Source organism: Anoxybacillus sp. TBDG-1 (genome assembly GCF_054815885.1).
Genome location: NZ_JBTZSY010000020.1, coordinates 1 through 45021, shown reverse-complemented (window position 1 = coordinate 45021; position 45021 = coordinate 1). Strand labels below are relative to the sequence as shown.

Sequence of the window (45021 nt, the reverse complement as noted above, 5' to 3'; positions counted from 1 at the left end):
ATATAGAGTTTTATGGATTTTCACAAAAATATTTTAACAGTTACTAACCTCCTTTTTTGTGAGAAATTAGAAAGGGAAACAGCTGTGTGGGCATGTCGAGTGTTTAGGAGAGGCTTTGTTTCGTTTAGTGGTAAAGATGAAGAGCGTTCCCCGACATCTATTATACATGATGAGAATGAAGAGAGGAACACGAAAACGTATGCTCTTTCTTTTCATTTCCTCGATGGATGATGTATTGTATAAGAAGATACGAACATGGAGTGATGGACATATGTTGTGGAAAGAGGCGAAACAATTTATTACGTTATGCTATCAAGAACTAGGAAAAAGCAATAATGACATACATGAACGTTTACAACAAATCAAGCGAGAGATTGAACAAACGGGAACGTATGAACATACGTATGAAGAGCTTGAACATGGAGCGCGCATGGCATGGCGCAACAGCAATCGTTGCATCGGACGTTTATTTTGGCAAACGCTTCATGTGTTCGATGCCCGTAAGATGGAGCGGGAAGAAGATATTGCTGAGCGACTGTTTGATCACATTGAATTTGCGACAAACGGTGGGAAAATTCGTCCGACTATTACTATTTTTCGTCCTAAATGTGTTCGCATTTGGAATCATCAGTTAATTCGTTATGCCGGTTATGAAACAGAGCATGGAGTCATTGGAGACTCATCATCCATCTCGTTTACGAAAGCGTGTGAACAGTTAGGGTGGAGAGGGGAACGGACGCATTTTGACATTTTACCTCTCGTCATCCAAGTAGATGGTCGCGAGCCGAAGTTGTTTCCAATTCCGAAACATATTGTATTAGAAGTGCCGATTGAACATCCAACGTTTTCATGGTTTCGTGATTTACAGTTAAAATGGTATGCGGTGCCGATTATTTCAGATATGTACTTAGAAATCGGAGGCATACGTTATACAGCAGCTCCGTTTAACGGCTGGTACATGGGAACAGAAATTGGTGCGCGCAATTTTGCCGATGATTACCGTTATAACATGCTTCCGAAAATTGCGTCATGCATGGGTCTTGATACATCGAGAAATAGCACGCTATGGAAAGATCAAGCGCTTGTTGAATTAAATGTAGCTGTTTTACATTCGTATAAAAAAGCAGGGGTTAGCATCGTTGATCACCATACGGCAGCTCAACAGTTTAATCGGTTCGAACAGCAAGAACAAGAAGCGGGAAGGAAAGTAACAGGCAGTTGGACGTGGCTCATTCCTCCACTTTCTCCTGCAACGACGCACGTTTTTCACCAATATTATGATAATACAATAGTTAAACCAAATTATTTTTACCAACAACGTCTGTATGAATGACACCGCTATTAACGCGGTGTTTTTATATGAATATATTCCTAATTTTCAGAATAATATTTACTACTTCCTTATTTTTTTGATATAGTTATAGAAAAAAGGAGAAGGAGGAGGCTCGAGTGGATTTTATTGAGCAGCTTAAAATCGAAGAAATGAGAAAGAAAAATTTTTTCTTGTTTCTGATTTACACATTTAGTGCAGTAACAGGTGTGATCGGTCTCATTTTCATCGGGGAGAAAATGGAGAAAATTTTTATTTATGGTGGAAGTCTTGCGCTAAATGTGCTTGTTTATACCGTGTTAAGAAAGATGAAAAAGTACGAGCATATCTACCCATATTTTATTATTTTTATATTATTTTCTGCGACATTAGCCAGTTTATTTACGACAGGGGGAAGTTTAGGAACGATTGCGCTCGCTTTTTGTTTAGTTGTATTATCCGTATTGCATTTAAATCGTACGTTGTTTATAACAGGACTTTTGCTTGGAATTATCATTTTAGTTGTCGGTGCGCTTGTTCCTTCTTCTTTTCAGCAAGTGTTTCAAAAAACAGGACATACCGTTTTTATTGTTTATGTGATGATAGGTATCGCGCTTTCTGTTTTGTTGCATTTAAGTCGTAAGCAGTTTCATCAGCTTGTTGAGCATGTTGGACAGACACATGAAGAAAAAGAAAAGCAAAGTGCAAGAAGGTATGAGCTTGAACAACAATTAAGACACATTATTGAAAATGTGGAACATATTCATCAAAAGGTGCTTCAAAATGTGCAAGCACAAGAAGAAATGAAAGAAGCGATTCGCCAAGCTGCGGTGGCAGGTCAAGCACAAAGCGAACAAGTTATTGATATTCATGATGAGGTAGCGGAAGCGAAAGCGATGAGTGAGCAGATTTACGAGACTTCTAAACAATTAAAAGAGCACTCATCGCAATCAAGCGAAATGGCACAGGCGGGTATACAGAAAATGCATCTTTTATTAACACATACAGAAAAATTTCACGAGGCGATTCATGCGACGAGAACGACATTACATGCGTTAACAAGTAAAATTGCCAATACAAATGAGTTAACGAAACAAATTAACCAAATTACAAACCAGACGAATTTATTGGCTTTAAATGCGACGATTGAGGCAGCGAGAGCAGGGGAGTATGGAAAAGGATTTGCGGTTGTTGCTGAAGAAATTCGAAAGCTCGCTGTGTTAACGGAAGAAACGACGCAACACATCGTTCGTAATTTAGCGGAAGTCAATGAAAGCAACAATGAATTGTTAGAGAGAATGAATGAAACGAGTGAACAATTGACGAAAAATGAAACGTTGACAGATGAAGTGAATGTGTATTTTGAAAAATTGTATCAGTCGTTAAACCATTTGCAAGAACAATTATCTTACTTTTTTATTATTAGCGAAAAGCTAGAGAAACAAGGAGAAAAAATGAATCGTTCCATCAGTGATTTTTCTGTCTTTATTCAGCAGTCGAGCGCATCGCTTGAAGAAGTAAGTGCGACGGTTGAACATTTAAAAGATGCAAATGAAAAAATGGCGGCATATGTAACAGAAACTGCCCACCGTGCCGCAATGATTCAACAACAAATGATATGATATGAAAGGAAAAGCACCCAATGTTTAGAGGTAAAAAATTGGGGGTGCTTTTCCTTTTTTATTATAATATTTATGTTTATGCTAATCGTTCTCTCGTTTCGAGAAAATCGTCCCACATTGTAAGGAACAAGTCGATCAATTTCGGATCGAATTGTTTTCCGCGACCATCAAGTAAAATTTCTTTTACTTTCTCTGGTGGGAACGCGTCCTTGTAAATGCGTTTGGACAACAACGCATCGAACACATCAACAATGGCGACAATTCGTCCTTCTAGCGGAATTTCCTCTCCTTTTAATCCGTTTGGATATCCTTGTCCATTCCACCATTCATGATGGGTTTGAGCGATGTTCGCTGCCATTTGAATGACTGGTAAATCGAGGTTGGCTAAAATTTGATGACCGATGAGCACGTGCGTCTTCATCGATTCCCATTCTTCTTTCGTTAGTTTCCCTGGTTTGTTTAAGATGTAATCAGGAATACCTACTTTTCCAATGTCATGAAACTTAGCGGCAACTTGAATGTTCGTAACAAATTGTTCATCACATCCAGCCAACCGAGCAAGCATGCTTGAAAGAATGCCAATACGATGCACGTGATTTTTCGTATCGTCATCGCGATATTCAGCAAGCTGAAGCAATCGTTCTAGCGTATCAAACATGACTTTTGCTTCTTTCGTAACGTCTTGAATGATGAGAAGGGCACGCGACAGCTCAAAAATTTTGTTTTGTGGCAAAAGCCGAACTTTATAATAGTGTGGTCTGTTTTCATTTTCAAATGTCACAAGTACTGGCTCCGTTTTTTCTTCTAATGCTGGACAGCTTGAGCAAGGTACGGTACGTTGGTGAAAAAGCTCATAACATCGTCGACCGATTGGATGTTCTTCCTTTATGCCCATTGTGTGCAATAATCGTTTTGTTTTTTCATCGATCCATGTAATACGACCAAAGTCAATCGTACTAATTTCATAAGCATAAATATCAAGAAAGTCGAAATCACGCAAAAATAAGTATGGTCGAGTAATTTCTTGCATAATCGCAAGCGTAAATTTAGAAAACCGTTCGAACGAGTGAATATATTGCACAACATACGGATCATGCAAATATTCTTTTGTTAAAAACACTTGTTTTACCGCTTCGTAAATAGATTCTGTCGTAATATGAAAAAAACTTTCGTGATATTTTTGATCAATAATTAGTCGACTCCAGTCGCGAATAATGCGAAAGTACGCCTCCATCTCATAATAAATTTTTTCTTGAAAAAATTGTAGTAAAAAGTTTTTGACGTAATTGAAAAACTTTTCGCTTTCAAAAGAGCTGTACGAGTAATCTTCCCGAAACCGTTGGGAAAACGATTGGCGAAACGCATCCATAATTGCATCTACACGAAACGAAATATAGCCGCTAAATTGATCAAGATGTTGCAAATCTTGTTCTGTAAATCCGTTTACTTGTTGTAGTTTATACAACTCGTAACGAAGCGGATGTGCTGCTTTTTCAATTTCAGCCATTTCATATGCTTCAAGAGTAAGCTGCATATCAAATGAAAACAACGCATGAATAGCTAATAAAATGTTGATCGCCTCATTCGGTAAAACAGGGGACACATGTTTATAAATAATGTCGACGTATTTCGTATACGTAGCCAAATACCATTTCAAATCAAGTCCAATTTTAGAATGTACTTTGCCGATATTGTACCGCTTTTGAATATACTCGTCATCAATGACCCCGGCAAAACATTCATTCAAATATGTGATTTGTGTTTTTTTCAACCGTCTTAATGTCGAATGTTCTTCAATTAATTTGCGTAAAGAAGGGATAGATAATATCTCTTTATATAAATCTTCTACAATTCCTTTGACTAACGGTTGTAATACATCGCGATGATTATAAATAGATTGTAGCTTTTCTTCTGTTACCCCCGTGTAACTTAGCTGTTGTAGTCGCTTTTGGTCTGTTACGCGTATATGTTTCATCCCCCAAGTACTCCCCTTATCGTATATGAGCTGTTTGTAACTGTTTTACCACTTGTTCAAACGGAACAGGTGGGCTAAAGAAATAGCCTTGCATTTTGTCGCAATGAGTCGATTGTAAAAACGACACGTGTCGATCTGTTTCTACTCCTTCAGCGACGATATGCAAATGCAAACGATGGGCAAGTGCGATAATCGCTTCTGTTAATTTTGCGGTATATTCGTTTGTGGTGACTTCGAAAATAAACGACTTGTCAATTTTGAGCGTATCGACAGAAATATGGCGCAAATAACCGATTGATGAATAGCCGCTTCCGAAATCGTCAATTGCGATGCGAATGCCCATTTGTTTTAATGCACGAATTGTTTCAATGACCTGTTTTTCATCGCTTAAAGCGATATTTTCTGTAATTTCTAGTTCAATATAGTGCGGCTGTAAACATGTTTGTTCTAATAATTGTTGTACAAAAGAAAGAAACTGCTCGTTTTTTAACTGACGAAGCGATAAGTTAATGCTCACATATATGTGGGACGTGCCTTGTTCATGCAGCCGTTTTAAATCTAATACAGCGGTTCGGAAAATATATTCTCCAAGCGGAATAATAAAACCGTCTTCCTCAGCAATGCTAATAAATTCATGTGGTGGAATAAACCCGAGCTCCTCATCTTTCCAGCGGGCGAGCGCTTCTATGCCAACGAGCCGATTTTGTTTCATATCGATAATTGGTTGGTAATATACAGAAATAGCACGTTGCCCTAACGCAGCGTGTAGTCGTTGACGAATGAGCGATTTTCGCATCCGTTCTTTTTCAAACGTTGGATCGTACATCGCCCATTGATTTTTCCCTTTTTTCTTTGCTTCATACATCGCCATATCCGCATGTTGAATCAATGTCATTTCATCTTCCCCATCTGTTGGATATATGCTTATGCCGAGACTTGTTGTAATAAACAACTCTTTTTGACGAATAAAAAAAGGTTCACCTAGTATATGGATCATTTGTTGTGCCACTTGCTCAAACGAAGGAACATCAGCAACAATAACTGCAAATTCATCGCCTCCAAGCCGGGCGACAAAATGGTCGTGTAAATGAGTTAAACGTTTAGCGACAGATTGTAATAAAAGATCACCGGCCGCATGTCCGAGTGAATCATTAATGTTTTTAAAGTTATCTAAGTCAAGAAAAAAAAGCGCCACCGTTTCGTTTTTTTGTTTCGCTATTTCGAGTCGCTCACGAAGCGTATCAATAAAATAGCGTCGGTTTGGTAAATTTGTTAGTTCATCGAATAACGCTTGTTTTCTCAGCCGTTCTTGACTTTTAGCGAGCGCTTGTTCAGCGCGCTCTCTTGCCAAGAACGGTTCTTTAAATGATGCTAAGTATAAACCGTGTAAAAAGTAAGAAAAGCCGATTACTTTATATACGTGTCCGAATATGTTTAACACATCATAAACGTTACGGTATAACGTAAAAATAAGCTCGCTTAAAAATAAAAAGATGAAACCAGCAATGACATCAAGCGTTGGTGCTAATCGTTTTTCTTTATAGTGGCGGATGAGTAAAACGATTGTTATCATGTTTAATATTGTGATGATATACTCGACTCCATTTTTAAAGGAAGTTGTCCCTACTCCTTCAATTACAAGTGGAGGAAGAGTGTCGGCAATATGCACGATACTTACCGATACAAGTCCAACATATAACAAAGGAGCGATGAAACCGAGCAGCTTCTCTTTTTCTTGAATCGGTCCGTCAGGAAGCAAAAAAGCGAGCAATAAAAATACTGCTTGCGTCATGCGGGCAGCTAGCCAAAAAGAAGTTGCTAGTTGAACGGAACTGTCAGCAATGATAATGCCCGGCATTTGTTTATATGTAAGCGTATGCAATAAGTCGAGAAAAGCAACGGCTAAAAATGTTGTCGCAATACGTAAACGACGGCGTGACAATGCTTGTGGAAATGAAATCCATCCTTGAAACGCGATGGCCATGGCGACTGTAATGCTAAAAAACTCAAGTAATGTATGAAGTGATAAAAAGTGGTTTCGTTCAAATGTTAGTAATAGCGACGAGCGAAACAGTAAGATGGTTAAAAAACATATAACGGCAAGAATACTGATCGTCATCGTTCGCTTTTCTTTTTTTGTCATCGATGTTATGTCCCTCCATCATCCCCATGTTACATACATTATATATCGGAAAAATGGAAGAGGAAATGAAAAAATAATGAAAAAAAAAGCAGGGGATGTCCCCTGCTTTTTGTCGAGAGCAAGCACTTCGCGTCGAAAAAGACGTTCGGCATGAAGTGCTTGCCTTCGCTTTATAAACGTTTCGCTCCAACAAAACGTTGTTTCCAATAAGTTTGATGAATAGAGTCTATTTTGACTCCTTTTGATGATGTCGCATGAATCATACGACCATTGCCAATATAAATGGCAACATGGGAGATCCCTTTATGTTTCGATGTTTTGAAGAATAGTAAATCTCCCGGTGCTAGTTGGTTGAGAGAGATAGACTTTCCGAATCCATACATCGCACTAGAAGAGTGCGGGAGTGAAACACCTACTTTTTTATATGTATAGCTAACAAAACCAGAGCAATCGAATCCTTTTGGTGTTGTTCCTCCTGCACGGTACGGTGTACCAATCACTTTATGCGCTTCAGCGATGAGCGTATTGGCTGAGAACGCAGCTTCTGTTTTGAAAGGGGTTGCAAAAAAGGTGAAACATAGCAACATAAAGAGAGCGGTAGTGGCTAGAGCTTTTTTCATTTTTTGAACCTCCAAAAGACTTGTACCGTTGACGAAAACATTATAGCAAAAAAGATGTCGAAAAATTGTTACATAGCCATTAAATTATGTTACAAATACATTACAACGGTCGGTTTTTGTAAAAATAAAGAGAGAATTTAACATATATGTCGGAACAGAAAAGTTGAATGTAGACGAGCTTCACGATAAGATAAGGGAGAAGTACGTTGAAAAGGGAGAACTCAAATGGGTGATTGGATCATTTCATCAGAAGCGCTACTTGCTTTGTTAAAAATTATTGCTATTGACATTATTCTTTCTGGAGATAACGCGATTGTGATTGCGATGGCTACACGTCGATTACCGGAAAAACAACGCAATCGCGCTATTATATTCGGTACGGCTGGGGCGGTCATTTTGCGTGTTTTGTTTGCTGCGGTGGTTGTCTTTTTATTGCAAATCCCATTTGTTCATTTTTTTGGGGGGTTATTGCTCCTTTGGATCGCCTATAAAGTGTTGGTCAATGAGGAGGAAGAAGCGAACATACAAGCTGCCGATCGTTTATGGAAGGCAATCTGGACAATTATCATAGCCGATGCTGTCATGAGTTTAGATAACGTCGTGGCAATTGCCGGAGCATCAGGGGGGCATATCGGCATGATCGCTTTCGGCGTTGCAATCAGTATTCCGATTATGATTTTTGGGTCGAAGGCGATTGTGTTGGCGATGGAGAAGTATAAATGGATTCCTTATGTTGGATCAGGTATTTTAGCGTGGACAGCGGGGGAGATGTTATTAAAGGATGAACAAATAAAAAAATGGATGACTTTTTCCAAAGATTCACAATCACTCGTATTCCTTATTGTTGTGACAGCTTCTATTTTACTAGCGGGATATGTAAAAAATAAAAAAATAGATAAACAAAAAATTGCATAAAAATTTTATGAACATATGTATAAAACAAAAAAGAACGGTCATAATGAATAATGCTAAGTGTATTCCCCCGATCCCCCTGTGAATATACTTGAAAGGGCTATCTCCGTAGCGAGATAGCCCGATTTTTTTAAATAAACAAGTTTAATCCTGCTTCTTCTGCATCACCTAAATATGTGGCGACACCGCCCACTTCGATTCCATCGATTAATTCCTCTTTTTTAATGCCCATAATGTCCATTGACATCGAGCAGGCGACAAGTTTAACTCCTGCAGCCATGGCATTTTTCATTAATGTTTCAATGTCATCTACATGTTTCTTTTCCATGACGTATTGAATCATTTTTGATCCCATGCCTGCCATGTTCATTTTTGATAACGGGAGGTCATGGACACCTTTTGGCATCATCATGCCGAACATTTTCTCAAGCATATCTTTTTGTACAGGAGGTGCATCTTTTTTTCGTAAAATATTGAGCCCCCAGAATGTAAAGAACATCGTTACTTTTTTACCCATTGCAGCAGCCCCTGATGCGATAATAAATGATGCGATCGCTTTATCTAAATCCCCGCTAAACACAACGAGCGTTGCACCGTCTTTTTTCGGTTCTTTTACAGTCGGTGTTTGTGTTCCTTTTTGAATGTAGGCAATAAACATTTTATTTTCAAAAGTCGTTTTTAACAGCGTATTACCTGTTTTTTTGCACCATGATTGAATATCGCGCGCAAAGCCTGGATCCGTCGCTTTCACTTCTAGTACATCTCCGTCTTTTAGCTGTTCCATCGTTTGATATACTTTCATAATTGGTCCAGGGCATTGGAGTCCGCATGCATCTAATGTTGTTGTTGCTCGAACATTCATCGTATCGACACGCTCCACTTGTTTTTCTTCTTTCTCTGTTTGATGTTGTTCATATTCGTTGTAAACAGCAGCGTATGTTTTATATCCGCCATCTAAGTTTTTCACGCGGAAGCCATGTTGAGTTAATATGCGTGCTGCTAAATAACCGCGTAATCCCACTTGGCAATAAACGTAGACCGTTTCATCTTTAGGCAACTCATGAAGTCGTTTGCGTAATTGTCCGAGCGGAATGTTGATTGAGCCCGAAATAAATCCCATGTCGCGTTCCATTTCTTCACGAACGTCAACGAGACATGCTCCGCTTTTCACTAATGCATTGACTTCATGCCATTGAATCGTTTCAACCATATCTTCAATGATGTTTGTTGCGACATAACCAGCCATATTTACTGGGTCTTTAGCAGATGAATATGGCGGTGCGTACGCTAATTCTAAATCTGGTAAGTCAAATACAGTCATTCCGCCTTTGATTGCTGTCGCAATGACGTCAATTCGTTTATCGACACCGTCATAACCAACTGCTTGTGCTCCGAATATGCGACCTGTTTGTCGATCAAATAATAGTTTTAGCGCAATCGGAAATGCACCGGGATAATAGCTTGCATGTGAATTTGGATGAATGTGCAACGCTTCATATTGTATGCCGAGACGTTGTAACGTTTTTTCATTGTTTCCTGTTGCCGCTACCGTCATGTCAAATACTTTCGCGATCGCTGTGCCGAGCGTTCCTTTGTAGCGTACGTTTCGACCGTTAATATGATCCGCAACAATTCGTCCTTGCCGATTTGCTGGCCATGCGAGCGGAATGTGAGTCGGTTTGCCGTTAACATAGTCCATCACTTCGATCGCATCGCCAATGGCATAAATCGATGGATCAGATGTTTGTAAATATTCATTGACTTGAATGCCTCCACGTTCCCCAATAGCTAGTCCTGCTTGTTTAGCTAGTTCATTTTCTGACTTTACGCCAATCGCTAAGACGATCATGTCCGTTTCGATCGTTGTTCCACTTTGCAAGCGAACGATTTTTCCTTGCTTTTGAAATGCCGCGACACCATCTTCTAAAATGAGACGTACGCCTTTATCTCTTATATGTTGATGAAGAATTGCCGCCATTTCGTAGTCGACAGGCGCCATAATTTGTTTCGCCATTTCAACAAGCGTCACGTCTATGCCGCGTTCCCATAAGTTTTCGGACATTTCCACACCGATAAACCCACCACCGATGACGACCGCTTTTTTCGGTTTCTTTTCATCTACATATGCTTTGATCCGATCTGTATCTGGAATGTTGCGCAATGTAAATAAATCGTTCGCTTCTTCAATACCTGGGATGTTTGGTTTTATTGGGCTTGCCCCTGGCGATAAAACGAGATAATCATAGTTTTCTTCATACGTTTTTTCGGTTGGCAAATGTTTTACAGTTACCGTTTTACGTTCACGGTTAATGGCAATGACTTCGCTTTGAATACGAATGTCAAGATTAAATTTTTCTGCCATTCCTTCAACCGTTTGTACAAGCAAAGCATCACGCTCTACAATTGCACCGCCGATATAATATGGAAGACCACAGTTTGCAAATGAAATATATTCTCCACGTTCAAACATTACGATTTCTGCTTGTTCATCTAAACGACGTAAGCGGGCAGCTGTCGTTGCGCCACCAGCTACGCCACCAACAATGACAATTTTTTTGCTCATATTGATCAACCTCCTTGTAATGTGAATTGTATCACAATAAAAATTATAGACAAAGGGGTATATGTATATGTTTATGAAAAATATGTGAAAGTTTTCACGTTATAGCATGATTGTATGTTCACTAAAGACGCTTGTATAATTTTGTTGAAGAAAAAACTTGCACAAGGGTGGGGAAAGCATGCATCCAAGTGTAACGTTTTTAAACTTCGATAACACGTATACGTGGCAACGAAATCTTCTCCGTTTTCCTCATGAATGGATCGATATGTATGACATCGAAGGAACAAATTTATATTGTGATGACCATGCGATGCAGGAAATTGAAAAAAGACTTGCACGTCGCCATACGAGAGGGATGACGTTGATCGGAAGTGGCAACTATCATTATGTTTCATACGTATTGCTTAAGCAATTTCATGAGCCGTTTACACTCGTATTGTTTGATCATCATACCGACATGAATGAACAAACGCTGTTTCCGCTTCTGTCATGTGGCTCATGGGTATCGTATGCTCAAAAAAACGTTCCGACATTAAAACACGTTGTCATTATCGGTTCAACAAATTCATACGTATCTTCACATGTCACGACTTTTCCAAAAAATGATATGATGTATGCGCCAATGACAATTGTGCGCGCCATTCCAACAAAACATGTATACATTAGCATAGATAAAGATGTGCTTCGCCCACAAGATGCACAAACAAACTGGGATCAAGGGACGATGTCGCTACAGATGCTTTTGACTTACATCGACTATCTTTTCCGATTCAAGCATGTGCTCGGTGTGGATGTATGCGGTGAAGACCGAACATTTTGTGTGAAAAATGAACAAGCAAACGAAGCGATTATACGTGCATGTTTCAAACATATGCCGATATCATCTGCATCGTAACATTTTGTGAACACAATAAAAAAAGATAGATGTTTTTATTTGCTCGTACTATAATGGTTAATGAAAAAGGTTATCATTATTAATTGGGGGATTACGTATGGTTGCGATGACACAATTACGTGTTGGGGAACGCGCAAAAATTGTTGATTTATCGCGAGTAAGCGATTTAGTAAAAAGAAGATTGCTAGATATGGGGGTCACAGAAGGGGCAGAAATTTGTTTGAAATGTACGATGCCCCTTGGTGGACCATTTATGATTGAAAATTGCGGACAATGCGTCGGCATTCGTCGTCATGAGGCGATGAACATTCAGGTGAAGCCGCTATGATGCATATTGCACTTGTGGGCAACCCAAATACAGGGAAAACATCGTTGTTTAATCAGTTAACCGGGACGTACGAGTATGTGGGAAACTGGAGCGGCGTTACCGTTGAAAAAAAAGTAGGTGTTTTGCGCAACAAGCAAGCCAAAGTAATCGATTTGCCTGGTGTATATTCGCTCCATCCACTTTCTCGTGATGAGAGAGTTGTGACGCAATTTTTATTGACAGAGTCATTCGATAAAATTTTAAATATTGTCGATGCATCACAACTAGAACGAAATTTATTGTTAACTGTTCAGCTTTTAGAATTCGGTAAACCGCTAGCGATTGCTTTAAATATGGTTGATGTAGCAGAAAGAAGAGGGATCTTCATCGATCAAACAAAATTAGCTACAATGTTGCGCGTACCTGTTGTTTCTGTCGTTGCTCGAACGGGAAAAGGATGTAATGAAGTAGAGCGCACGCTGCTTGAAAAAGTGGCAGGGCAAACGGAGCCTCTTACTCTTTTTTATGGTGGGGCGATGGAACGAGCAATTGAACGCTTTCGTGCCGCATGGGGAACGGAGGAGAAATTTCCTGTCCGTTGGTTAGCGATTCAGTTTTATGAAGGGAATAGCTACGTTCGTGATTACGTAGCAGAAAAGTTGCCAGAGGCTACATGGCGCTCATTATATGAACAAGCAGAAAAAGAAGTGCAACAAGCAGAACAAATGTCGCTTGCTCAGCTCATTTATGAACGGCGTCGTTCGTTTGTAAAAGAAATCATCGGGCAATCTGTACAGCGCAAAGAAATCGAACGGGTGACGTTGACGGAACGTATTGATGCTGTTGTCACAAATAAATATGTCGGCATTCCCATTTTTTTATTGGCGATGTATGTTTTATTTCAGCTGACGTTCGACTGGCTTGGAGCGCCGCTTTCTGACTTGCTTGATGCCTTTTTCGCTGGGCCGTTAACCGATTCGATGACAGCGATGTTAGAAGCGATCGGCGCTTCTGAATTCATTCGCGCCCTTATCGTCGATGGCATTATCGCAGGGGTAGGTGGCGTGCTTGTATTTGTTCCGCAAATTTTCATTTTATTTTTCTTCATTTCTTTCTTAGAAGATTCAGGGTATATGGCGCGCGTAGCGCTTGTCATGGATCGATTAATGGAAGCAGTTGGATTGAACGGAAAAGCTTTTATCCCGCTTATTATCGGATTTGGTTGTAATGTTCCGGGCGTCATGGCGGCACGGACGATTGAGCAACCACGGGAGCGGCTTGTGACGACGTTGTTAACGCCACTTATGTCTTGTTCGGCACGTTTGCCGGTATATGCTTTATTTGTCGGGGCGTTTTTCGCGACACATCAAGCTATTGTCGTTCTTTCTTTATATGTTCTAGGCATTTTACTTGCGCTTATACTTGCAAAACTTTTTTCGTTAACGATTTTAAAAGAAGAAACATCGGTATTTGTCGTGGAATTGCCACCATATCGTATGCCACAATGGCAAGCATTATGGCGTAGTACGTGGGATAAAGGAAAAGGATTTGTGAAAAAAGCAGGGACGTTCATTTTCGGGGGTTCTGTTGCCATTTGGTTATTGTCTTATGTCGGTCCACATGGCGTCAATGTAAACATGGACGATAGTTTTTTAGCGGTGATTGGCAGCGTGCTTGCACCGTTGCTTGCTCCGCTTGGATTTGGTACGTGGCAAGCTGGTGCTGCGTTATTAACCGGATTTCTAGCAAAAGAAGTCGTTGTGTCAACGATGAACATTATTTATCACGTGCCGGATGTTGAATCGCTTCAAGGACTCATGGCGTCGCACTTTACCGCCCTATCCGCATTTAGTTTTATGGCATTTGTCTTATTATATGTTCCATGTTTAGCAACTGTTGCGACGATTTATAAAGAAACACGTTCACGAAAATGGACGATGTTTTCGATTGGTTATGCGCTAGTTTTAGCATATATCGTTTCGTTTGTCATTTACCAAGCCGGAAGCTTATTCGGCTTCTAAAGGAAGGGATATACATGATCGCAAATGTTGTCATCGGATCAATCATTTTCGGATATGCAGGGTGGACGATTTTCCGCTTTATTCAAAAAAGTAAACGAGGCACATGCGCTGCTTGCTCAGTCAAGGGGGCATGCGGCACAAGTTGTCATGAAAAAAGCTGACCAAAGTCAGCTTTTTTCAATACATAATGCGAAAGGTCGTTTCATGAGGGACGGTAGGAATGGCGTATTGTTCTATGCGTTCCACATACGCAAACGGAGGTCCTTGTTTTATTTGATCAACAAACGCTTCAACCTTTTCCACTTCCCCTTGTACTTCCATTTCGATCATATGATCGGCCTCGCAATTTTTTACCCAACCGGTCAAACCTCGTCTTCTTGCTTCATATTGGGCAAAGTAGCGAAACCCTACACCTTGTACCCGACCGTGCGCAACAACGGAATAACGAACGATCATTTGTTTATCTCCTTCGCAAAAAAATTTTCTATAAAAATCATACAACAGCCTACCTTGTATTGCATACGTTGAATACGTAAAAAAGATTTATGAGGAGGAACTGTTGTGAATGAAATGGATCGCTACATTCAAAAAGCTGTGATGTATGATTTGTTAGCGCGTTATTATCAATATAAAGATCGTGATCAATATGAAAAGTATATGCGAAAACATATGGAGTATGTGGAAAAAATCGTGAAGTCACGCGAGGAAGAGAGGGTTGATGACGCTGGACGCATTCGCGTATTTCATGCCTCGCCAAATGCTCCTGCGGTTGATGTATATGTTAATGGGCAAAAAATATTACGCAATATGAAATATAAACAACTAAGCCAATATATGAAAGTGCCAAAAGGAGAGCATCGCATCGACGTGTATCCAGCAGGACATACGACGTCTCCAGTTCTTAGTCAAACAATTCAAGTCTTGCCGAAAATGACGTATACGCTTGCGGTAATTGGTGACGTACATCGCTTGCAACTTCTTTCTATTCTCGACGAACCATATGCGCCGTACGGAAAAGCGAAAGTGCGTTTTGCTCATTTTTCGCCAGATGCGCCAGCAGTAGATATTGCGCTACGTGGTGGGGATGTATTGTTCCAAAATGCTTCATTTGGAAAGGTGACGAATTATATTGAAGCGCCAGTTAACGAAAAATTGCATGTTGATGTGAGGGTAGCAGGGACAAATCAAGTCGTTTTATCGATTCCCAATGTACGCTTCCAACCGAATAAGTCTTATACGGTCGTTGCCGTCGGTTACGTATCCCGCACTCCTTCATTAGAGGTGCTAGTATTAGAGTCATAAACAAAAAGAGCTTTGATCGAAATGGTCAAGGCTCTTTTCGCTTTTGGCGTTGTTTATATAATTCTTCGACATGTTGAGCGATCGATTCATCAAATTGTTGTTCAAGTTGTTTTTTGATTTGTTTCGCAAATGCAGGGCTTGCTCCTCCTGTTGTGATGGCAATTTGTAATTTCCCTCTTGAAAAAAAAGTAGGTACATGAACGTTGCCGATAAGATGATTGCTTGCCACATTGACAAGCTGGTTCGGTGATGCATAGGTAGCGATTTGTTCATTAACGTTCGGATCGTTCGTTGCGGCAATAATGAAAAAAGCATCGGCATAGTCGCTCGGTTCAATCGAACGTGCATGCCATGTAATTCGTTTTTGTTCGGCTAAATGAACAATGGCATCGATCGCTTTTGGGCTAATGACGGTAATGCAAGCCCCTTCATCAAGAAGAGGGAGGAGACGGCGATACGCAATTTGTCCGCCACCGGCAATGACAACTTTTTTTCTTTCCATTCGGATGAAAAGGGGGAACATACGCCTACCTCCATTCTTTTACTTGCTTTTCAACGAGACGGTCTAATACGTCATACGTCCGAATCGGGGGATATAATGTAAACGATACGTCGCTCGTTTGTTGTGATTGAAGCGTTTCATGAATATAGTCAAGCAGCTGCCCGAAAAATAAAATGTATGGGACAACAGCCACTTGTTTGTGCTTCGCTGCTTTTGCAAGCGAAGTGACAACATCAGAAAAGGAAGGAGAAGCAGCTGCTAAATAACATGGATAGACGGGTATGTTTGTTTCATGTTGCAGTAGATGAGCAATTTGTTTAAAATCTGCTTGCGCGTCTATGTCGCTGCTCCCACGGCCAACGAGCACGATCGCATCAGCATGTTCGATTGTTTTCGATATGGCAGAAACGATATGACGTTGTACACCGAACGGTTTTCCATATGTAATCGTTACAGAAGGAAACATCTCTTTTGCTTTTTCTAACTCATATGGAATGTCTCGTTTCGCGTGGTTAGCCGACAATAGTAAGAGCGGAATGGCATAAATGGTCGTTGCTCCGTCGCGAACACAACGTTCCACTCCTGCGACAATATTCGGTTCACACAATTCTAAAAAGCATATGTGTTGAATAGGGATTGAAATGGAAGAAGAGAGGCGTTCGACGAAAGCGATCGCCTCTTTTTGCCCTTCGGCTGAACGACTTCCATGACAAATATATAATACAGCTTTCATAATGTTACCTCATTCCATGTGCCATTTTTTCCTCTAACATTGTTTCGAACCATTGTAGCTGTTCATGTAGCCGGACAACTTCCCCGACAATGATGATACTCGGATTCGAGATACAGTTTTTTCTTACAGCATCCGCAATCGTATGTAACGTCGCTACGATCGTTTTTTGCTCGGGAAGCGTTCCCCACTGGATGACGGCAACAGGGGTTTGTGGCTGTCTGCCGTACAACTGTAATTGTTTACAAATGAATGGGAGATGTTTCACGCCCATATAAATGACGAGCGTATCGACTCCCTTTGCTAAATGCTCCCATTGTACCGCATCTGTTGCATCGAGTCGGCGATGACCTGTGACAAATGCAACGCTTCCGCTAAAATCGCGATGAGTGACAGGAATTCCCGCATATGCTGAAACAGCGATCCCAGATGTCACTCCGGGAACGATTTCAAAAGGGATGTCGTGTTTCATAAGCGCTTGTGCTTCTTCACCACCACGTCCAAATAGAAAAGGATCGCCGCCTTTTAATCTTGTTACGATTTTACCTTTTTTTGCATACTTCACTAAAAAATGATGAATCGTTTCTTGTTTCATTGTATGGTAATTTGGTAGCTTTCCGCAATAAATTAAATCGGCATCACGTTTCGCAAACGATAAAAGCTGTTCGTTAATCAGGCGGTCATATAAAATGACATCTGCTTGTTGAATACATCTTAATCCTTTTACCGTAATAAGCTCAGGATCTCCAGGACCAGCACCGACTAAATATACTTTCCCCATTGTCTCCACCTAAATCCATTGTTTATTTTTTAAGTAAGAAATGATTTGTTGAACGCATTTGTCAATTGAATGTTGATCCGTATCAACGACAAGCTCTGGCGAAAGCGGTGGTTCATATGGTGAATCGATGCCGGTGAAATCGCGAATTTCGCCATTGCGCGCTTTTTTATACAATCCTTTTGGGTCGCGTTGTTCGCACGTTTCAAGTGGACAGCGGACATAAATTTCAACAAATTCATCTTGTTCGAGTTTATTACGAACGAGTTGGCGATCTTGGCGGAAAGGAGAAATAAAAGCCGTAAGCACGATTTGACCGCTGTCTACAAACAATTTCGCGACTTCGCCAATGCGGCGAATGTTTTCAGTGCGATCTTCGGCTGAAAAGCCCAAATCGCTATTTAAACCGTGACGCACGTTATCACCATCAAGCACGTAACATTGAATGTTTTGTTCAAATAATGTTTTCGCGACCGCGTTTGCTAATGTGGACTTCCCAGAACCTGACAATCCTGTAAACCAAAGAACGAAGCTATGATGTTTATTTTTTTTTCGTCGCTCTTCTTTTGTTACACTTTCTTGATGCCAAACGATATTCATGACCGTCCCCCTCCGACTGTTTGCAATCCATCCATCAGCACGCGCACGACTTCTGGGCGGCTGAATGTGCTTGGTGGCATTTCACCGGCGCGTAGCATTTCTCGTACTTTTGTGCCGGAAAGAACGACGTGGGCTGTCGCATCATGCGGGCACGTTTTTGTTGACGCCATCGCTTCGCATTTTGTGCAGTAAAAGCTATGCTCGAAAAAGAGAGGAGTAATGCCGAGTTCTTCGTTTGTAAACTGCAAGAAAATTTTTTGGGCATCGTATGTCCCATAATAGTTGCCAACTCCCGCATGGTCACGTCCGACAATAAAGTGTGTGCAGCCGAAGTTTTTGCGGACAAGCGCGTGGAAAATGGCTTCACGTGGCCCAGCATAGCGCATGGCGGCTGTAAATACTCCAAGAAAAACGCGATCTTTCGGATAATAATGCTCAAGCAACACTTGATAGCTTTTTAAACGAATGTCCGCAGGGATGTCGTCTTCTTTCGTTTCGCCAACGAGCGGATTTAAATAAAGACCATCGACGATTTCAAGCGCGCATTTTTGAATGTATTCGTGGGCACGGTGAACCGGATTGCGCGTTTGAAACCCGACGACTGTTTTCCAGCCAAGTTCCGCAAATCGTTGTTTCGTTTCTTTAGGGGGGAAAAAGAACGGCGAAAAGATTCCCTTGCTTGTTTGGCGCACAAGCATGACTGGTCCAGCGATATATACATCCGGTTTTTCAAACAATTTTTTTACGCCAGGGTGTGCCAAATCTTCCGTCTGGTACACAAGAAGCGCTTCTTTTCGTTTATCTGGTCGATATATATCTTGCACCTCCATTGTGCCGTATACCGTTTGGTCATACACGAGTTCGACTTCGTCTCCGAGCGATAGTTGTTTCGCTTGTTGTTCGGTTACCGCAAGCGTAATCGGAATGCTCCATATAGCCCCATTTGTCAGCCGCATCGTTTCGACAACCGACTCATAATCATCTTTTCCTAAAAAGCCAGTGAGAGGTTCATATCCGCCGATGGCAAGTAATTCAAGGTCACTTAACTCCGCTTTACTTAATACGATTTGTTTCATGTTTAATACCCCCTAAACTTATTATTCTTATAAAACAACTAGGATTAAATGCCGCCGCCATGCTCGTGAAACGAACGACGTTCCTCTGTAATCGTCTTTTTTAAGCTAATTGTGCCGAGTGTGGCAAGGCAAACGCTAACGATTGCAATCGCTGTATAAATATCGCTATGAAGCAATAATGTAATTAGGCTATATGAAACAGCTAATGCAAAAATAGGCGAGACTACCCATACTTTTAGCACTTGAATAACAATTTGCTTTTGCCAAATGGAAAAGCCGCTTTTCGTTGTGCCGATACCGATAATAGCTGATGTCGTAATTTGTGTTAGTGGAACAGGAAGACCAAAAAGAGATGAAACGATAACAAGCGTTGCCCCGATTCCTGAAATAATGCACCCTTCAAGTTGAGAGAACGTCGTAATTTTTTTCCCGTTCGTCTCTAACACGCGGCTGCCAAGTAAAAGCGCCCCAAGTGCAACGAACAATCCACCAAAGATGATCCCATGTTGGACGGATAGTAAACCCGCTCCAACGAGAGGACCGACCGCGTTGGCGACATTGTTCATTCCGGCTGAAAACGCCTCGAAAAATCCAGCAATAATAAGCAAAAAGCCGACCCATTTGTTTTGTTTTACTGTTTTTCCTTTTAGCCATCTGCTAATGAAAAAAGCGAAAGAAAACGCAGCAAGCGGTGTAATGAGCCAAAACGATACAATCCATAGAAGTTTGCCAACATATACGCTTTGATACGCAATGCCTGCGCCAACGACCGCCCCAACGGTAATTTCACTTGTCGATAATGGAATACCGAGCACGTTGGCAGCAAACAACGAAATCGTTGCCGCTGCTAAGACGATGACAACAAGTTCTGTTTGTAAAATAGATGGGGGAACAATGCCAGAACCGATCGTCTTCACAACTTCACCGCCGCTTAAACTGCCGAGGAAAATGGCGACGGCGCATATGAGTAAAGCAATTTTTTTATTTGATAATGCACCTGAGCCGTAAGCCGCCCCCATTGTGGCAGCGGCTCCACTTCCTCCAATGTTCATCGCAAAGAAAAAAGCGATGATAAAAGCAATTGTAACCAAACCGCTCCCTCCTTCACGACTCGTGCAAGCCGCATTCTGTTTTTCCTAGCCCAGCCCATCGACCAGAACGTAAATCTTCTTCTGTATAGGCAGGGGCTGTACATGGGGCACAGCCGATGCTTGGATATCCGCGATCATGAAGTGGATTGTAGGAAAGATTGTGGCGATGCACATAACGCCATACGTCTTTCCATGTCCAATGAATAAGTGGGCAAACTTTAATGTTGTGAAACTTTTTATCGCGATTAATAAATTCAACATGTTGTCGCCTTGGCGATTGCTCGCGACGCAGTCCGGAGATCCACGCCTTTTTTCCTATCATCGCTTCTCGTAGCGGAACAATTTTTCTTAGTTCACAGCATTTGTTCGGGTCTCTTTTCCAAAGTTCTGCACCGAATTGTTTTTCTTGTTCTGCAAGTGATAAAGACGGTGTTTGTAAATGAATGCGCAAGCGTGGGTACGCTTCTTTGACTCGTTCGATCGTTTCATACGTTTCAGAAAAATGTAAGTTTGTATCGAGAAACACAATTTCAGCATCGTCACGCACTTGAGAAATAAGATCGATTAACACGATCCCTTCAATACCGAAACTACATGCATACAAAAGGTCATCGCCGTAATGGTCATAAGCCCATGTAAGCACATGTAGTGCCCCTTTTTCATTATTATTGATTGGAAAAGTCGGTTTTTGGACCTCGCCCCACGTTTCATACGTAATCATGTCTCATCTCCCTTTCTTATTCGTCGCCCTTTCTGTTTGATTGTTTTAAATTTTAACACAATTCAAGCGAATGTCAATCCTAGTTTTTCTATCGGAATTTATTTTTTAAAAAACGTCATGGCAAACGAAAAAAAACATGATTATACTGTTTGTATGGGAGATGTCGAAAGGAGTGGAGTATGTTTGCGGCTCATTTTATTAGAAGACTACGATGAGCGAACGATGGAATTGGCACGTCCGATTTATGATCGCCATCGTCGTGTATTACTGGCAGCAGGAAGAAAAATTCATCCAAAATATGTCGAAAGACTAAAACAAATGGACATTCGTTACGTATTCGTAGAAGACGCAGTATCGGAAGGGATCACGTTGGAAGAGCTGCTTGATATGCCATCGTGGATGGACGCGATTGAAGTTGTTCAACAAGCGTTTGATGCTGTACGAAAGGGCGAAGAATTACCGCTTCGTTCGTTGTTTAAGCTAGCGGTAAAGCTCGTTGATGAAGTGAAAAAAAGAAAAGTATTAGCGGTCATTCCAGCGACATCGCTTGCAATGGAGGCGCAACCGTACGGTCATGCAGTCAACGTTGCATTATTGTCATTGCAGCTAGGGAAGAAGCTGAATTTCAACGATTTGCAATTGCGTGACGTAGCGATGGGAGCGTTGTTTCATGACATTGGAAAAGAAATAGAAGGCGAAGAGCATCATACAGTAAAAGGCTTTGAATATTTGCGAAAAGAGCGGGAAATGAGTTTATTGTGCGCGCATATGGCGTATCAACATCACGAGTATGCGGACGGCTCAGGTACGCCGCGCGGATTGAAGGAAGCAAATATTCATTTGTACGCTCAAATTTGCGCGATTGCCAACGAATATGAAAATTTAATTTCTTCCGAATTTGTGCCGCCGCATGAAGCGCTTGAAATTATTATGGCGCGGAGTGGTAATCGGTACAGCCAACAGCTTGTGCGGCTGTTTGTTGATACGATCCCTGCTTATTTGCCAGGAACAACAGTGAAAATGAGCGACGGAAGAAACGCCATTGTGACAAAAATTATCGAGCATATGCAACGTCCATATATACGATATATGGATACGCATGAAGAAATTTCGCTGGCAGATCATCCGTCGCTACTTATTGTAGGGGAGGCGATGTTATAATTTTTTTCGCAAGTTCCCAAGCTCTTCAGCGATCGCTTGCATTTCGCTTGGACTAAATGATTGCTTTCTCATCACCATATCATATATATCTTTTAATTCATCGTATAGTTGTTCATCAAAGTGGTCTGGTTTAATGGCATCAAAATTTAATACTTTTAGCTTTTCTTTTATTTGCTCGATCATTTGTTCAACGGATAAATGCACATTCGTCATCCTTTCATGAGTGATTTCGTTCATTGTATCATTGTTTTATATGTGAGGTGAAGTGAAATGATTCGCGTATTATTCGTTTGTTTAGGAAATATTTGTCGTTCTCCGATGGCAGAAGCTGTATTTCGTCATCTTGTAAAACAAGAGGGGCTGGATCATGTCATTTCTGTTGATTCGGCAGGAACAGGCAATTGGCATGTGGGTAAACCACCACATCATGGGACTCAGCGCATTTTAACGGAAAAACAAATTGATTTTACAGGGTTAAAAGCACGTCAAATTTCAAAAGAAGATTTTCATACATTTGATTATATTATTGGCATGGATAGCAACAATATCGCTCATCTTCGTCGTCTTGTCGGCGATCAGTCGCAAGCTATAATTGCCCGTTTTATGGATTTTGTGCCAAACCGTCGTGTAGACGATGTCCCTGATCCGTACTTTACAGGAAATTTTGAAGAAGTGTACGAATTAGTAGAGGAAGGGTGTAAACATATATTAGAACGCATAAAACGAGATCATTCGTTGTAAGGAGGCATGGCGATGGGAAAGGGGAAATGGCTTGCATTAGCAGGCATAGCTTTGTTGTTAGCGGATAAAAAAACAAGACAATTTGTTAAAGAAACGTGTCGTGAGTGGATGGATAGCGTAGAAGAAATAAAGGGGACCGTTCATCAAACGAGACAACATGTGGACGAAATGATGAATGATTTGCAGTTTATTGTGAATAAACTAAGTGAAGTAAAAGAAACAACACCGCAAGTGATGGAGTGGATCGGGGAGCTGATTCGCAAACGCTCTACATAAGGGGCGAGGTGGTGAGAAAGATGATTATTAGCTTTTCTGTTGTTCGCGAGCTAATGAAACGGTTTGATGAAGATGAAGTTTTTGATTTATCCGCTGAGTTGGCATATTTCTTTTTACTTTCTTTATTTCCATTTTTACTGTTTCTGTTGACATTTTTATCGTATTTGCCGATTCCGCATGAAGATGTGATCGCTTTTTTAAGTCAATATGCTCCGAGCGAAACAGCACATTTAATCGAAACAAATGTGAAACAGCTAATGGAGTCGCAAAGCGGAAAATGGTTGTCCTTTAGCGTTCTTGCGACCGTGTGGGCTGCATCGAACGGTATGTCAGCGATTATTCGCGCCTTAAACCGTGCATACGATGTGAAAGAAACGCGTTCCTTTCTCGTTGCGCGGGGCATTTCGATTTTGCTTACATTTGCGATGGTTTTTGTCATTATTATTGCGCTTGTTTTCCCTGTATTCGGAAAAATGATCGGTACGTTTCTTTTTTCAGCGTTTGGACTTTCGGACGTTTTTTTACGCATATGGGAAACGATTCGGTGGTTTGTTAGCTTTGTCATTTTATTTTTTGTTTTTTCTGTGTTATACGTTTTTGCGCCGAGCAAATATGTTCGTTTTCGCGACGTATGGAGTGGCGCGCTGTTTGCGACGGTCGGTTGGATGATCGTCTCGCTTGCTTTTTCATACTATGTGAACCAATTTGGTAACTACTCTGCCATGTATGGCAGCCTCGGCGGCATTATTGCATTGATGGTTTGGTTTTATTTGTCCGGCATGATGATTGTATTAGGCGGGGAGTTAAATGCCATTTTTTGTTGTAAACGAGAAGGAAACATGCGCATACGGTAGTCATTTCCTCACATAAAAAAAGTTGTGCAAACCATATTAAAAGGGAAGGCGGTTATGAAGGGGGCATATACGTGACGAAAAAAACGAAAAAAGACGGCGGGACAAAACAAAAAGGAAAAAGCCGTCCGAAACATAAAACGAGCAGTAGCGCAAACGGACAAAACGGATACCATTAAAAAGAAGAGGGATGTGTTGCACATCCCTCTTTATTCTGCGATTTCTTCGTAATGGTAGTATGTTTGGTTGTAAATATGCTCGATTTCTGCATCTGTCATGTAGATGAGTTGTTCTTGATTAAAGCTGCGCAATTTTGTAATAAATTCAATCATATTTTTTCTTTCTTCTCTGCTCATTATGGTCGCTCTCCCTTCTGTTTTAAAACAGTTTATTTTGTTTATTTGTATTATATAACAGAGGGTTAAAAAACGTCAATGTTTTTTTCATGTTTTTTTGAAAAATATTTTGAAAATTTTGTGAACGGACGTTGGGCAAATAATAAAACAAGTAAAAGACAGCTAATGCTAATGAAAAATAGTTGGTCTTGATGTTGTAGTACAATACCGCCGATGGCAGGACCACATATGCAGCCAACGCTATATAGCATTCCGCACAAAATGTTGCCGACAGGAAGAAGTGATTTTGGCAATAAGTCTGTCATATACGCCATACCGAGTGAAAAAAGCGAACCGACAAACATGCCAGCGATCAAAAAGGTTGTGGTCAATTGCACAGGGGAAGTAAACCACTGTGCAATCATAAAACAAATGGCTCCAATGGTTAACGAAACGACAATGATCGTTTTTCGTGAAAAACGATCGCTTAACGTGCCGAGCGGAAGTTGAAAAGCGATCCCGCCAAGCGCAAACGCTGGAAGCATCATGGCGACCGTCTCAACGTTTAAGCCGTGTCGCAACGCATAGATAGGAAACATGCTATGAAGTGATGCCTCTAAAAAGCCATAGCCAAACGGCAACAACAATGCAGGCCACGCTTGTTTCCAAGCATGAAAAAAGCGCACTGCTCCAATTTTCTCGGTCTCGCTCGTTTGTGGATACGTATGTGGTAGGGAAAATAATAATATCCATCCACATAAGCTAAGCAATGATGAAACGATAAACGGTAACGCCTCGTGCATGTGAACGAGCGGAACGAGAAGCGGTCCGATCATAAAGCCGACACCAAAAGATAAACCATACAACGAAATGTTGCGACCGCGTCGATGAATAGGAGAGGCATATGTAATCCACGTTTGCGAACCGAAATGAACAATATGATCGCCAATTCCGATGAACAAACGAAGGACAAACCAAAACAATAGGGATGATGAAATCGGAAACGTTGCTAAAGAAACGATGACGATTGCCCCGCCGATCATCATGAAACGTTTAAAGCCGTAGCGACGAAGCGGACGTTCTAAAAACGGAGAAACGATCAGAACTCCGATATACATTGCTGTCGCATGTATGCCACTAAGTGAGGAATGTACACCGCTCTGCTCGAAAATGATAGAAATAAGCGGCAACAATAGTCCTTGGGAAAGACCTGAAATCATGACGATGCTAACTAAAATAAAAAAATGACGTCGTTGCATAGTGTCCTCCTGTAATATATTCACTATGTTCGATATTAAAGCGTTTCATAACAGGAAGCAATAATGATTGTTCGCGGATTTTTTTATAGGAAGGATAAATTGTTTACTTTTGAAAAAAATAACGATGAACGACGTAAAAAGAAAGGAGTCTGCGCATGAAAAGATGGTTTGCTTTAAGCATCATGTCCATTTGTTTATGTATGCCAACGATTAGCGAAGCGACTGTCAAACTTCCATCATCGGTTATCGACATCTCAAAAGAAAATACGTATCCGAATCCGACGCAAAATTTGCCTTATTTGCAACCGAGCGAACTAGCTAAACAACTGCTTCAGTCGGCGAATGTTAAAATTGAAAATCCGGAATTAATTCGTCTTTTAAACGAATCGTCGATTTCAAGCACCCCGTTTGCGATCGGTTATGAAGCAACGATTTATTTAGGACAGTGGCCGCTAAATTACGAATCGACAGAAACATCGACAAATTGGGAGTATCAAAAAGTGAATACAAACTTCGTTGATAATCGGGGCGGAAAAACGGCGGTGCGGCTAACTTATCGGCAAGAGATGCAAAAACAAGTGCGCGGCGGATTAACCGCAAGCATTCCGAATGAAGAAGATGTGAAAAAAATGATGCTTTTAACAGCGATGAAAAAAACAAACTTGCCGCTTTCTTTTAGCACATGGATTGGCATCGGGACGAAAAAAGAACAAGCATATAACGTTCCACCGAAAAAATTAGGATACTTATATGCCTATGCCCCTGCGGTCAATGAAAAAGGAAAAGTGACGTACGGTGAAGTATATATCGTCTTAAAAGGAAAGAAAAAAAGTATTGTCGTGAAAAACGTCACATCGCAAGGCATCGGTGCTTGGATTCCGGTGCAAGACCGAATTTCATTCGCTTTTGTCGCAAGCGACGTACCGAGATAAAACGGAAAAAGCTTGTCGAATGCCCGACAAGCTTTTTATCGTTCTATGTTTGCTTTTCGTGTTGTAAAGTCGACGTTTGGATAATAGCGGTTTTTCACAAGTACGTTTGGTCCTAAACATTTTACGGACGGACAATGGCAGTTTAGCGATTTTGCTAAATCGGATGTCATCCATTTGTCATAAGCAGAAAGAAGCGAGTCGGTTTGAATGTTGCCAAGCGTTGGTTCATCGCCAAAATCAGTGACAATGATGTCGCCTGTAAAAATGTTTACATTTAAACGTGAACGTCCATCAGGGTCGTTTCGTACTGTTACATTTTTACTTTCGTATAAACGTTTTAACAACGCTAAATCTTCTTCGTTGTCGCTGCATGGATAAAAAGGCAGCGTACCAAACAACATCCATACGTTCTCGTCTCGTATATCAAGTAAATAATGAATCGTCTCACGCAGTTCATCTAACGTTAACGTTTCTAAACTGCTAGCAAAGTCGCTTGAATACATCGGATGTACTTCATGGCGTTTACAGCCCATTTCGTTCACAATTTGACGATGAATTTTCGCTAAATGTGGTCGCGTCCGTTTATTTAGCATCGTTTCTGCCGATACAATCACTCCCATATTCGAAATCGCACGCGCATTTTCAATTATGCGTATAAAATAGCGCTCGCGTTGTGCGACGGTTGGCTTTTTCTCCATCATCGCAAAGCCGCCTTCAACGAAATCATCAATCGTGCCCCAGTTATGCGAAATGTGCAAAACATCTAAGTAAGGAATAATTTTTTCATATCGTTCTAAATCGAGCGTTAAGTTGGAGTTTATTTGTGTGCGCACCCCACGTTCATGCGCATATTTTAACAACGGCACGACGTATTGTTCGACAGATTTCAAAGAAAGCATCGGCTCGCCACCTGTAATGCTTAACGAGCGCAAATGCGGAATTTCATCGAGGCGGCGAAGAAGAAGTTCAAGCGGCAGCGCCTCAGGATCTTTTGTGCGCAACGTATAACCAACGGCGCAATGCTCACAACGCATATTGCAAAGCGTCGTTGTCGTAAATTCAATATTTGTCAACTGCATGCTTCCGTACTGTTCAACATCCATATATGCTTCCCACGGATCAAATGTAGGGGTGATCGCTTGACGCAACAATGTTTCCATAACCAAGCTCCTTTTATTTTAAAATCGGACTAACGATAATTATGCAAAGTGAAGTGAATCGTTGTCAATGATGTTTCGATCGTGTACGATAAAGAAAAAGCGAGGTGACGACGTTGGGCAACGCAGTATCAGATGAAAATCTACAACTATCCTATTTGAAAACGCGCTTAAATATGTTTCTGGAAGTGCTTGAAGCGATTGATCCAGAAACAGCTGAATTAGAAGACATTGACCGTCTCATTCAAATGATTGATGATTTAGAAATAAAATACGAGCGGTTTAAAAAAGATTGGGAAAAAAGTCGCTAAGCGGCTTTTTTTCACATTTGGAAAAGATGTATAATACAAATGGAGAATTCAAAAAATTGTTACATATTGAACAAAGGGGAAGGGAATAGTGATGGAAAAGTTTCAAGAAAGTATGTACAAGCTGATCGTTGAAACGTCAACGAAGTTGCCAAAAGATGTACGACGTGCCATTGCGAAAGCAAAGTTACGTGAGAACGCAGGAACGAGAGCAGCGATGTCGCTTGCGACGATCGTGCAAAACATTCAAATGGCAGACGAAAATGTATCGCCGATTTGCCAAGATACAGGTTTGCCGACATTTAAAATTAAAGTGCCTGTAGGTGCCAATCAAGTGGAGATGAAAGAGGCGATTCGTCGAGCGATCGCTCAAGCAACGAAAGACGGCAAATTGCGCCCAAATTCGGTCGATTCGTTAACAGGTGAAAATAGCGGCGACAACTTAGGGATCGGGTTGCCTGTCATGAAATTTGAACAATGGGAAAAAGATTACATTGATGTTCGCTTAATTTTAAAAGGTGGCGGCTGTGAAAATAAAAACATTCAATATAGCTTGCCTTGTGAATTAGAAGGGCTTGGTCGCGCAGGACGCGATTTAGACGGCATTCGCAAATGTATTTTACATGCGGTGTATCAAGCGCAAGGACAAGGCTGTAGCGCAGGATTTATTGGCGTTGGCATCGGCGGTGACCGCTCTGCTGGATATGACTTAGCGAAGGAGCAGCTGTTCCGCCCTGTTGACGATGTCAATCCGAACGAAGATTTGCGCAAACTAGAAGAATACATTATGGAAGCTGCCAATAAACTCGGCATCGGCACGATGGGATTTGGCGGAGAGACGACGCTTCTTGGCTGTAAAATTGGTGTCATGCATCGCATCCCAGCCAGCTTTTTCGTTTCCGTCGCATACAATTGCTGGGCGTTCCGCCGCTTAGGTGTAACCATTGATCCGCATACAGGTGACATTCAAGAATGGCTATATCAAGAGGGAGACGACGTCGACTTCCAACGGGAAGAAACGGAAGTTGTGGGCGAAGCGCGCGAAGTTGTGCTTGAAGCGCCAATTACAGAAGAACAAATTCGTTCGCTAAAAGTAGGCGATGTCGTTCGCATTAACGGCATGATGTATACAGGACGCGATGCGATTCATAAACATTTAATGGATCATGACGCCCCTGTTGATTTAAACGGTCAAATCATTTATCACTGTGGACCGGTGATGTTAAAAGATGAAAACGGAAAATGGCACGTGAAAGCAGCTGGTCCGACGACGAGCATTCGCGAAGAGCCGTATCAAGGGGAAATTATGAAAAAGTTCGGCATTCGCGCTGTCATCGGAAAAGGCGGCATGGGGGCAAAAACATTGGCGGCGTTAAAAGAACATGGTGGTGTGTACTTAAACGCTATCGGCGGTGCAGCTCAATATTATGCAGATTGCATTCAATCCGTTGAAGGTGTCGACTTTTTAGAATTCGGTATTCCAGAAGCGATGTGGCATTTGCGTGTAAAAGACTTTACAGCCGTCGTCACGATGGATTCACATGGCAACAGCTTGCACGAAGATGTCGAAAAATCATCGCTTGAAAAATTAGCCCAATTTAAAGAGCGCGTATTTTAATGAAAAATCCGTCTAGCGAAGCAGCTAGGCGGATTTTTTATGCTTCTTTTTGCACAACCTATCATGGAAAGGAATTGGGAGGTGTAAGCAGTGAAAAAAATCATCATGTTGTTTTTCTTCTTTTTATGTTTGCCGCTCAGTCAGGTAGAGGCGATGTCATGGGGATTTAAGCGAAGCGAAAATCACATTCCTCCTTCTGCAGGAAAACATTTGGACGAGTTACTCGCCAAATACGATGCATTTTATTTAGGCGATCCGATGAAAAAATATATTTACTTAACGTTCGATAACGGATATGAAAACGGTTATACTGCCCAAATTTTAGACGTGCTCAAACAAAAAAAAGTTCCTGCTACGTTTTTTGTGACCGGCCATTATTTGCAATCGGCCCCCGACTTAGTGAAGCGGATGATAAACGAAGGGCATATTGTTGGCAACCATTCATGGCATCATCCTGATTTAACGACCGTTAGCGATGAAAAATTGCGTGAAGAGCTTGAAATGGTTAGAAAAAAAACAGAGTTGTTGACGGGGCAAAAGCATATGCACTATATGCGTCCACCGCGCGGCGTTTTTAATGAACGGACGCTTGCGGTCGCACGCGAACTCGGCTATTACCACGTCTTTTGGTCATTAGCGTTCGTCGATTGGCACGTTCACGATCAAAAAGGATGGTCATATGCTTACAATAACGTCATGAAACAAATTCATCCGGGCGCCATTATACTGCTGCATACAGTATCTAAAGATAATGCCGATGCGCTTGCCAAAATTGTTGACGATTTGCGAAAAGAAGGATATGTTTTTAAAAGCTTAGACGATCTCATGCTGCAAAAAATGAATATTCCTGCTTGGCTTTTTTCCCTTTGACGATGTGCAAAGGGATTTGTTTCGTTATAATATAAGGAAAAAGGTAGGAATAGACATGTGGCAACAACGAATTGAAGTAGAAGCTCCATACGATTTTTCACGTGTATTAGAGCGGTTAGCGCAAGATCCGTTAGCTGTAGTAGACATAGAAAAGCAACAGCTAGTGATCCCGCTTTATATAAATGAAACTCCGATTGCTGTTTTCGTTCGCAGCATCGGGGCAAAACAAGCACCGGCTTTTCTTGTTGAAGCGCAGTACGAACAATTAAAAGAAGCGATATTGTCCCGTCTGTTTCACATATTACATTGGGATCGCTCCCTTTTGCCAATTCACGAACATTTTTTACAAACGGAATTGCGGGAAATTTTCCGTGAACATGAAGGGACGCCGCTTATTTTAGAAGCGGATTTATATTTTTGCTTGATCAAATGCATTATTCACCAGCAGCTACATATGAAAGTGGCGTACAAAATGACGGAGCGGTTTGTGAAAACGTTCGGGCGAGAAACGGACGGTATATGGTTTTATCCGCGCCCAGAACAAATTGCTCGCTTATCGTACGACGAACTGAAAGCGTTGCAGTTTAGCCAAAAAAAGTCGGAATATATTATCGATATTTCGCGGCTTGTTGCCGAAGGAAAATTATCACTAGACAAACTAGCGGAGGCAACGGATAAAGAAGTGATGGACACCTTGCTTCCATTGCGCGGTATCGGACCGTGGACGGTGCAAAACTTCCTGTTGTTTGGGCTCGGTCGTCCGAACTTATTTCCAAAAGCTGATATTGGCTTACAGCGAGCAGTGCAGAAACTACTTTCATTAGAAACGAAACCTTCAATGGCGCAAATGGAGGCGTTAAGCAAGCGATGGGAGCCGTATTTAAGCTACGCGTCGCTATATTTATGGAGAAGTATTGAATAGGAGAGATCGCCATGTTACAACAAGGACAACAATTTCCACTCACCATTAAACGATTAGGCATTAACGGAGAAGGTGTCGGCTATTTTAAAAAACAAGTCGTGTTCGTTCCGGGGGCGCTTCCGGGAGAAGAAGTCGTCGTTCAAGCGACGAATGTGTATCCGACGTATGCGGAAGGAAAAATCGTGCGCATTCGTAAACGATCCCCACACCGTGTAAAACCACCTTGTCCTGTATATGACCAATGTGGCGGCTGTCAACTGCAACATTTAGACTATAACGCACAGCTTGAAGCAAAGCGCGATATTGTCATTCAAGCGCTTGAACGCCATAGCCGACTAAATATTGAAGCGCTCGATATTCGTCCGACGATTGGGATGGACGACCCGTGGCATTATCGCAACAAAAGCCAATTTCAAACAGGAGTGAAAAAGGGGCGTGTCATCGCTGGACTCTACAGCATGAACTCGCACGAGCTCATTGACATCGACCGCTGTTTCATTCAACATGACGCCACAAACCGTGTCACAACGGTCGTGAAAACGATTTTGCAACATTTGCGCATTCCGATTTATCACGAGCGGAAAAGAACAGGTGTCGTGCGCACGATTGTAGCACGTGTCGGGTTTTTTACAGGCGATGTGCAGCTTGTCGTTGTGACAGCGACGAAAGAATTTCCGCGCAAAGAACTATTTGTAGCGGAAGTGAAACGCCGATTGCCAGAAGTGAAATCGATCGCTCAAAACATAAACGGACAAAAAACGTCGCTTATTTTTGGCGATGAAACTATTGTGCTTGCCGGTGAGCCGTACATTCAAGAAGTGCTTGGCGACTTATCGTTTGAACTATCTGCCCGCGCCTTTTTCCAGCTTAATCCGATTCAAACGATAAGGCTATACGACGAAGTAAAAGAAGCAGCAGCACTAACGAAAAATGAACGCGTCGTCGATGCGTATTGCGGCGTCGGCACAATCGGTCTATGGCTTGCCCGTGAGGCGAAAGAAGTGCGCGGCATGGATACGATTCCAGAAGCGATTGACGATGCACGCCAAAACGCCGAACGTCATGGTTTTACAAACGTCACCTATGCGGTCGGAAAAGCAGAAGTATTATTGCCAAAATGGGTGAAAGAAGGATGGAAACCGGACGTCATCGTCGTCGACCCACCGCGAACAGGCTGCGACAACGCCTTGTTAAAAACGATGTTACAAGTGAAACCAAAAACGGTTGTGTACGTCTCCTGTAACCCATCGAGCCTCGCTCGCGACATCGACACACTCGCAAAACGATATCGCGTCGAATACATTCAACCGTTTGACCTTTTCCCACACACTGCGCATGTGGAAAGTGTGGCGAAGTTGGTGAGGGAGTAGTCGATCTGGACGAGCATAGAAAAAAGGACAGATTTTTTGTAGAATGAAAGTATTCACAAAAAATGAAGATAGAGGGGAAACGTTAATGAAAAAAACGGTTTGTGTCGTAGGGGCAGTGATATTTGATAATAAAAATCGTGTGTTGTGTGCACTTCGGTCGGATACGATGATACTTCCTAAACTTTGGGAATTTCCGGGTGGGAAAATTGAAGAAGGGGAAAAAGAAGAAGAAACGTTAGTAAGAGAAATTTATGAGGAATTAGGATGTACGATTGAAGTACATGAAAAAATTGAAGAAGTGCATTATGAATACCCTCAAGTCATTGTCCATTTACTCACATATAGAGCGACAATTATTGAGGGAGAACCGAAGGCGAAAGAACATGCTGAATTAAGATGGGTCCCACTCGGAGATTTAAAATCTCTCGAATGGGCACCCGCTGATATTCCGACTGTAGAAGCTTTATTAGCGAATCAAGTCAATATATAAATCTTCCGGCACGGGATGATGTAGACGCCATGTGATGCTCATTGGTTTATCACCATAGCTCGATACATAATCGACTTCACCGAGATAAGTAAAAGGCAATGTCATTCCGTGCATTTCCTCAAATTTTCGAACAAATAGATGAATACGGATTCCAAGCTCTTTATGACGAATAAAATTTTGTCCGACCGAAGAGTTATGAGACGTTTGATTTTGGCTTTGCCAATGAAAATGTTTTTGATCGAGAAAATAATCTTTGTAATGTAAATGTTCTTTTACTCTTTCTGATTTATTTAAATTGACGAACAGTAAATAATGATTTCTAACTTTACTTACTCCTTCTCGCCACGATCCTTCTTTTACTCCTGCTTCAAATAAGAAAATTAAATCGTTTCGCGTATAGTTTTGATAAAGAGTAAGCTTTTCTCCTTTAGCTAAAAATTTTTCAGGACGATACGTTCTCCTAAATTCAATAAGTCCATAGTCGATACGGTCTTTGATGTAATTGGAGAACTGCGTATTCTCTGTTAAAGTAAGAATGTCGCTATTCAAGATGAACTGGTGACCATTTCGTTGTCCCAACGACCATTTTTGTTTTTTATATGTCGATGCGAGGCGGTCCATCGATTGCATAATCATCTTTTCATGTTTTTCTAACTGCACATCTACGGCAAATTTTTTGGCAAGTTGTTTTACGACATCTTCGCAAGACACAACGTTTTGTAATAAAGCTAACTGCAAAATAACGAAGTCGTAAGGCCACTTAATGGGAAGTTGATTTTCTAGCCGTTCAACGCACTCACACATCAATGGGTGGTGTAAAATCATTTGGTCAAGCTCGTTTATATCATTCATTTTTTCTTTTGTTTTGACCCATGAACGATACTTATATATGAAAAACGTTAAGCTTGGCGATTGCTCGTAATATAAAAAATCTAATATTTCTGGTGAGCGCCCAAGCTCATTTTTAAATTGTTGATATAGCATTTTTAACATATCTTTCGAGTTCATTTTAATGGAGTCAATACGATCTAAAATTTCCCTTTGCGTTACTGGGTCTAAATCGACATATGCGCCACCTGGTAGATCGGCAAATTCGTGTGTAATCGCAACACGGAGGGAATCTTTATCAAACGCTTTGTCGTTCAGTTGTCCAGCTAGAGCGAGCGGGATCATAAACGATTTTTGATAATTTCCTACAAAGTCCAAAACCGTCACAAACTCTTTTCCTTCTACTTTTCTTAGTCCTCTCCCTAATTGTTGAATAAATACAGTCGATGATTCGGTAGGTCTTAAAAATAATAAAAGATTCAAACTTGGGATATCAATTCCTTCGTTAAAAATGTTAACGGTGAAAACGAGTTCAAGTGGATCGTCCGGATTTTCTAGTCTCTTTATGATCTGTTCACGATATTCCACGCTATGTTCACCAGTTAAATATGTTGTGCAATATCCGCGTTTATTAAATTGTTCGCTCATATATTTTGCATGCTCGATATTTACACAAAAAGCGAGCCCAACGATACGATCGCCGTCATAACCATACGTGCGAATCATTTCAATAATAAAATCTGTTCGTTCGTTTGTTTTTAAAGCGTTCACAAGCAATGCTTCATCAAACATGCCGTTTTTTAATGGAATCTGACTATAGTCTACCGTACGATCTGAAATACCAAAGTAATGAAATGGTGCGAGCAACTGTGCGTCTAGCGCCCCCCTTAAACGTATTTCATATACAACGTTATGGTCACAAATTGCTAAAACATCTCTACCGTCCATTCTTTCCGGTGTTGCTGTTAAGCCAAGCAAAAATTTCGGCTGAAAATAACGAATAACTTTTTGATATGTGGGTGCTTCGGCATGATGAAATTCATCGATAATGATATAGTCAAATTCATGTTGCTCAAAATGTTGCAACGTTTCGTCTTTAGAGAGCGATTGAACGGTACTAAATAAATACGGTTTATCGAATTGTTTCACAGTTCCTGTTATTTTACCAAATAGATGGTCATTTCCTATCACATGTTTAAATGTTTCGATTGCCTTATCTAACAATTCTTCACGATGAGCGATAAATAAAAGCTTTTTTGGATCATATGCTTTGACATCAAAAGCTGCTAAATATGTTTTTCCAGTTCCAGTAGCAGCGATAATGACTCCTTTTGTGTTACCACTTTTTCTTGTGTATTCAAGGTTTTTTAATGCTTTTTTTTGCATATCATTCGGTGTCACACTTGATGTAACGATATATTCTTCTTTCGGCTCAGCAGCTAAAGGTTTGTTTTCTTTTCTTATTGTTTGTTGTTCGTATTTTTGGATAAATGCATGATCAAGAGAAATCGCATCTGTATGATTCCATATTTTCTCGAAAATTTCTTTTGTATGTTCATAAATTGGTAAAAAGCTTGTATCTGGTAGCTTTACATTTAGTTCATGTCCGTTCATGAGGGCTGAGTGTGAAATGTTTGACGAGCCAATGATTACTGTATTCAGTCCTGAACGTCGATGAAACATGTACGCTTTTGTATGAAAAGATTGTTGTTGTGTATCAATCATTTTTACTTGTACGTTCGAAAATTGCATGAGTTTTTCAAGCGCTTTTGCTTCTGTAATACCTAAATAGGTTGATGTAATAATACGTACAGGAATGCGTTCTTCTTCAAGCATAAGTAAAGGACGGATCAATAATTGTAGACCTGACATACGGATAAAGCTAACCATAAAATCAACAGAGTCGGCTGTGAGCATTTCATATTTTAATGTTTTGAAAAAGTTTTTCATTGTATGTTTGTCGTTATATAGTAAATGCAATCGAGACAAGAAAAAATCTTCTATAATCGGTATTTCCCGTTGTCCATACGTGTATGTAATCATAGAGATCGGCAAAGAAAAAGAATCTTCTTTGTCTGATACTAATGTAGAAATGTGTTGAGTTAGTTGCATAATTTCCTCAAAACGATTCTCTTTTGCCAAACTTTTTAGTTTGCGAGCGAGCTGTTTAGCGGAATGAAGAACGAGAACTTCAATGTAGTCTTTCGGTGATAGACGTTGTATAACACTTGTATCAGGATATTGTTTTGTAAGAAGTTGCAGTTCCTCAAAAAAACTTTTGTTCATGAAATAAAACCACCTAACACTTTTTTATAAAATTTTACCATGATATGTGTAGCATTTCCATCGCTGAAATGACATGATTACAGAGGAACATTCTATATCTCCTTTTCATTCTCGTTTTGTCACACGCCTCGGTTTCAATTTTTTATTGTTAAATTAAGCAAACAAAATGAGCCCAATGACATTTCGCCACGACAATCCACCCACACAGCACTATGAAAGAAAATAGGATATACTAATACATACAACCAAAACGTTAATTTGAACGTTTCATAAGGGAGGTAGCACGTTGGACGCAAATTGGAACTTTGACAATAGTTATGCCCGCTTGTCTGAGCGGTTTTTTACAAGGCTTCATCCGACGCCTGTCAATGACCCAAAGCTTGTTGTGCTCAATCGTTCGCTGGCAAAGGAGCTTGGGCTATGTGCGGAGGCGCTAGCGAGCGAGGATGGGGTGGCGGTGTTTGCCGGAAATCGAATTCCTGAAGGTGCGGAGCCTTTGGCGCAGGCGTATGCAGGACATCAGTTTGGATATTTTAATATGCTTGGCGACGGGCGAGCGATTTTACTTGGTGAACATGTGACGCCAGACGGAGAACGGTTCGATATTCAGCTGAAAGGGTCGGGACGGACGCCGTATTCGCGTGGGGGCGACGGGCGTGCGGCGCTCGGACCGATGCTTCGTGAGTATATCATTAGCGAGGCGATGTATGCGCTTCGTATTCCAACGACGCGCAGTTTAGCCGTTGTGACAACAGGGGAAGTTGTTATTCGCGAAACAGAGCTGCCAGGAGCGATTTTGACGCGCGTGGCAGCGAGTCATTTGCGTGTCGGGACGTTTCAATATGCGGCTCGTTTTTTATCGAAAGAGGAATTGCAACAATTAGCCGATTATGCGATAAAGCGGCATTACCCGAATGTTGAACACGCCTCCAATCGCTATCTTTTTTTGCTTAAAGAAGTGATGAAAAAGCAGGCGGCGCTTGTGGCAAAATGGCAATTGGTTGGATTTGTTCATGGGGTGATGAATACGGATAATATGACGATTAGCGGCGAGACGATTGATTACGGACCGTGCGCATTTATGGACGTGTACGATCCGAAAACGGTGTTTAGCTCAATTGATACGCAAGGGCGGTACGCGTACGGCAATCAGCCGTATATGGCTGGATGGAACATTGCACGCTTTGCAGAAAGCCTTTTGCCGCTTTTACATGACGAAGAACAAAAAGCGATGGAGATTGCGCAAGAGACGATTGCTCAGTTTCCGATGTTGTATGAAATGTATTGGCTACAAGGGATGCGCGCGAAGCTCGGACTTTGCACGGAAGGAGAGGAAGATAAAAAGCTTATCGGTGAATTGCTTCATCTTATGTACACCTATCGGGCTGATTATACGAATACGTTTCGCGCGTTAACGCTAGATGAGTGGAATTTTAACGAAAAAGAGTTTCGCGACTGGTACACACGTTGGCAACAAAGAATCGCCCGTCAAGACGTGACGAAAGATGAAGTACATGAACGAATGCGACAAAACAATCCTGCCATCATTCCGCGCAACTACCACGTTGAAGAAGCGCTTGCGGCAGCGGTTGAGCATGGGGATGATACGGTCATGGAGCGGCTGCTTCACGTGTTAAAATATCCGCATGCATACACGAAAGAACAAGACGAATATGCCGAGCCCCCTGCACCGTCTGATCGACCGTATCGGACGTTTTGTGGGACTTAGAAAAACTTCTCCTGTTTTGGGGAAGTTTTTTTGTATGGAAAGGGATGGTTGGTACGTTGTAATATTAAGAAAGGAAAGGGGGAGGAATATTGTTTCCATTTTTGCATGACAATTTATACATAAACGTAAAGCTCCCGAAAGGAACCATTGTTTTTCGGGAGGGGGATATGTGTGAGCATGTCGCTTTTATCGTCTCTGGTGTCATTCGGGTCGCAAAAATAGGGGAGAATGGAAAAGAAGTGAATTTATATCGCGTTTGTCGTGGGGAGTCGTGTGTGTTGACCATTTCAAGCGTATTGTCGCATTCACCTTTTCCGGCGACCGCGATTGTGGAAGAAGATGCGGAAGTACTAATTGTTCGGAAAGATACGTTTGCGAAGATGATGACAACAAATGTTGAGCTACAAACGTTCGTTTATGATATGGTGATGAATCGCTTTATGGCGATGATGCAAATGATTGAGCATATTGTATTTGAAAAGATGGATAAGCGCATGATTGAGTTTTTACTTACACGATGCAAAAACAGCAAGGCAAACACGATCGAGATGACGCATGAACATATTGCTGTGGAACTTGGAACGGCACGCGAAGTCGTCAGCCGAATATTGAAGCAATTCGAGCGGGAAGGATATATTCAACTAGCGCGTGGGAAAATAAAAATTGTGGACAAAAAAGGGTTATATGACAAATTTGCAACAATGTGACTTTATCACAGAACGTTTCCCTTTTTTCCTCTATGATTAAAGATAGATAAGAAGAGGGGAGGAAAAGAAAATGAAAGCTAATGTTGGTTCAGTTGATCGCATGATTCGATTCATATTAGGTATTGCACTATTAGGATTATTTTTCCTTGAGGGAAATATAAAATATGTCGGTATTTTAGGAATCGTTCTAATTGCTACGGCATTTATAAGATTTTGTCCACTTTATGTGCCATTTCGAATCAATACAACGAAAAAATAGCCTAAGCAAACGCTTGGGCTATTTTTTCGTTGAACTGAAAAAAGCAGGTGTCTATGGGCGTCTGTTTATTAATCTACTTTTAACACGAGTGGCTGTTAATTTGCCCGTTTATCATGCGATTGAATACGCCGTTCATATTTTCAGAACATAAAATATTTTTTGGATAAAAAGGTATATTTTTATTTATGTATTGACGATACAAAATGTTACCCTTTTAGTCATAAAGTATGAGTAAAATGTTTGTTGGAAAAAAGACATGTTCGTTATTTAGAATAATAAGGAATTTTTCAAATATGTAAGCAAAATAGATGCAAAAAGGGCTCTTCTCCTAGAAGGTAGTAAGTGAAGTGCAAAATACCTACTTCTTTTTTCATAGTTGTTGTGATAAAATGAAAATGTAAAAAATTGAATAATCGGCAAACTACTCGAAAGGGTAGGGCGCAAAGCTATAGGGGCTACGTCTATATGTAGATATGCCAGCCAGTTGCCCTTCTTGTGAAATATAAGAAGGTCTCATTCTCTAGGGAACATGTCGAACTATAGCTGCCTTTACTCACTTTGCTTGGGCAGCTTTTTTATTTTATTACGACATAGGAGGGAAGCATCATGAATTTAACAGTAAGAAAAAAATTAGTGTCGACGTTTCTTGTAGTACTATCAGTATTTATCGGGGTCAGTATACTTACATATAACCGGCTAGAGCAAATTGACGAACAATACTCGCGTGCGATGAAAGAAGGATTTGAACGAATTAACCTTGTGACAAATATGCAAAATGCGGTATTGCGCGAACAAATTGCGGTGCGAGGATATTTAATTAACGGAAAGCCTGAAAGTTTAACGGCATTTGAACAAGCGGCGAACGAATTTTTAGCGAATCAACAAACTATCGCGTCATTGCAACTAGAAGATGAAGCAAAGCAAGCAGTTGATCGCCTAGCGAAAGCAGAACAAGAGTATCGTAGCATTGCGAAACAAGCGATGGAGTTTAAAAAGCAAGGTCAAATGGATGAAATTTCACGCTTAATGAAAGAACGAGGAAATGCGCTAACGCTCGAGGTAACGGAAGCAGGCGAACAAGCGAGAGCGATTCAGCAAAAACATTTACAACAAATGAGTGAAACATTGTCTAAACAAGCAGAAAATATGAAATATATGACGCTCATTACGACTGGTATTGCTTTTCTCGTAAGTATCGCCATTGCAATTTATATTAGCGAAAAAATTGCCAAACCGGTTAGACAAATTTCTGAACATGCCGAAAAAATCGCACATGGCGATTTATCGTTGGATGATATTCATGTTGCTAATCGCGATGAAATTGGTGAATTAGCCACATCATTTAATCAAATGGTTCACCATTTGAAACGACTCATCCAACAAGTGAGCACAGCAACCGAGCATGTGTCTGCTTCGGCACAAGAGCTCATGGCAAGCGCGGAGCAGGCAAGTGCAGCGACAGAAGAAGTAACGACAGCTATTCAAGAAGTAGCCCAAGGGGCAGAAATGCAAGGAAAACATGCAGAAGAAAGCGTGGAAGCTATTGGTGAGATGGCAACAGGAATTGAGCGAATGGCTCAAACGGCTACCGTTGTAGCGAATTCTGTGACGGAGACAACGAAACAAGCGACTGTCGGACAGCAATATTTACAAAAAGTCGTTATGCAAATGAATACAATTAACCAGTCGACAAACGAAACGAATACAGTAATTAAAGAGCTAAATGAAAAATCAGCACAAATCGGAAAAATTGTCGATGTCATCGTCGGTATTGCTGAACAAACAAACTTATTGGCGCTTAACGCAGCCATTGAAGCGGCACGAGCAGGCGAACACGGAAAAGGGTTTGCCGTTGTAGCAGACGAAGTGCGTAAATTGGCAGAACAGTCGCGTGAGTCTGCAAATCAAATTGCACAATTAATTGAAATGATTCAACAAAATACAGGCCATGTTGTAAGTATTGTTGGAAAAGGAACGGAAGAAGTGAAACAAGGAACAAAATTAGTAGAAGAGACAGGAACATTTTTTGCGCAAATTTTGCGCTCGATTGAACAAGTAAATGCCCAAATTCAAGAACTATCAGCGGTTTCTGAACAAATGTCGGCCGGTGTTCATCAAGTGCATGCTTCGATGGATGAAGTATCGTCGATTGCGAAACACTTCGTTGAACGGACGGCTGAAATTTCCGCATCTTCTGAAGAACAGCTAGCATCAAGTGAAGAAGTAACATCAGCAGCTACATCGTTAGCTGAAATGGCAGAAAAACTACGCAATGCGGTTTCTACGTTTAAAGTTTAAGGTGTCCCTAGAATTTTCGGGACACCTTCTCTTTATTTTATGATTTTCTTCTTTTACTTTGGCGAATGCCAGCTGCTTCAGCACGTGCTTGTGCCTCTAAATCTTCATGATCGGCAAATTCGGCAGAAAACTCGACATCGTGACCGTCTGATTTCATCGTTTTTGGTACTTGTGGCATTTTTGATTTGTTTTTATCGCGCGCTTTTTGACCACGTGAACGTCCCATATGTGTCGCCTCCTTTCTTTCGCTACTAGCATGTGACGAATAGCGAAAAAAATGAATGGAGAATGTTGTTAATGACGAGCATGTTTGTCGGTAAACCCACCGGCTTGATCCGCGCGTTTGAAATCGCGGGCGTATGTCACTTCTTGTGCGCTAGAGAGCGTACTTTTCGTTTTCTCACGTTTCTTTTTGTCAGCCATATGTATCCCTCACTTTTGTAAAATTGTAACATTAACATTATGAGCAGAAAAGTAAAAAATTATCCAAATAAAAAAACCTGTTCGCACAGAACAGGTTTACGCTTCTTTTAATTGTTGTTCATCGTCAAGTTTTTGTTGGCGCATCGCATATAGTGTATAGTTGTCTTTTGAAATTTCATATAAGTTATATATGTCTTCGCCTTGATTCATTTCTTCCCATAATCGCTTTCTCGTTTCATTAGCAAGGGTGACGTAAGGAAGTTTTTCAGCAGCTTTTGTGGAGCGGACGTTGACTTTGCGAATGCGCATGAAGATTGTGTTGATGGAACGTTCATAAAACAGTTCGTTAAAGAAGGCATCTTTAGCAGGTTGGTTGTATCCTTTTCCATGATACGGCTTTCCAAGCCATGTGCCTAAAAAGCCAGCGCCATCTTCAATGTCAAATAAGTTAATCGTTCCAATCGGATTGCCCCACTCGTCTAAAATGGTGCGCGAGATAAGTTCGCCGCGTTCTTCAGCTTCAATCGTTTGTTTTGTAATAAACAAAAACTCTTCGTATGAATATGCTTTATGGCGCACGAAAGGGAAGACGTCTGGGTGCACCATAAGCTCGTATAACGCTTGACAATCTTGCAGTTCGCGTTTTTTTAACATCGAATCTCCCTCCATTTACGAGGGCAGTCGACCATAGGGAACGAGCCACCCTCGAAATTTTTTAATTTATGCAAATCAAAAAATTTCGGGGTGGGAATCGAACCCACTAGAACCAGCGCATTGCTGGTGGCGCACCATTTGCCTTCCCTTACTGTCGCATGAGTATATAATTTTGAACGTATATATTTCGTGTATAACCTTTTATATCATACTTGAAACGGTGTAAAAAATAAATAGTTTTTTTATTAATTTTTTTTGTATATTATTTCTCCATTTATCATGGTGAATATAGGAGTTGCGAGGTAGTGAAACGGATGATAATTCCAAACAACAATATCAGCATCTTTTCCAATCTCTAAGCTGCCGACACGGTCATCAACTCCTAAGTTGCGTGCTGGTAAAATCGTAATGCCTTCGAGTGCTTTTTGTTCATCAAGCCCTTCACGCACAGCAATCGCAGCGCAAATGTGCAAATATTGAATTGGTGTGTACGGATGGTCTGTCGTGATCGAAACATGGACGCCGACATCGGATAAAATTTTATACGTTTTCCAACTTTTATTTTTTAGCTCTACTTTGGAGCGGCGTGTGAGTGTCGGGCCAACGGAGACGTGCAAGTTCCTGCCTTGGAGCTCTTCTGCAATGAGATGCCCTTCTGTACAATGTTCAATGCGCAAATCCAGTTCGAACTCATCAGCTAAGCGAATAGCAGATAAAATGTCATCAGCACGGTGGGCATGAACACGAATCGGAATTTCACGATTTAGCGCTTGAATAATCGGGATTGTGCGAAAATCGTGCGGCCAATCGCTATATTTCGCGTTGTAAAACGTTTCGCGAAGCATTCCCATAATGCCCATGCGGGTAAGTGACTCTTTATTCCCTTGGCTATGCATGCGTTTTGGGTTCTCACCGAGGGCGATTTTTAAGCCAGCTGGTTGTTTAATAATCATGTTTGCGACATTTTTTCCGTGCGTTTTAATGACTGCCGTCGTTCCGCCGATGACATTCGCGCTTCCAGGCATAATATGAACCGTTGTAATGCCGTGTTCAATCGCATCCCGAAAGCCAGGATCGAGCGGATATACGCTATCAATAGCACGTACATGTGGAGTCATCGTTTCAATTGTTTCGTTTGCATCGTTACCTGCCCATCCTGTTCCTTCGTCGTATAAACCAAGATGTGTATGGACGTCAATAAACCCAGGAAAGACGTATTTTCCCGAGACATCAATAACTTCTGTTTCCTCATTTGCGGGAAGGTTATAACCGATTTCTGTAATTTTTCCATTTTCAATACGTACATCTGCCCCTTTTATCGGAGGAGATGTAATCGGATATATTGTTCCATATTTTAATAGTGTGCTTCGCATGTCAATCCCCTTTATGTTTTCTTATAGTGTATTCGTCACGATTGTAGAATGTTTACTAATGCTTCATCAATAGTCGAAAATGAAAAATCGTATCCTGCTTGAAGCAACTTTTCAGGGATAACACGTTGCCCTTCTAACACAAGCATGCTCATTTCTCCTAACAATAGTTTGAGAACGGAGGATGGAACAGGAAGCCAATGCGGGCGATGTAGAACTTTAGCGACTGTTTTTCCGAACTGTTTCATCGTCACAGGAGATGGAGCGGTGACGTTGATCGGGCCTGATACGTTTTCGTGTCGAATAACAAAATCGATGGCGCCAATGACGTCCTCTATATGCACCCATGACATCCATTGTTTCCCGCTTCCAATCGTTCCACCAATGAACCATTTGTAAGGAAGAACAATTCGTGGAAGTGCTCCGCCACCTTTCCCTAAAATAATACCAAAGCGCATAAATACCGTGCGCACGCCAATTGATGCAATGCGTTGTCCAGCCTCTTCCCATCGTTTTACTGTTTGCGCTAAAAAGTCTGTTCCCATTGTTTCATGACGTTCAGTAAATGTTTCGTTGAGCGATGTGCCGTAAATGCCAATTGCACTTGCTTGAATGACAACACGCGGCTTTTTATTCATTTTTGTAATTAACTCATATATCTCATTTGTTGCTTGTAATCGACTTTCCATCATTGCCCGCTTTCTTGTTTCGTTCCAACGTCCGCTATTAATCGGCTCACCAGCTAAGTTTACGACCACGTCAATGGAAGGCAGTTGTTCATGAGGTTTTGCGTCCTCCGTTAGCCATTGCACATAATGAACATACGGATCGTTCTCCCGTTTTTGAGCGTTTCGCGTTAATATATACATATGATGGCCATTTCGTGTAAAATATGTTGTTAATGCTTTACCGACAAATCCGGTTCCTCCAGCAATTAAAATATTCATTATTTTCCCTCCTCGTATAGTATGTTTAGAAAGATTTTTAAATCGAATTTCCAGTTGGATATG

General features: G+C 41.2%; 45 protein-coding genes and 1 riboswitch. Of the genes, 23 read left to right on the top strand and 22 right to left on the bottom strand.

The features are described 5' to 3' along the window. Positions 1 to 271 precede the first annotated feature (271 nt). Complete coding sequence (locus tag ACYQY7_RS07835; protein ID WP_461201506.1) at positions 272 to 1333, top strand: nitric oxide synthase oxygenase; 1062 nt, start codon at positions 272 to 274, stop codon at positions 1331 to 1333. Positions 1334 to 1449: 116 nt separating this feature from the next. Beyond that, the gene (locus tag ACYQY7_RS07830; protein ID WP_461201505.1) at positions 1450 to 2931 is read left to right on the top strand and encodes a methyl-accepting chemotaxis protein; all 1482 of its coding nucleotides are present in this window, start codon (positions 1450 to 1452) and stop codon (positions 2929 to 2931) included. Positions 2932 to 3007: 76 nt separating this feature from the next. On the opposite strand, the gene ACYQY7_RS07825 is transcribed toward ACYQY7_RS07830, so the two are convergent. From ACYQY7_RS07825 to ACYQY7_RS07815, 3 genes are all read right to left on the bottom strand, one after another. Then, positions 3008 to 4906 carry a protoglobin domain-containing protein gene (locus tag ACYQY7_RS07825; RefSeq protein WP_461201504.1) on the bottom strand — a complete coding sequence of 633 codons (1899 nt, stop codon included), beginning with the start codon at positions 4904 to 4906 and terminating at the stop codon, positions 3008 to 3010. Between the two features lie 16 nt (positions 4907 to 4922). Beyond that, positions 4923 to 7049, bottom strand: a complete 2127-nt coding sequence (locus ACYQY7_RS07820; RefSeq protein ID WP_461201503.1) for a putative bifunctional diguanylate cyclase/phosphodiesterase — start codon at positions 7047 to 7049, stop codon at positions 4923 to 4925. A gap of 170 nt (positions 7050 to 7219) precedes the next feature. Then, on the bottom strand, positions 7220 to 7669 hold the full coding sequence (locus ACYQY7_RS07815; RefSeq protein WP_461201502.1) for a C40 family peptidase: 450 nt from the start codon (positions 7667 to 7669) through the stop codon (positions 7220 to 7222). Positions 7670 to 7894: 225 nt separating this feature from the next. Between ACYQY7_RS07815 and ACYQY7_RS07810 the strand changes: the two genes are divergently transcribed. Then, the gene (locus ACYQY7_RS07810; RefSeq protein ID WP_461201501.1) at positions 7895 to 8584 is read left to right on the top strand and encodes a TerC family protein; all 690 of its coding nucleotides are present in this window, start codon (positions 7895 to 7897) and stop codon (positions 8582 to 8584) included. A 127-nt stretch (positions 8585 to 8711) separates the two neighbouring features. Here the strand turns inward: ACYQY7_RS07810 and cdr are convergent, their stop codons facing one another. Continuing rightward, entirely contained in the window at positions 8712 to 11144 is a 2433-nt protein-coding gene (gene cdr, locus ACYQY7_RS07805) for a CoA-disulfide reductase (protein ID WP_461201500.1), read from the bottom strand. Positions 11145 to 11322: 178 nt separating this feature from the next. Between cdr and ACYQY7_RS07800 the strand changes: the two genes are divergently transcribed. The 4 genes from ACYQY7_RS07800 (at position 11323) to ACYQY7_RS07785 (ending at position 14528) form a co-directional block, all read left to right on the top strand. Continuing rightward, positions 11323 to 12039, top strand: a complete 717-nt coding sequence (locus tag ACYQY7_RS07800) for an arginase family protein (RefSeq protein ID WP_461201499.1) — start codon at positions 11323 to 11325, stop codon at positions 12037 to 12039. Between the two features lie 97 nt (positions 12040 to 12136). Beyond that, entirely contained in the window at positions 12137 to 12367 is a 231-nt protein-coding gene (locus ACYQY7_RS07795) for a FeoA family protein (RefSeq protein WP_006321986.1), read from the top strand. Further along, a complete protein-coding gene (gene feoB / locus ACYQY7_RS07790; protein WP_461201498.1) occupies positions 12364 to 14367 on the top strand; it encodes a ferrous iron transport protein B in 2004 nt (667 codons plus the stop codon). Before ACYQY7_RS07795 ends, feoB begins: the two co-directional genes overlap by 4 nt. A 14-nt stretch (positions 14368 to 14381) precedes the next feature. Then, a complete protein-coding gene (locus tag ACYQY7_RS07785; RefSeq protein ID WP_461201497.1) occupies positions 14382 to 14528 on the top strand; it encodes a FeoB-associated Cys-rich membrane protein in 147 nt (48 codons plus the stop codon). Positions 14529 to 14544: 16 nt separating this feature from the next. On the opposite strand, the gene ACYQY7_RS07780 is transcribed toward ACYQY7_RS07785, so the two are convergent. Further along, positions 14545 to 14823, bottom strand: a complete 279-nt coding sequence (locus ACYQY7_RS07780; RefSeq protein ID WP_461201496.1) for an acylphosphatase — start codon at positions 14821 to 14823, stop codon at positions 14545 to 14547. A 114-nt stretch (positions 14824 to 14937) separates the two neighbouring features. Between ACYQY7_RS07780 and ACYQY7_RS07775 the strand changes: the two genes are divergently transcribed. Then, positions 14938 to 15669, top strand: a complete 732-nt coding sequence (locus ACYQY7_RS07775) for a DUF4397 domain-containing protein (RefSeq protein ID WP_216367535.1) — start codon at positions 14938 to 14940, stop codon at positions 15667 to 15669. Positions 15670 to 15694: 25 nt separating this feature from the next. Here ACYQY7_RS07775 and ACYQY7_RS07770 read toward each other — a convergent pair whose 3' ends face one another. The 7 genes from ACYQY7_RS07770 to ACYQY7_RS07740 are packed head-to-tail and all read right to left on the bottom strand — an operon-like array spanning position 15695 to position 21167. Next, positions 15695 to 16192 (bottom strand): NAD(P)-dependent oxidoreductase, encoded by a 498-nt coding sequence (locus ACYQY7_RS07770; protein WP_461201495.1) that lies wholly within the window; start codon positions 16190 to 16192, stop codon positions 15695 to 15697. Positions 16193 to 16196: 4 nt separating this feature from the next. Next, positions 16197 to 16904, bottom strand: coding sequence for a sirohydrochlorin chelatase (locus ACYQY7_RS07765; protein WP_461201494.1), 708 nt, complete (start codon positions 16902 to 16904; stop codon positions 16197 to 16199). A gap of 4 nt (positions 16905 to 16908) precedes the next feature. Beyond that, positions 16909 to 17682, bottom strand: a complete 774-nt coding sequence (gene cobA / locus ACYQY7_RS07760) for a uroporphyrinogen-III C-methyltransferase (RefSeq protein ID WP_461201493.1) — start codon at positions 17680 to 17682, stop codon at positions 16909 to 16911. 9 nt (positions 17683 to 17691) lie between these two features. Continuing rightward, complete coding sequence (gene cysC / locus ACYQY7_RS07755) at positions 17692 to 18279, bottom strand: adenylyl-sulfate kinase (RefSeq protein WP_461201492.1); 588 nt, start codon at positions 18277 to 18279, stop codon at positions 17692 to 17694. After that, positions 18276 to 19355, bottom strand: coding sequence for a sulfate adenylyltransferase (gene sat / locus ACYQY7_RS07750; protein WP_461201491.1), 1080 nt, complete (start codon positions 19353 to 19355; stop codon positions 18276 to 18278). Before sat ends, cysC begins: the two co-directional genes overlap by 4 nt. Before the next feature lie 44 nt (positions 19356 to 19399). Next, positions 19400 to 20446, bottom strand: a complete 1047-nt coding sequence (locus ACYQY7_RS07745; RefSeq protein ID WP_461201490.1) for an inorganic phosphate transporter — start codon at positions 20444 to 20446, stop codon at positions 19400 to 19402. A 13-nt stretch (positions 20447 to 20459) separates the two neighbouring features. After that, on the bottom strand, positions 20460 to 21167 hold the full coding sequence (locus tag ACYQY7_RS07740) for a phosphoadenylyl-sulfate reductase (protein WP_461201489.1): 708 nt from the start codon (positions 21165 to 21167) through the stop codon (positions 20460 to 20462). 183 nt (positions 21168 to 21350) lie between these two features. On the opposite strand from ACYQY7_RS07740, the gene ACYQY7_RS07735 reads away from it, so the two are divergent. Further along, positions 21351 to 22328, top strand: coding sequence for an HD-GYP domain-containing protein (locus ACYQY7_RS07735; protein WP_461201488.1), 978 nt, complete (start codon positions 21351 to 21353; stop codon positions 22326 to 22328). On the opposite strand, the gene ACYQY7_RS07730 is transcribed toward ACYQY7_RS07735, so the two are convergent. Continuing rightward, the gene (locus ACYQY7_RS07730) at positions 22323 to 22541 is read right to left on the bottom strand and encodes a DUF1128 domain-containing protein (RefSeq protein WP_032101018.1); all 219 of its coding nucleotides are present in this window, start codon (positions 22539 to 22541) and stop codon (positions 22323 to 22325) included. The genes ACYQY7_RS07735 and ACYQY7_RS07730 overlap by 6 nt on opposite strands. 57 nt (positions 22542 to 22598) lie before the next feature. Here ACYQY7_RS07730 and ACYQY7_RS07725 point away from each other — a divergent pair, with 57 nt between their 5' ends. The 3 genes from ACYQY7_RS07725 to ACYQY7_RS07715 are packed head-to-tail and all read left to right on the top strand — an operon-like array spanning position 22599 to position 24199. Then, the gene (locus tag ACYQY7_RS07725; protein WP_461201487.1) at positions 22599 to 23069 is read left to right on the top strand and encodes a low molecular weight protein-tyrosine-phosphatase; all 471 of its coding nucleotides are present in this window, start codon (positions 22599 to 22601) and stop codon (positions 23067 to 23069) included. Positions 23070 to 23081: 12 nt separating this feature from the next. Then, a complete protein-coding gene (locus ACYQY7_RS07720; protein WP_461201486.1) occupies positions 23082 to 23345 on the top strand; it encodes a glycine/betaine ABC transporter substrate-binding protein in 264 nt (87 codons plus the stop codon). 20 nt (positions 23346 to 23365) lie between these two features. Further along, positions 23366 to 24199 carry a YihY/virulence factor BrkB family protein gene (locus ACYQY7_RS07715; RefSeq protein WP_461201509.1) on the top strand — a complete coding sequence of 278 codons (834 nt, stop codon included), beginning with the start codon at positions 23366 to 23368 and terminating at the stop codon, positions 24197 to 24199. Between the two features lie 206 nt (positions 24200 to 24405). Here the strand turns inward: ACYQY7_RS07715 and ACYQY7_RS07710 are convergent, their stop codons facing one another. Further along, complete coding sequence (locus tag ACYQY7_RS07710) at positions 24406 to 24552, bottom strand: BH0509 family protein (protein WP_032101078.1); 147 nt, start codon at positions 24550 to 24552, stop codon at positions 24406 to 24408. A 65-nt stretch (positions 24553 to 24617) separates the two neighbouring features. Then, positions 24618 to 25790: an MFS transporter gene (locus ACYQY7_RS07705; protein WP_461201485.1), complete on the bottom strand. Its 1173-nt coding sequence runs from the start codon at positions 25788 to 25790 to the stop codon at positions 24618 to 24620. A gap of 182 nt (positions 25791 to 25972) precedes the next feature. Between ACYQY7_RS07705 and ACYQY7_RS07700 the strand changes: the two genes are divergently transcribed. Then, a complete protein-coding gene (locus ACYQY7_RS07700; protein ID WP_461201508.1) occupies positions 25973 to 26722 on the top strand; it encodes a YfkD family protein in 750 nt (249 codons plus the stop codon). A 35-nt stretch (positions 26723 to 26757) separates the two neighbouring features. Here ACYQY7_RS07700 and yfkAB read toward each other — a convergent pair whose 3' ends face one another. Continuing rightward, the gene (gene yfkAB, locus ACYQY7_RS07695) at positions 26758 to 27882 is read right to left on the bottom strand and encodes a radical SAM/CxCxxxxC motif protein YfkAB (protein ID WP_461201484.1); all 1125 of its coding nucleotides are present in this window, start codon (positions 27880 to 27882) and stop codon (positions 26758 to 26760) included. Between the two features lie 113 nt (positions 27883 to 27995). Between yfkAB and ACYQY7_RS07690 the strand changes: the two genes are divergently transcribed. From ACYQY7_RS07690 to ACYQY7_RS07665, 6 genes are all read left to right on the top strand, one after another. Beyond that, positions 27996 to 28190 carry an SE1561 family protein gene (locus ACYQY7_RS07690; protein ID WP_461201483.1) on the top strand — a complete coding sequence of 65 codons (195 nt, stop codon included), beginning with the start codon at positions 27996 to 27998 and terminating at the stop codon, positions 28188 to 28190. Between the two features lie 91 nt (positions 28191 to 28281). After that, positions 28282 to 29805: a fumarate hydratase gene (locus ACYQY7_RS07685; RefSeq protein WP_461201482.1), complete on the top strand. Its 1524-nt coding sequence runs from the start codon at positions 28282 to 28284 to the stop codon at positions 29803 to 29805. 105 nt (positions 29806 to 29910) lie between these two features. Continuing rightward, positions 29911 to 30675, top strand: a complete 765-nt coding sequence (pdaA, locus tag ACYQY7_RS07680) for a delta-lactam-biosynthetic de-N-acetylase (RefSeq protein WP_461201507.1) — start codon at positions 29911 to 29913, stop codon at positions 30673 to 30675. 55 nt (positions 30676 to 30730) lie between these two features. Beyond that, a complete protein-coding gene (locus ACYQY7_RS07675; protein ID WP_461201481.1) occupies positions 30731 to 31597 on the top strand; it encodes a DNA-3-methyladenine glycosylase family protein in 867 nt (288 codons plus the stop codon). 11 nt (positions 31598 to 31608) lie between these two features. Then, positions 31609 to 32967, top strand: coding sequence for a 23S rRNA (uracil(1939)-C(5))-methyltransferase RlmD (gene rlmD, locus ACYQY7_RS07670; RefSeq protein WP_461201480.1), 1359 nt, complete (start codon positions 31609 to 31611; stop codon positions 32965 to 32967). Positions 32968 to 33052: 85 nt separating this feature from the next. After that, entirely contained in the window at positions 33053 to 33457 is a 405-nt protein-coding gene (locus tag ACYQY7_RS07665) for a (deoxy)nucleoside triphosphate pyrophosphohydrolase (RefSeq protein WP_461201479.1), read from the top strand. On the opposite strand, the gene ACYQY7_RS07660 is transcribed toward ACYQY7_RS07665, so the two are convergent. Continuing rightward, positions 33434 to 36571 (bottom strand): DUF3427 domain-containing protein, encoded by a 3138-nt coding sequence (locus ACYQY7_RS07660; protein ID WP_461201478.1) that lies wholly within the window; start codon positions 36569 to 36571, stop codon positions 33434 to 33436. The two genes, ACYQY7_RS07665 and ACYQY7_RS07660, sit on opposite strands and share 24 nt — an antisense overlap. A gap of 286 nt (positions 36572 to 36857) precedes the next feature. Between ACYQY7_RS07660 and ACYQY7_RS07655 the strand changes: the two genes are divergently transcribed. The 4 genes from ACYQY7_RS07655 (at position 36858) to ACYQY7_RS07640 (ending at position 41564) form a co-directional block, all read left to right on the top strand. Then, positions 36858 to 38300, top strand: a complete 1443-nt coding sequence (locus tag ACYQY7_RS07655; protein WP_461201477.1) for a protein adenylyltransferase SelO — start codon at positions 36858 to 36860, stop codon at positions 38298 to 38300. Between the two features lie 89 nt (positions 38301 to 38389). Then, positions 38390 to 39007 carry a Crp/Fnr family transcriptional regulator gene (locus tag ACYQY7_RS07650; protein WP_461201476.1) on the top strand — a complete coding sequence of 206 codons (618 nt, stop codon included), beginning with the start codon at positions 38390 to 38392 and terminating at the stop codon, positions 39005 to 39007. Between the two features lie 70 nt (positions 39008 to 39077). Further along, on the top strand, positions 39078 to 39266 hold the full coding sequence (locus ACYQY7_RS07645) for a YgaP family membrane protein (RefSeq protein WP_055441800.1): 189 nt from the start codon (positions 39078 to 39080) through the stop codon (positions 39264 to 39266). Between the two features lie 405 nt (positions 39267 to 39671). Beyond that, positions 39672 to 39758: riboswitch (cyclic di-GMP riboswitch) on the top strand. A 114-nt stretch (positions 39759 to 39872) separates the two neighbouring features. Beyond that, a complete protein-coding gene (locus ACYQY7_RS07640; RefSeq protein ID WP_461201475.1) occupies positions 39873 to 41564 on the top strand; it encodes a methyl-accepting chemotaxis protein in 1692 nt (563 codons plus the stop codon). A 37-nt stretch (positions 41565 to 41601) separates the two neighbouring features. On the opposite strand, the gene ACYQY7_RS07635 is transcribed toward ACYQY7_RS07640, so the two are convergent. The 5 genes from ACYQY7_RS07635 to ACYQY7_RS07615 form a co-directional block, all read right to left on the bottom strand. Next, a complete protein-coding gene (locus ACYQY7_RS07635) occupies positions 41602 to 41790 on the bottom strand; it encodes a YfhD family protein (RefSeq protein WP_183242750.1) in 189 nt (62 codons plus the stop codon). A 68-nt stretch (positions 41791 to 41858) separates the two neighbouring features. After that, positions 41859 to 41987 (bottom strand): YfhE family protein, encoded by a 129-nt coding sequence (locus ACYQY7_RS07630; RefSeq protein WP_006322037.1) that lies wholly within the window; start codon positions 41985 to 41987, stop codon positions 41859 to 41861. A gap of 96 nt (positions 41988 to 42083) precedes the next feature. Next, a complete protein-coding gene (locus ACYQY7_RS07625) occupies positions 42084 to 42641 on the bottom strand; it encodes a GNAT family N-acetyltransferase (RefSeq protein WP_461201474.1) in 558 nt (185 codons plus the stop codon). A gap of 245 nt (positions 42642 to 42886) precedes the next feature. Then, positions 42887 to 44014, bottom strand: coding sequence for an amidohydrolase (locus ACYQY7_RS07620; RefSeq protein ID WP_461201473.1), 1128 nt, complete (start codon positions 44012 to 44014; stop codon positions 42887 to 42889). A gap of 35 nt (positions 44015 to 44049) precedes the next feature. Further along, positions 44050 to 44958 (bottom strand): TIGR01777 family oxidoreductase, encoded by a 909-nt coding sequence (locus tag ACYQY7_RS07615; RefSeq protein WP_461201472.1) that lies wholly within the window; start codon positions 44956 to 44958, stop codon positions 44050 to 44052. Positions 44959 to 45021 lie beyond the last annotated feature (63 nt).

Coding starts and splice junctions, on each gene's coding strand:
- ACYQY7_RS07835 (WP_461201506.1), top strand. CDS start 272: ATGTTGTGGAAAGAGGCGAAACAATTTATTACGTTATGCTATCAAGAA.
- ACYQY7_RS07825 (WP_461201504.1), bottom strand. CDS start 4,906: ATGAAACATATACGCGTAACAGACCAAAAGCGACTACAACAGCTAAGT.
- ACYQY7_RS07820 (WP_461201503.1), bottom strand. CDS start 7,049: ATGACAAAAAAAGAAAAGCGAACGATGACGATCAGTATTCTTGCCGTT.
- ACYQY7_RS07815 (WP_461201502.1), bottom strand. CDS start 7,669: ATGAAAAAAGCTCTAGCCACTACCGCTCTCTTTATGTTGCTATGTTTC.
- ACYQY7_RS07810 (WP_461201501.1), top strand. CDS start 7,895: ATGGGTGATTGGATCATTTCATCAGAAGCGCTACTTGCTTTGTTAAAA.
- cdr (WP_461201500.1), bottom strand. CDS start 11,144: ATGAGCAAAAAAATTGTCATTGTTGGTGGCGTAGCTGGTGGCGCAACG.
- ACYQY7_RS07800 (WP_461201499.1), top strand. CDS start 11,323: ATGCATCCAAGTGTAACGTTTTTAAACTTCGATAACACGTATACGTGG.
- ACYQY7_RS07795 (WP_006321986.1), top strand. CDS start 12,137: ATGGTTGCGATGACACAATTACGTGTTGGGGAACGCGCAAAAATTGTT.
- feoB (WP_461201498.1), top strand. CDS start 12,364: ATGATGCATATTGCACTTGTGGGCAACCCAAATACAGGGAAAACATCG.
- ACYQY7_RS07785 (WP_461201497.1), top strand. CDS start 14,382: ATGATCGCAAATGTTGTCATCGGATCAATCATTTTCGGATATGCAGGG.
- ACYQY7_RS07780 (WP_461201496.1), bottom strand. CDS start 14,823: ATGATCGTTCGTTATTCCGTTGTTGCGCACGGTCGGGTACAAGGTGTA.
- ACYQY7_RS07775 (WP_216367535.1), top strand. CDS start 14,938: ATGGATCGCTACATTCAAAAAGCTGTGATGTATGATTTGTTAGCGCGT.
- ACYQY7_RS07770 (WP_461201495.1), bottom strand. CDS start 16,192: ATGTTCCCCCTTTTCATCCGAATGGAAAGAAAAAAAGTTGTCATTGCC.
- ACYQY7_RS07765 (WP_461201494.1), bottom strand. CDS start 16,904: ATGAAAGCTGTATTATATATTTGTCATGGAAGTCGTTCAGCCGAAGGG.
- cobA (WP_461201493.1), bottom strand. CDS start 17,682: ATGGGGAAAGTATATTTAGTCGGTGCTGGTCCTGGAGATCCTGAGCTT.
- cysC (WP_461201492.1), bottom strand. CDS start 18,279: ATGAATATCGTTTGGCATCAAGAAAGTGTAACAAAAGAAGAGCGACGA.
- sat (WP_461201491.1), bottom strand. CDS start 19,355: ATGAAACAAATCGTATTAAGTAAAGCGGAGTTAAGTGACCTTGAATTA.
- ACYQY7_RS07740 (WP_461201489.1), bottom strand. CDS start 21,167: ATGATTACGTATGAAACGTGGGGCGAGGTCCAAAAACCGACTTTTCCA.
- ACYQY7_RS07730 (WP_032101018.1), bottom strand. CDS start 22,541: ATGACGAATGTGCATTTATCCGTTGAACAAATGATCGAGCAAATAAAA.
- ACYQY7_RS07725 (WP_461201487.1), top strand. CDS start 22,599: ATGATTCGCGTATTATTCGTTTGTTTAGGAAATATTTGTCGTTCTCCG.
- ACYQY7_RS07720 (WP_461201486.1), top strand. CDS start 23,082: ATGGGAAAGGGGAAATGGCTTGCATTAGCAGGCATAGCTTTGTTGTTA.
- ACYQY7_RS07715 (WP_461201509.1), top strand. CDS start 23,366: ATGATTATTAGCTTTTCTGTTGTTCGCGAGCTAATGAAACGGTTTGAT.
- ACYQY7_RS07710 (WP_032101078.1), bottom strand. CDS start 24,552: ATGAGCAGAGAAGAAAGAAAAAATATGATTGAATTTATTACAAAATTG.
- ACYQY7_RS07705 (WP_461201485.1), bottom strand. CDS start 25,790: ATGCAACGACGTCATTTTTTTATTTTAGTTAGCATCGTCATGATTTCA.
- ACYQY7_RS07700 (WP_461201508.1), top strand. CDS start 25,973: ATGTCCATTTGTTTATGTATGCCAACGATTAGCGAAGCGACTGTCAAA.
- yfkAB (WP_461201484.1), bottom strand. CDS start 27,882: ATGGAAACATTGTTGCGTCAAGCGATCACCCCTACATTTGATCCGTGG.
- ACYQY7_RS07685 (WP_461201482.1), top strand. CDS start 28,282: ATGGAAAAGTTTCAAGAAAGTATGTACAAGCTGATCGTTGAAACGTCA.
- pdaA (WP_461201507.1), top strand. CDS start 29,911: ATGTTGTTTTTCTTCTTTTTATGTTTGCCGCTCAGTCAGGTAGAGGCG.
- ACYQY7_RS07675 (WP_461201481.1), top strand. CDS start 30,731: ATGTGGCAACAACGAATTGAAGTAGAAGCTCCATACGATTTTTCACGT.
- rlmD (WP_461201480.1), top strand. CDS start 31,609: ATGTTACAACAAGGACAACAATTTCCACTCACCATTAAACGATTAGGC.
- ACYQY7_RS07665 (WP_461201479.1), top strand. CDS start 33,053: ATGAAAAAAACGGTTTGTGTCGTAGGGGCAGTGATATTTGATAATAAA.
- ACYQY7_RS07660 (WP_461201478.1), bottom strand. CDS start 36,571: ATGAACAAAAGTTTTTTTGAGGAACTGCAACTTCTTACAAAACAATAT.
- ACYQY7_RS07645 (WP_055441800.1), top strand. CDS start 39,078: ATGAAAGCTAATGTTGGTTCAGTTGATCGCATGATTCGATTCATATTA.
- ACYQY7_RS07640 (WP_461201475.1), top strand. CDS start 39,873: ATGAATTTAACAGTAAGAAAAAAATTAGTGTCGACGTTTCTTGTAGTA.
- ACYQY7_RS07635 (WP_183242750.1), bottom strand. CDS start 41,790: ATGGGACGTTCACGTGGTCAAAAAGCGCGCGATAAAAACAAATCAAAA.
- ACYQY7_RS07630 (WP_006322037.1), bottom strand. CDS start 41,987: ATGGCTGACAAAAAGAAACGTGAGAAAACGAAAAGTACGCTCTCTAGC.
- ACYQY7_RS07625 (WP_461201474.1), bottom strand. CDS start 42,641: ATGTTAAAAAAACGCGAACTGCAAGATTGTCAAGCGTTATACGAGCTT.
- ACYQY7_RS07620 (WP_461201473.1), bottom strand. CDS start 44,014: ATGCGAAGCACACTATTAAAATATGGAACAATATATCCGATTACATCT.
- ACYQY7_RS07615 (WP_461201472.1), bottom strand. CDS start 44,958: ATGAATATTTTAATTGCTGGAGGAACCGGATTTGTCGGTAAAGCATTA.